Annotated in this window: 53 protein-coding genes and 1 pseudogene (1 of these 54 running past the window's edge); 31 read left to right on the forward strand and 23 right to left on the reverse strand. The window is 67.2% G+C overall.

Annotated features, from left to right (window positions below):
* Window positions 1-599: 599 nt before the first annotated feature.
* The 3 genes from rpsN to rpmB are packed head-to-tail and all read right to left on the reverse strand — an operon-like array spanning window position 600 to window position 1,313.
* A complete protein-coding gene (gene rpsN / locus LFT45_RS21245) occupies window positions 600-905 on the reverse strand; it encodes a 30S ribosomal protein S14 (RefSeq protein ID WP_003798555.1) in 306 nt (101 codons plus the stop codon).
* Window positions 906-909: 4 nt separating this feature from the next.
* Complete coding sequence (rpmG, locus tag LFT45_RS21250; protein ID WP_003798558.1) at window positions 910-1,077, reverse strand: 50S ribosomal protein L33; 168 nt, start codon at window positions 1,075-1,077, stop codon at window positions 910-912.
* The gene (gene rpmB / locus LFT45_RS21255) at window positions 1,077-1,313 is read right to left on the reverse strand and encodes a 50S ribosomal protein L28 (RefSeq protein WP_003798559.1); all 237 of its coding nucleotides are present in this window, start codon (window positions 1,311-1,313) and stop codon (window positions 1,077-1,079) included. The genes rpmG and rpmB overlap by 1 nt, the downstream gene beginning before the upstream one ends.
* Before the next feature lie 453 nt (window positions 1,314-1,766).
* On the opposite strand from rpmB, the gene LFT45_RS21260 reads away from it, so the two are divergent.
* The 3 genes from LFT45_RS21260 to LFT45_RS21270 are packed head-to-tail and all read left to right on the forward strand — an operon-like array spanning window position 1,767 to window position 4,520.
* Window positions 1,767-3,233 (forward strand): ferredoxin reductase family protein, encoded by a 1,467-nt coding sequence (locus LFT45_RS21260; RefSeq protein WP_236805676.1) that lies wholly within the window; start codon window positions 1,767-1,769, stop codon window positions 3,231-3,233.
* Window positions 3,230-3,691: an FMN-binding protein gene (locus LFT45_RS21265; protein WP_236805680.1), complete on the forward strand. Its 462-nt coding sequence runs from the start codon at window positions 3,230-3,232 to the stop codon at window positions 3,689-3,691. Before LFT45_RS21260 ends, LFT45_RS21265 begins: the two co-directional genes overlap by 4 nt.
* 37 nt (window positions 3,692-3,728) lie before the next feature.
* Complete coding sequence (locus tag LFT45_RS21270; RefSeq protein ID WP_236805681.1) at window positions 3,729-4,520, forward strand: FAD:protein FMN transferase; 792 nt, start codon at window positions 3,729-3,731, stop codon at window positions 4,518-4,520.
* 63 nt (window positions 4,521-4,583) lie between these two features.
* Here LFT45_RS21270 and LFT45_RS21275 read toward each other — a convergent pair whose 3' ends face one another.
* Both LFT45_RS21275 and LFT45_RS21280 read right to left on the reverse strand, forming a co-directional pair.
* Window positions 4,584-5,345, reverse strand: coding sequence for an SGNH/GDSL hydrolase family protein (locus tag LFT45_RS21275; RefSeq protein WP_236805682.1), 762 nt, complete (start codon window positions 5,343-5,345; stop codon window positions 4,584-4,586).
* A gap of 95 nt (window positions 5,346-5,440) precedes the next feature.
* Window positions 5,441-5,926, reverse strand: coding sequence for a MarR family winged helix-turn-helix transcriptional regulator (locus LFT45_RS21280; RefSeq protein ID WP_236805685.1), 486 nt, complete (start codon window positions 5,924-5,926; stop codon window positions 5,441-5,443).
* A 95-nt stretch (window positions 5,927-6,021) separates the two neighbouring features.
* Here LFT45_RS21280 and LFT45_RS21285 point away from each other — a divergent pair, with 95 nt between their 5' ends.
* Entirely contained in the window at window positions 6,022-6,306 is a 285-nt protein-coding gene (locus LFT45_RS21285; protein ID WP_236805687.1) for a YciI family protein, read from the forward strand.
* Here LFT45_RS21285 and LFT45_RS21290 read toward each other — a convergent pair.
* From LFT45_RS21290 to LFT45_RS21315, 6 genes are all read right to left on the reverse strand, one after another.
* Window positions 6,303-7,148 (reverse strand): SGNH/GDSL hydrolase family protein, encoded by an 846-nt coding sequence (locus tag LFT45_RS21290; protein ID WP_236805689.1) that lies wholly within the window; start codon window positions 7,146-7,148, stop codon window positions 6,303-6,305. The two genes, LFT45_RS21285 and LFT45_RS21290, sit on opposite strands and share 4 nt — an antisense overlap.
* 224 nt (window positions 7,149-7,372) lie before the next feature.
* A complete protein-coding gene (locus LFT45_RS21295; RefSeq protein ID WP_236809463.1) occupies window positions 7,373-8,377 on the reverse strand; it encodes a siderophore-interacting protein in 1,005 nt (334 codons plus the stop codon).
* An 80-nt stretch (window positions 8,378-8,457) separates the two neighbouring features.
* Window positions 8,458-9,285 carry an ABC transporter ATP-binding protein gene (locus LFT45_RS21300; RefSeq protein ID WP_236805691.1) on the reverse strand — a complete coding sequence of 276 codons (828 nt, stop codon included), beginning with the start codon at window positions 9,283-9,285 and terminating at the stop codon, window positions 8,458-8,460.
* Window positions 9,285-10,307: a FecCD family ABC transporter permease gene (locus LFT45_RS21305; protein WP_442863635.1), complete on the reverse strand. Its 1,023-nt coding sequence runs from the start codon at window positions 10,305-10,307 to the stop codon at window positions 9,285-9,287. Before LFT45_RS21305 ends, LFT45_RS21300 begins: the two co-directional genes overlap by 1 nt.
* A 95-nt stretch (window positions 10,308-10,402) precedes the next feature.
* Entirely contained in the window at window positions 10,403-11,512 is a 1,110-nt protein-coding gene (locus LFT45_RS21310; RefSeq protein WP_236805692.1) for a FecCD family ABC transporter permease, read from the reverse strand.
* Window positions 11,513-11,536: 24 nt separating this feature from the next.
* On the reverse strand, window positions 11,537-12,652 hold the full coding sequence (locus LFT45_RS21315) for an iron-siderophore ABC transporter substrate-binding protein (RefSeq protein ID WP_236805693.1): 1,116 nt from the start codon (window positions 12,650-12,652) through the stop codon (window positions 11,537-11,539).
* A gap of 208 nt (window positions 12,653-12,860) precedes the next feature.
* Here LFT45_RS21315 and LFT45_RS21320 point away from each other — a divergent pair, with 208 nt between their 5' ends.
* Complete coding sequence (locus LFT45_RS21320) at window positions 12,861-14,852, forward strand: MFS transporter (RefSeq protein ID WP_236805694.1); 1,992 nt, start codon at window positions 12,861-12,863, stop codon at window positions 14,850-14,852.
* Entirely contained in the window at window positions 14,849-15,397 is a 549-nt protein-coding gene (locus LFT45_RS21325) for a TetR/AcrR family transcriptional regulator (RefSeq protein ID WP_236805695.1), read from the forward strand. The genes LFT45_RS21320 and LFT45_RS21325 overlap by 4 nt, the downstream gene beginning before the upstream one ends.
* A gap of 81 nt (window positions 15,398-15,478) precedes the next feature.
* On the opposite strand, the gene LFT45_RS21330 is transcribed toward LFT45_RS21325, so the two are convergent.
* The 4 genes and pseudogenes from LFT45_RS21330 to LFT45_RS21345 form a co-directional block, all read right to left on the reverse strand.
* Window positions 15,479-16,225: a hypothetical protein gene (locus tag LFT45_RS21330; RefSeq protein WP_236805696.1), complete on the reverse strand. Its 747-nt coding sequence runs from the start codon at window positions 16,223-16,225 to the stop codon at window positions 15,479-15,481.
* A gap of 179 nt (window positions 16,226-16,404) precedes the next feature.
* Window positions 16,405-19,884, reverse strand: a complete 3,480-nt coding sequence (locus LFT45_RS21335; protein WP_236805697.1) for an ATP-binding protein — start codon at window positions 19,882-19,884, stop codon at window positions 16,405-16,407.
* A 227-nt stretch (window positions 19,885-20,111) separates the two neighbouring features.
* Window positions 20,112-20,942 (reverse strand): annotated as a pseudogene (locus LFT45_RS21340) (DUF4194 domain-containing protein); the annotation flags it as partial.
* 2 nt (window positions 20,943-20,944) lie between these two features.
* Complete coding sequence (locus LFT45_RS21345) at window positions 20,945-22,393, reverse strand: DUF3375 family protein (RefSeq protein WP_236805699.1); 1,449 nt, start codon at window positions 22,391-22,393, stop codon at window positions 20,945-20,947.
* Between the two features lie 321 nt (window positions 22,394-22,714).
* Here LFT45_RS21345 and LFT45_RS21350 point away from each other — a divergent pair, with 321 nt between their 5' ends.
* The 3 genes from LFT45_RS21350 (at window position 22,715) to LFT45_RS21360 (ending at window position 26,379) form a co-directional block, all read left to right on the forward strand.
* Complete coding sequence (locus LFT45_RS21350) at window positions 22,715-23,017, forward strand: hypothetical protein (RefSeq protein ID WP_236805700.1); 303 nt, start codon at window positions 22,715-22,717, stop codon at window positions 23,015-23,017.
* A 178-nt stretch (window positions 23,018-23,195) separates the two neighbouring features.
* Window positions 23,196-25,169 (forward strand): acyl-CoA dehydrogenase family protein, encoded by a 1,974-nt coding sequence (locus LFT45_RS21355; protein WP_236809465.1) that lies wholly within the window; start codon window positions 23,196-23,198, stop codon window positions 25,167-25,169.
* A 244-nt stretch (window positions 25,170-25,413) separates the two neighbouring features.
* Window positions 25,414-26,379 (forward strand): TIGR04086 family membrane protein, encoded by a 966-nt coding sequence (locus tag LFT45_RS21360; protein WP_236805702.1) that lies wholly within the window; start codon window positions 25,414-25,416, stop codon window positions 26,377-26,379.
* Window positions 26,380-26,425: 46 nt separating this feature from the next.
* Here LFT45_RS21360 and LFT45_RS21365 read toward each other — a convergent pair whose 3' ends face one another.
* Complete coding sequence (locus LFT45_RS21365) at window positions 26,426-26,830, reverse strand: YchJ family protein (RefSeq protein ID WP_236805704.1); 405 nt, start codon at window positions 26,828-26,830, stop codon at window positions 26,426-26,428.
* A gap of 218 nt (window positions 26,831-27,048) precedes the next feature.
* Here LFT45_RS21365 and LFT45_RS21370 point away from each other — a divergent pair, with 218 nt between their 5' ends.
* The 4 genes from LFT45_RS21370 to LFT45_RS21385 all read left to right on the forward strand — a co-directional run bounded on the left by LFT45_RS21370 (window position 27,049) and on the right by LFT45_RS21385 (window position 31,175).
* Window positions 27,049-27,927: a hypothetical protein gene (locus tag LFT45_RS21370; RefSeq protein ID WP_236805707.1), complete on the forward strand. Its 879-nt coding sequence runs from the start codon at window positions 27,049-27,051 to the stop codon at window positions 27,925-27,927.
* Window positions 27,928-28,059: 132 nt separating this feature from the next.
* Entirely contained in the window at window positions 28,060-29,064 is a 1,005-nt protein-coding gene (locus tag LFT45_RS21375) for an aldo/keto reductase family protein (RefSeq protein ID WP_236805709.1), read from the forward strand.
* Window positions 29,065-29,072: 8 nt separating this feature from the next.
* Window positions 29,073-29,924, forward strand: a complete 852-nt coding sequence (locus tag LFT45_RS21380; RefSeq protein ID WP_236805711.1) for an SDR family oxidoreductase — start codon at window positions 29,073-29,075, stop codon at window positions 29,922-29,924.
* Between the two features lie 126 nt (window positions 29,925-30,050).
* Window positions 30,051-31,175 carry a sulfite oxidase gene (locus tag LFT45_RS21385; RefSeq protein ID WP_236805712.1) on the forward strand — a complete coding sequence of 375 codons (1,125 nt, stop codon included), beginning with the start codon at window positions 30,051-30,053 and terminating at the stop codon, window positions 31,173-31,175.
* Window positions 31,176-31,205: 30 nt separating this feature from the next.
* On the opposite strand, the gene LFT45_RS21390 is transcribed toward LFT45_RS21385, so the two are convergent.
* Both LFT45_RS21390 and LFT45_RS21395 read right to left on the reverse strand, forming a co-directional pair.
* Window positions 31,206-31,979, reverse strand: a complete 774-nt coding sequence (locus tag LFT45_RS21390) for an SDR family NAD(P)-dependent oxidoreductase (RefSeq protein WP_236805713.1) — start codon at window positions 31,977-31,979, stop codon at window positions 31,206-31,208.
* A 31-nt stretch (window positions 31,980-32,010) separates the two neighbouring features.
* The gene (locus tag LFT45_RS21395) at window positions 32,011-32,835 is read right to left on the reverse strand and encodes a sugar phosphate isomerase/epimerase family protein (RefSeq protein ID WP_236805714.1); all 825 of its coding nucleotides are present in this window, start codon (window positions 32,833-32,835) and stop codon (window positions 32,011-32,013) included.
* A 190-nt stretch (window positions 32,836-33,025) separates the two neighbouring features.
* Here LFT45_RS21395 and LFT45_RS21400 point away from each other — a divergent pair, with 190 nt between their 5' ends.
* The 7 genes from LFT45_RS21400 to LFT45_RS21430 all read left to right on the forward strand — a co-directional run bounded on the left by LFT45_RS21400 (window position 33,026) and on the right by LFT45_RS21430 (window position 38,781).
* A complete protein-coding gene (locus LFT45_RS21400) occupies window positions 33,026-34,363 on the forward strand; it encodes an MFS transporter (protein ID WP_236805715.1) in 1,338 nt (445 codons plus the stop codon).
* 65 nt (window positions 34,364-34,428) lie between these two features.
* Window positions 34,429-35,295 carry a transketolase gene (locus LFT45_RS21405; protein WP_236809466.1) on the forward strand — a complete coding sequence of 289 codons (867 nt, stop codon included), beginning with the start codon at window positions 34,429-34,431 and terminating at the stop codon, window positions 35,293-35,295.
* Window positions 35,292-36,311 (forward strand): transketolase family protein, encoded by a 1,020-nt coding sequence (locus LFT45_RS21410; RefSeq protein WP_236805716.1) that lies wholly within the window; start codon window positions 35,292-35,294, stop codon window positions 36,309-36,311. Before LFT45_RS21405 ends, LFT45_RS21410 begins: the two co-directional genes overlap by 4 nt.
* Before the next feature lie 133 nt (window positions 36,312-36,444).
* The gene (locus LFT45_RS21415; protein WP_236805717.1) at window positions 36,445-37,101 is read left to right on the forward strand and encodes a GntR family transcriptional regulator; all 657 of its coding nucleotides are present in this window, start codon (window positions 36,445-36,447) and stop codon (window positions 37,099-37,101) included.
* Window positions 37,102-37,270: 169 nt separating this feature from the next.
* Window positions 37,271-38,167 carry a glycosyltransferase family 2 protein gene (locus LFT45_RS21420; protein WP_236805718.1) on the forward strand — a complete coding sequence of 299 codons (897 nt, stop codon included), beginning with the start codon at window positions 37,271-37,273 and terminating at the stop codon, window positions 38,165-38,167.
* 1 nt (window position 38,168) lies between these two features.
* Window positions 38,169-38,363, forward strand: a complete 195-nt coding sequence (locus LFT45_RS21425; RefSeq protein WP_236805719.1) for a DUF2795 domain-containing protein — start codon at window positions 38,169-38,171, stop codon at window positions 38,361-38,363.
* 34 nt (window positions 38,364-38,397) lie between these two features.
* Window positions 38,398-38,781, forward strand: a complete 384-nt coding sequence (locus LFT45_RS21430) for an RNA-binding S4 domain-containing protein (protein ID WP_236805721.1) — start codon at window positions 38,398-38,400, stop codon at window positions 38,779-38,781.
* A gap of 55 nt (window positions 38,782-38,836) precedes the next feature.
* On the opposite strand, the gene LFT45_RS21435 is transcribed toward LFT45_RS21430, so the two are convergent.
* From LFT45_RS21435 to LFT45_RS21445, 3 genes are read right to left on the reverse strand one after another with little or no spacing between them, the layout of a single operon-like run.
* Window positions 38,837-39,487 carry a dihydrofolate reductase family protein gene (locus LFT45_RS21435; RefSeq protein ID WP_236805724.1) on the reverse strand — a complete coding sequence of 217 codons (651 nt, stop codon included), beginning with the start codon at window positions 39,485-39,487 and terminating at the stop codon, window positions 38,837-38,839.
* Window positions 39,484-41,199, reverse strand: a complete 1,716-nt coding sequence (locus LFT45_RS21440; RefSeq protein WP_236805725.1) for a DUF4389 domain-containing protein — start codon at window positions 41,197-41,199, stop codon at window positions 39,484-39,486. The genes LFT45_RS21435 and LFT45_RS21440 overlap by 4 nt, the downstream gene beginning before the upstream one ends.
* Window positions 41,196-41,798 (reverse strand): hypothetical protein, encoded by a 603-nt coding sequence (locus LFT45_RS21445; protein WP_236805727.1) that lies wholly within the window; start codon window positions 41,796-41,798, stop codon window positions 41,196-41,198. Before LFT45_RS21445 ends, LFT45_RS21440 begins: the two co-directional genes overlap by 4 nt.
* A gap of 250 nt (window positions 41,799-42,048) precedes the next feature.
* Here LFT45_RS21445 and LFT45_RS21450 point away from each other — a divergent pair, with 250 nt between their 5' ends.
* From LFT45_RS21450 to LFT45_RS21460, 3 genes are all read left to right on the forward strand, one after another.
* A complete protein-coding gene (locus LFT45_RS21450) occupies window positions 42,049-43,596 on the forward strand; it encodes an amidohydrolase (RefSeq protein ID WP_236805729.1) in 1,548 nt (515 codons plus the stop codon).
* Between the two features lie 107 nt (window positions 43,597-43,703).
* Entirely contained in the window at window positions 43,704-44,321 is a 618-nt protein-coding gene (locus LFT45_RS21455) for a uracil-DNA glycosylase (RefSeq protein WP_236805730.1), read from the forward strand.
* Window positions 44,322-44,348: 27 nt separating this feature from the next.
* Entirely contained in the window at window positions 44,349-45,320 is a 972-nt protein-coding gene (locus LFT45_RS21460) for a hypothetical protein (protein ID WP_236805733.1), read from the forward strand.
* On the opposite strand, the gene LFT45_RS21465 is transcribed toward LFT45_RS21460, so the two are convergent.
* A complete protein-coding gene (locus LFT45_RS21465; protein ID WP_236805740.1) occupies window positions 45,289-46,584 on the reverse strand; it encodes a type II toxin-antitoxin system HipA family toxin in 1,296 nt (431 codons plus the stop codon). The genes LFT45_RS21460 and LFT45_RS21465 overlap by 32 nt on opposite strands.
* On the reverse strand, window positions 46,581-46,919 hold the full coding sequence (locus LFT45_RS21470) for a type II toxin-antitoxin system Y4mF family antitoxin (RefSeq protein WP_236805742.1): 339 nt from the start codon (window positions 46,917-46,919) through the stop codon (window positions 46,581-46,583). Before LFT45_RS21470 ends, LFT45_RS21465 begins: the two co-directional genes overlap by 4 nt.
* 206 nt (window positions 46,920-47,125) lie before the next feature.
* On the opposite strand from LFT45_RS21470, the gene LFT45_RS21475 reads away from it, so the two are divergent.
* The 8 genes from LFT45_RS21475 to LFT45_RS21510 all read left to right on the forward strand — a co-directional run.
* Window positions 47,126-47,842 carry a FadR/GntR family transcriptional regulator gene (locus tag LFT45_RS21475; RefSeq protein ID WP_236805744.1) on the forward strand — a complete coding sequence of 239 codons (717 nt, stop codon included), beginning with the start codon at window positions 47,126-47,128 and terminating at the stop codon, window positions 47,840-47,842.
* 91 nt (window positions 47,843-47,933) lie between these two features.
* Window positions 47,934-48,995 carry an asparaginase gene (locus LFT45_RS21480; protein WP_236805746.1) on the forward strand — a complete coding sequence of 354 codons (1,062 nt, stop codon included), beginning with the start codon at window positions 47,934-47,936 and terminating at the stop codon, window positions 48,993-48,995.
* A gap of 9 nt (window positions 48,996-49,004) precedes the next feature.
* Window positions 49,005-50,438 carry an aspartate ammonia-lyase gene (locus tag LFT45_RS21485; protein ID WP_236805747.1) on the forward strand — a complete coding sequence of 478 codons (1,434 nt, stop codon included), beginning with the start codon at window positions 49,005-49,007 and terminating at the stop codon, window positions 50,436-50,438.
* A gap of 40 nt (window positions 50,439-50,478) precedes the next feature.
* Window positions 50,479-51,996, forward strand: coding sequence for an amino acid permease (locus tag LFT45_RS21490; protein WP_236805748.1), 1,518 nt, complete (start codon window positions 50,479-50,481; stop codon window positions 51,994-51,996).
* Window positions 51,997-52,409: 413 nt separating this feature from the next.
* Window positions 52,410-53,786, forward strand: a complete 1,377-nt coding sequence (locus tag LFT45_RS21495; RefSeq protein ID WP_236805749.1) for an FAD-binding oxidoreductase — start codon at window positions 52,410-52,412, stop codon at window positions 53,784-53,786.
* A gap of 227 nt (window positions 53,787-54,013) precedes the next feature.
* On the forward strand, window positions 54,014-55,384 hold the full coding sequence (locus LFT45_RS21500) for an MBL fold metallo-hydrolase (protein WP_236805751.1): 1,371 nt from the start codon (window positions 54,014-54,016) through the stop codon (window positions 55,382-55,384).
* 64 nt (window positions 55,385-55,448) lie between these two features.
* Entirely contained in the window at window positions 55,449-55,985 is a 537-nt protein-coding gene (locus LFT45_RS21505; protein ID WP_236805752.1) for a universal stress protein, read from the forward strand.
* 109 nt (window positions 55,986-56,094) lie between these two features.
* Window positions 56,095-56,569, forward strand: partial view of an ATP-binding protein gene (locus tag LFT45_RS21510; RefSeq protein ID WP_236805754.1) — the beginning only. Its footprint extends 842 nt past the window's final position; only the first 475 of its 1,317 coding nucleotides appear in the window; its start codon is at window positions 56,095-56,097; the stop codon falls past the right edge of the window.

Below are 56,569 nucleotides of genomic sequence, written 5' to 3' on the forward strand. Positions count from 1 at the left end.
CACAAAATTTGAAACCAGCTAAAAACACCAGACCACACCACGGGGGTGGCACAGTCCGGCACAATCAACCAATTCATAAAAAATCGGTATCAACAAACTTGGCACACTATTGAGTTCTCAAACAACAGACACACCCGGCACCACCCAAACCAACGTTCAGGATCGCTCCGGAGCAACTTTTCAAACTTACCCGGTTCCACTCCCCGACGCAAATCCGTGTTTCAGGATCCTCATCGGCAGGAAAACCAGCCCCACCACACCCAAGCAACCTAAAAGTCACCAGATCATGGTCTTGATTTCGGGGATTTGGCCGCCCGCGGTTACCAGCTCTTCGCTGTCTCCCTCGCGGCGACTTAGAAAACAATACACCCGCTGCCGCGGCACCGCAAACCGGCCTCCCAAGAACCTGGGATCCCCGCGTTTCCGCCGCGGAACGGTGCGCGAGGGCACTCTGGTGAGCCTCCGCCGTCGTAATTCCGTTCTATGGGGTGCGTCACCCACCAACCCGACCCCGCAAACGAGTGCGGTTAACGCAAAGGAGGGCCGGCAACCATGTGGTTGCCGGCCCTCCTCAAGCAGCTGGAATCAGCAGTGCTGAATTACCAGGAAGACTTGGTGATGCCCGGGAGCTCACCGCGGTGAGCCATGTCGCGGAAGCGGACACGGGAGATACCGAACTTCTGGAAGGTTCCGCGCGGACGGCCGTCGATGATGTCGCGGTTACGCAGACGGATCGGGGAGGCGTTGCGGGGCAGCTTCTGCAGGCCGAGGCGTGCAGCTTCGCGTGCTTCGTCAGTCGCGTTCGGGTCAACCAGGGTCTTCTTCAGCTCGAGGCGCTTTGCAGCGTAACGCTCAACGATGACCTTGCGCTGCTCGTTGCGAGCAATCTTGGACTTCTTAGCCATGTGTTTAGCGCTCCTCTCGGAATTCGACGTGCTGGCGGATCTTGGGGTCGTACTTCTTCAGGACCAGACGGTCCGGATCGTTACGACGGTTCTTACGGGTTACGTAGGTGTAACCCGTGCCCGCGGTCGACTTGAGCTTGATGATCGGACGTACGTCCTTGTCCTTTGCCACTAGAGCTTCACTCCTCGCGCCAGGATGTCGGCGACGACAACGTCGATGCCGCGTACGTCGATGGTCTTGATGCCCTTTGCAGAGACCTGCAGAGTGACATTACGGCGCAGGGACGGAACCCAGTAGCGCTTCTTCTGAATGTTCGGGTCGAACCGACGCTTGTTGCGGCGGTGCGAGTGCGAAATGCTGTGTCCAAAGCCCGGCTCGGCTCCGGTCACCTGGCAGTGTGCTGCCATGACGACTCTCCTCTGAAAATGAATGAAACGGCTGGCAGAGTTCTGCTTCACCGTGCGGCAGGCGGCGTCCGCGTCCAGCCTCACGCGTCCGAACGTTTCAACACCGGAGAACCGGGCTTACTGCGGCGGAATACGATGAGCCACGAACACCTGGCAGAGGAAGCCACTGCGAAGTGCCGGGATACTGGGCGAATACAGGAATGCACGCAACTTGAGCCCCTAACTACCGGCCTCCAGGACTGTGAATACTGCCAACAGCCACCGCAAACCGGAGCAATTGCACACGCTCCGCGCCACCTAGCGCCAACCAAGTCTACGAGACACCCGAATTAAAGACCAATCCGGGGGTGAACGGGTGTATAAAGCGGCCCGTCGGCAGGACCTTCTCCAAGACATATCCGGAAAGAAGGCTCTTCACAGCAAAGCCAAAGGATCGGGGCGGAATCTTGAGCCATGAACACACAGCTCCTGCCCTCCCCCGGGACCGGCGCGCAGATGCGCCCCGCCCAGGGGCCTGCTCCGGTTCCGGAGGCTGGCCGTTTCGCCGGCCAGCACCGGCGCAGGCTCCTCCGCGCCGATGTCCTGACGGTGACGGCCTGGTCCTCGTTGGCCGCTTCGGTTGCACTCTGGCTTGCCGACGGCGGCCTGACGGCTGTTTCCTCGCCGGCGGGCATGGCCACGGCGCTGGGCATTGCTGCCGGCCTTGCCGGAATGGACCTGGTGCTGCTCATGCTGCTGCTGGCCGCAAGGATTCCCTTCATTGACGGAGCGGTGGGGCACGACCGGGCGCTGGAGTTTCACCGGAAGCTGGGCAAACCCTCGCTGTACCTGCTGCTGGCCCACGGCCTCCTCATCGCGGTGGGCTACGGCATGGCCGAAGGTCTCGACCCGGTCAGCGAAGCCGTGGCGCTCTGGGTGCTGGTGCCCGACATGTGGCTCGCCTTCATCTCCCTGGCCCTCTTCATCGCGGTTGTTGTCACGTCCCTGGTGGCGGTCCGCCGGCGGTTTCCCTACGAATTCTGGTACGTCGTGCACCTGCTCACCTATGCTGCCGTGCTCACCTCGCTGCCGCACCAGTTCAGCGTGGGCGGCCTGTTTGCCGTCGGCACCTGGCAGCGCTGGTACTGGCTGGCCATCTGCATCGCCACCGGGGCCGCCCTGCTGTACTGCCGGATCATCCAGCCTGTACGGGCAACCTTCAGGCACCAGCTCACGGTTGAGCGCGTCACCTCCGTGGCCCCCGGGGTGGTCAACATCGAAATGAGCGGCCTGCAGCTCAACTCGCTGTCCGGCAACGGCGGCCGGTTCTTCATCTGGCGCTTCCTCGCCCCGGGGCTGTGGTGGCATCCGCATCCGTTCAGCCTGTCTGCGGAGCCGGTGCGGACAGGACCTGATGGGCATGGGCGGCTGCGGATCACGGTTCGTGATCTGGGCCGGGGCTCCGCGCAACTGCTGAGGCTGCGGCGCGGAACGAAGGTCGCGGTCGAAGGGCCCTACGGACTCTTCAGCTCCGCCGCACGCAGCAAGGACCATGTGGTCATGATCGGCGCAGGCATCGGTATTACGCCGCTGCGGGCCCTCCTGGAGACCACCCCTTTCACCCCCGGCCAGGCCACGGTCCTGCTCCGCGGGCACAGCAACCAGGAGCTCTACCTGGGCGAGGAAATCCTCGAACTGTGCCGGCAGCGCGGCGCCACCCTGTTCCACCTGACCGGCGGACGGGACCCCGGCTCACCTGACAGCTGGCTTCCGGCGGCCGAACACCGGGCCGGGTATGCCATGGCGGACTATGTCCCCGATATCGCCCACGCCGACGTCTATGTATGCGGGCCCTCGCGGTGGGCAGGCAACGTCCTGGACGCCGCCCGCGCGGCCGGCGTCCATGAAGATCAGCTCCATCACGAAAGGTTCGACTGGTGAGAATCAGAGCAGCAGTTTCAGCAGCCTTGGCTTCGGCCGGCATCCTCCTGGCCGGCTGGCAGTCAGGCGTCCACGTGGCCGACACGCGCACGACGCTTGCTGCCGCAGCGACGGGAGGTCAGGCGGCGGGAACGGCGGGCGCATCCGGCGCGTCCGGCGCCGCCGGCGCGGCGGCCAAGGCCGGCGGCACGTACGACGGCGATGTGGTCCAGACCCGCTTCGGTACCGTGCAGGTGCAGGTTACCGTGAAGTCCGGGCAGATCACCGACGTCGCGGCCCTGAAACTCACCGACGCCGAGGGCCGGTCCGTGCAGATCAGCAATTATGCCGCCCCGATTCTTCGCAGCGAAGTGCTGCAGGCACAGTCCGCCGACGTGCAGACCGTGGGCGGCGCCACCGTGACCAGCGACGCTTACCTCACGTCCCTCCAGGCGGCCCTCGATGCAGCAAACCTCTGAGGCTGCGCACCGACTCCGGGCCCGAACCTTCACCTGCATGGGAACTGTCATCAGCCTGACCGTCCCCTCGTACACGCACAAAGCACCCCAGGCTGCGGCGGGTGAGCTGGAAGCGGCGACCGCCGTCGTCGAACGCCTTTTCACTGAACTGGACGGTATCTTCAGCCTCTACCGCACCGATTCGGAGGCGAGCCGGCTGGTGCGCGGCGAACTCGCTCTGCCGGAGGCGTCAGGAGACATGCGGGCGCGGTACGAGGAGGCGGCCGAGTGGAGGATCCTCACCGAGGGGGCGTTCACGCCGGAACGTCCGGACGGGGCGCTGGACCTCTCCGGCATCGTCAAGGGGCACGCCATCAGGGAAGCCGGCATGTCCCTGATGGCGCTCGGAATGGCCGACTGGTGCCTGAACGCCGGCGGGGACGTGCTGGTCAGCGGCTCTCCCAATCCTGGTACCGACGTGCCTTGGCGGGCGGGGATCGTTGACCCTGCGGACCGGAGGACCCTGCTGGCCGGTTTCCCGCTGGGCGGGGCCGCGCTGGGTTCGCTTCCGCCGGGTGAAAAGACGGCCGACGGCGGGACCTGGGCGGCGCTGGCCACCTCCGGTTCCGCTGAGCGCGGGGACCACATCTGGGGTGCCACGGCCGGGGTCGCGGAATTCCGGCAGGTTTCGGTCGCCGCAGCGGACGTGGTCACGGCCGATGTGCTGGCAACCGCGATCGTGGCGGGCGGGGTCCCCATGCTCAACCGCGCCACCGCCATGTGGGACATCGAGGCGCTGGCCGTCCGCGCAAATGGCGAGCTGCTGGCGACGGGCGGGTTCCGGCGGTAGTTTCGGCTCGAACCCGGACCGAACCGGGTGCGGGCGGCGGCAGGCCGCCGGTTCAGAACTGGCCTAGAGCCGGGTGAGCTGGGCGTACCTGGGCTGCAGGTTGTCACCAGAGGACTTACCCGTGACCCGCCGGACCACCCACGGTGCGGCGAATTCCCGGACCCAGCGGGCGTTAGCCCTCAGCGCCTCCGCCTGGCTGAGCGCCGGGACCGGAGTCATCGGCGGAATCTCAATGGAGTGCTCGTGTTCGAGGACCGTCAGGACACGCTTGGCCATGTTTGCGTGGCCGGCGGCGGACATGTGCATCCGGTCCTTGGCCCACATGCCCCAGTCGTAGTACTCGTTGAAGCGCCAGTAGTCCACCAGCAGGGCGCCGTGGTCCCCGGCGATGCCGCGCACGAGTTCGTTGTAGATGGCTGTACGCCCCCGCATGGTGCCGAAAACTTTCGAGCCCCGCGCGTCGAAGCCCGTGAACAGCACCACGGTGGCGCCGGTGGCTGCGAGCTTCCCGACGGCTTTCTCGTAGTCCACGAGCAGGTCGTCAATGTCGATCTTGGGCCGGAGAATGTCGTTGGCACCTGCGTAGAGCGTCACTAGGGTGGGATTGAGCGCGACGGCGGCGTCCACCTGCTCGGCCAGGATCTGCCGCAGCTTGCGGCCGCGGATGGCGAGGTTGGCGTAGCCGAAGCCGGGGTCGGCCGCGGCCAGTTGCTCCGCCACCCGGTCAGCCCAGCCGCGGACCCCGTTGGGCCGCGCCGGGTCGTCATCGCCGACGCCCTCCGTGAAGGAGTCTCCGAGGGCAACGTAGCGGGCCGTGAAATCCATGGGAGCAAGTCTGCCACCCGTTGCCGGGAGCAACCAAGGCGGGTCCGTGCTGTCCTGCTCGCAGGGAGCTGCCGCCGGCGACTGGCCGGGTGCTGCTACTGCTCCCGCTCGCGGAGGATCCAGTGATTGCTGTCCAGCCGGGCCACAATCTTTTCGCCGATGCGGGCGAGGTCCGCAACATCACGTTCAGTCAGGGCGTCGAGGAACAGCGAGCGCACTGATTCGACGTGGCCCGGCGCCAGTTCCACGATGGTGGACATGCCCTCGTCCGTGAGGTGTGCCGTGGTGACGCGGGCATCGCCGGGATGCGGCCGGCGTTCCACCCAGCCGCGGTTCTGGAGTTTGGTGACCACATGGGAGAGCCGGGACAGGGATGCGCTGGTCCGCGCCGCCAGCTCGCTCATCGGCAGGAAGTGCCCGTCGGCCTCGGAGAGCATCGCCAGCACGTTGTAGTCAAATAGCGACACCTTGCCTGCGGCGTGCAGCTGGGTATCGAGCGACGCGGGCAGCATGGTGTTGATGCTCAGCAGAGCTAGCCATGCCCGGCGTTCATTGGCGTTGAGCCAGCGCGGTTCGGTCATTACTCCATCCTAGGAGAACTGACGCTTGACGGTTCAAGGCCGGTTCCGGGGGCGGCTCCCCGGGCGGCCAAGGCTCTGGCGGTAGGCTGGCCGTCATGTACGTAGTTTCCCTGACCTACAAAGTTGCCCAAGAGATTGTGGACCAGCACCTGGATGCCCACGTGGACTGGCTGAAGGATGCCTTCGATGAAGGCGTCTTCATCGCCGCCGGCCGCAAGGTTCCGCGCACGGGCGGCGTGCTGCTCTCCCGGTCGGACCGGCTGACACTCGACGAGTCCCTGGCCAAGGATCCGTTCAGCGTGCACGGCGTTGCCGACTTCGACGTCATTGAGTTCGCCGCAAACCGCACTGCGCCGGGGTTCGAGAACCTGCTGGACTAGCCTGCCCGTCCGCGGCCGTCCGCCTCCATCAGCTTTTTCAGGCCGCCCTTCCGCGGAACCTTCACCGGCTGCGGCCACCGGGGGCTGAGGCTGTCGCCCAGTGTGACGCCCCGGAGCTTGCGGCCAAACAGCGGCAGCACCCAGTCATTAACCCAGCGCCGCTGCCGCCGCTCCCAATCGCGGAGGCTCATCCTGGCCGGCGGTCCCCACTCCTTGAGGCTGATCTTGTGCGGAACCCCCAGGTGGTCCAGGACCTGGGCCGCGAGGTACTTGTGCCCGGCCTTGGACATGTGCAGCCGGTCGGTGTCCCACATCCTGGGGTCGTGGAAGGCTTCGAAGCACCAGTAGTCCACGAGGACAGCCCCGTGCTTGGCGGCGATCTCCCGGACCCGCCGGTTGTACAAGGTGTTGCGCTTCTTCAGCGGTTCGAGCAACGGGGACACCTTGACGTCGAACCCCGTGAACAGGACCAGGGTGGCGCCGGTGGCCGCCAGCCGGGCCACCAGTTCCTCGTACTGCGCGAGGAGGTGGTCCATGTCGGTGCCGATGTCCATAATGTCGTTGCCGCCGGCGTAGAGAGTGATGAGCGTGGGCTCCATGGCCAGTGCCTGCTCCAGCTGCTCATCCACGATGTGGCGCAGCCGCTTGCTCCTGATGGCCAGGTTGGCGTAATGCCAGCCGGGTTCTGCCTTGGCCAGCTTCTCCGCCACACGGTCAGCCCAGCCACGCACCCCGTTCGGCAGCCTGGAACTCCGGTCGCCCACACCCTCGGTGAACGAGTCCCCCAAGGCAACGAACAACCGCGGCCTGCCCCGGTCCGGAAGCAAAGGAGAGACAGCCACCCGGACAAGGTACACACCAGGAGCAACACCCAGGGAAACCGCAGATGAACGACGACGACTCCTAACCCGGGTGCTTAACCTGAGGACGCGTCGGGGGTTAAGCGACGAAACCTGAGGAAGCGTCGAGGAGGGCGGGCGGCAGGCATCCTGCAGCGTGCGTCTAAGCGAGGAACGAGCGAGCACGCAGAGGACGGCTGACGTCCGGCCCGCCAGTTGGCAAGGGCCTAGAGTTCGGCCTTGCCCTGCCGCCAGTACCCCATGAACGCCACCTGCTTCCGGTCGATCCCGACGTCGCGGACCAGGTAGCGCCGCATGTCCTTGATGACCCCCGCCTCCCCTGCGATCCACGCGTAGAACGGCAGGGCGCCGGCGGGCTTGTCGGGGTTCTTCGTGGTGCTGACCGCGGCGGCATCCAGCCGGGCCGGGGTTTCCCACAAGATCTCCTGGTCCACGTTCACGTCGTCGGGCTCCGGGCCAGCGGCGTCCGCGGACTTGATGCCCACCCAGCCCGGCACGGGGACCGCCGCCCGCACCGCTTCCTGAAGGAGCTCGCCGTGCGGCCGGGACCTGCCGATCGCGGCGCCGCGTGCCAGCCAGGTGATTTCGACGTCGGCCGCTGTCTCCAGGTCGAGGAAGTCGCCCGCCTCCGGCACTTCCAGGAAGGCATGCCCGGTCATGTACTCGGGCAGGCTTTCGAGAATGGCGCTGATCGCGGGGACAGCCGTCTCGTCACCGGCCAGGAGCACCCGACCGGCCAGGCCGGGCCGCCATTCGATGCCCGAGTACGTTTCCGCGGTAACGCAGTGCGCCGCCCGATTGTTCGGACCGATCAGGGTGATGGCGTCGCCCGGCGCGGCCGTCAGCGCCCAGTTCGCCGCGGGACCGCCGTGCCCGTCGGCATCGAAATGCATCACGAAGTCGACGTCGATCTCCGGGTAGACGGCGTCCAGCCGGGCCTGCCGGACGGTGTAGGTACGCATGGAGCCACGGGTGGCGGGATCCATGGCCAGCCACTCCTGGTACCAGCCGCTCTCCTCCATCCGGAACTTCGGCAGCGGAAGCCGGCCGCCGGCCGGCGCCAGGGACGGGATCATAAGCTTAACGCGCAGGTCCAGGCTGTCGCCGTGGACGCCGAAGTCGCGCAGGGAATAGCCACCGAACGTCACGCGCCGGAAATTCGGGCTGAGCTCCTGCACTGCCGAGACGGTGACATCGAACGCCAGGGTCATCGGCTCGGTGGCGAAGCCGGGACGGTCCGTGATGGAGGTGCGGGCAGTGCTGTTTTGTACTGCACCGGACTGTACTGCGCTCATGAGGCCATCTCCAGGGTCGTGGTTGAAACTTTTGGGTCAGCGTGGTGCCTGCCGAGCGGGATGATCAGCGGCGTGCCGGACACCGGATCCGGCACCACCCGGGACTCCAGCCCGAAGACGCTTCGGACCAGGTCCTCGGTAATTACGGTGGACGATGCGCCCTCAGCCACGATCCGGCCGGCTTTCAGGGCGATGACATGGTCGGCGTACCGCGCGGCGAGATTGAGGTCATGCAGGACGATCGCCACCGTGGTGCCGCGCTGCCGGTTCAGGTCGGTGACCAGATCCAGCACTTCAACCTGGTGTGCCAGGTCCAGGTAGGTGGTGGGCTCGTCGAGCAGCAGCACGTCCGTTTCCTGGGCGAGCGCCATCGCGATCCACACCCGCTGGCGCTGACCGCCGGAGAGTTCGTCGACGTTCCGCCCGGCGAGCTCCAGCGTTTCGGTGGCTTCCAGCGCACGCTGCACGGCGGCGTCGTCCTTCTCCGACCAGCTGCGGAAGAAGCCCTGGTGCGGATACCGCCCGCGGCCCACCAGGTCACGGACGGTAATGCCGTCCGGCGCCGTCGGGTGCTGGGGCAGCAGGCCGAGGGTGCGGGCCAGCTCGCGCGCCGGGCGGGAGTGGATGTCCCTGCCGTCGAGGGTGACCGTGCCGCCGGCAGGCTTCAGGAGCCGGGACAGGCCGCGCAGCAGCGTGGATTTTCCGCAGGCGTTGGCGCCCACGATCATGGTCACCCTGCCCTCGGGGATCTCCGCCGTGAGGTTTTCCACGACCCGGCGCTGGTCGTACTGCAGCGTGAGGTCCCGGGCTTGCAGAACAGCCATCAGGCATCCTTTCGGTTGGATGTGACCAGGAGCCACAGCAGGAATGGGGCGCCGAGTGCGCCGGTGACGACGCCGACCGGCAGGACGGTGCCGTCCAGCAGCAGCGGCGCGACATTGGCGGCGAAGTAGTCCGCCGCGAGGACGATCAGGGCGCCCACCAGGGCCGACGCCGGGAGGCTGGAGCGGCCGGTGAAGCGGCGCGCAATGGGGCCGGCCAGAAAGGCGACGAACGCCACCGGTCCGGCTGCCGCCGTCGCCGCTGCGGCCAGCGCGACGGCGGTGAACACCAGACCCAGCCGGGTGGCGGCCACGCGCACACCGAGTCCCGCGGCGGCGTCGTCCCCCAGTTCGAGGATGCGCAGCGGTCCGGCCAGCAGTGCGGCGACGGGGACCAGGACCATCAGCGTCAGGGCCAGCACTCCCGCACGGTCCCAGCTGGCGGAGTTGAGCGAGCCGTTGATCCAGATCAGGGCCTCCGCGGCGGTGCGGATGTCGGCCCGGGTCATGAGGAAGCTGACCATTGCGTGCAGCGCGGCAGCGATGCCGACGCCGGCAAGGACGAGGCGGTTGCCGGCGGCGTTCCCGCGGGTGCCGCCGCCGAGCCCCAGGGACCCGCTGCGGGAAATGCCGTAGATCAGGGCTGCCACCGCCATGGCGCCGCCGAGGGCAGCACCGGACACGGCCGCACCGGAGGCGCCGAACACCACGATGGCCAGCACCGCTGCCGCGCTGGCACCGTAGCTGATCCCGATCACGTCGGGGCTGGCCAGCGGGTTGCGGAGCATGGTCTGGAACAGCGCGCCCGAGAGCCCGAAGGCCACCCCGATCAGCGTGCCGATGACCGCCCGCGGCAGCTTGGCCTCCATCACGATGAAGCTGGCGCCGGGGATCTTCTCGCCGCCGGTGAAGTGGGCGGCGAGGATCTTGAAGAAATCCGGGATGGTCACGGTATAGCTGCCCAGCAGGATGCTTGCGGCCAGGAGAAGCACGACGCTGGCGGCCAGTACCGCCGTTCGGTTCAGGAAGAGCGCCCTGGTCGACGCGCGAACGGGCAGATAATGCCCTGTTTCGGGGGTTTTGAGGGCGTTAGCTGCCCGTTCGCGCAGCTGGTGCGGAGTCACAGGCCTGCCCCCTTGCCGCGGCGGACCAGCCAGACGAAGACCGGCGCCCCGATCAGCGCGGTCATGATGCCGGCCGGGACCTCGCCGGGTAGCAGGACTACGCGGCCCACGATGTCTGACACCAGCAGCAGCACGGGTGCGAGCACGGCGGAGAACGGCAGGATCCAGCGGTAGTCGGGGCCGGTCAGGGAGCGGACGGCGTGCGGGACAACGAGGCCCACGAACCCGATGGGGCCGGCGAGCGCCGTGGCCGACCCGCACAGCAGGACGATGCCCAGCGCGGTGATGGCCCGGGCCAGGCCGACGTTCTGGCCCAGGCCGCGGGCGACGTCGTCGCCCAGCGCGAGACTGTTGAGGACCCGTCCTGTCAGCAGCACGATCAGTGCCCCTGCGATGAGGAACGGCAGCCCGGGCAGCACCACGGACCAGTCGCGGCCGGCAATGCCGCCCACCTGCCAGAACCGGAAGCGGTCAAGGGTGTCCTGGCTGGAGACCAGGATGACGTTCATCAGTGAGAACAACCCCGCGCTCAGGGCGGCGCCCGCCAGGGCGAGCTTGACCGGCGTCGCGCCGTCCCGGCCCATGGAGGCGATGAGGTAAACGACGACGGCGGCAGCAGCAGCGCCGATGAATGCGAACCAGATGTAGCCGGTCAGTGAGGAGATGCCGAAGACGTAGATTCCGGTGACCACGGCCAGCGCGGCGCCGGCGTTGACGCCGATGATGCCCGGGTCCGCCAGCGGGTTCCGGGCCACGCCCTGCATGGCCGCGCCCGCCAGGCCTAGCGCCGCACCGGCGAGCAGGCCCAAGACGGTCCGCGGGATCCGGGCATGCACCACGGCATGGTCGCCGTCTGCCGGGTTGAACCGGGTCAGTGCCTGCCACACGGTTTCGAGGGCCAGCCCACGGGCGCCCACGGCAAGTGAGGCGCCGCAGACAACAACGAGCACGACGACGGCGGCCAGCAGCCAGGCGGCGCGCGGCCCGGAGACCCTGCGCGCCGGCTGGGCGCGAACGTACACTTGTGGCCCCTCAGCCGCGGCCACAGGGGCCACAAGTGTACGTTCGCGCTGGGCGGCGGGGCCCGTCGTCGTGCTCGGTGTCATGGGAGTTGCCTGCTAACCCGCGGCTCAGACCGCGGCAGTAGCTTTGTCGGCGGCCTTGGCCAGCTGCGGCAGGAACTTGTCCAGCGACCACGGCAGGCTCAGCGGCGAGGAGGCCGAGATGGACAGGGTGAGCGTGTTGTCCGAGTCCGCGACCATGGCGCCGTTCTTGATGGCCGGGATCTGGCCCAGCAGCGGGTCAGCCTTGATGGACTCCGTGGTCTTGGCGTCCGGGACCCAGGTCACGAAGATGTCGGAATCGAGCTCGTTGGCCTTCTCTGCGGACCACGGGATGAAGAATTCCTTGGAGTCCTTCGAATTCTCCTCCACCACGGGGGCGAGCTTCATGCCGATCTCGCTGAGGAAGCGCGGGCGGTTGTCGTTGGCGGTGTACACGTTCACGCCGTCGCTTTTGGCCGGCTCGAGGTTTCCGTAGATGAAGCTCTTGCCAGCGAGCTGCGGGTAGGCGGAGACCTTGTCCTTGACGGTGGCCTCGGTGTCGGCGATCAGCTTCGTGGCTTCGGCCTCCTTGCCCAGCGCCTTGCCGATGATGCTCGTGGAGTCCTGCCAGGACGTGCCGTAGGCCAGCTCGGGATGCGCAACAACGGGCGCAATTTCCGTGAGCTTCTTGTAGTCCTCCTCCGTCAGGCCGGAGTAGGCACCCAAAATGACGTCAGGGTTGAGCTTGGCGATCTCAGTGAAGTTGATGCCGTCAGCCTCGGAGAACTGGACCGGCGCCTTGTCCGAACCGAAGCCCGCGCCGAGCTTCTCCAGCGCGGCGTCCTTCCACGGCGTCGAGCCCTTGTCATTGCCGCCCCATTCGTTCTTGGGCACGCCCACCGGAACCACGCCCAGCGCAATGGCAACGTCGTCGTTGACCCAGGAGACCGTGACGACCCGCTTGGGCTGCTCCTTGATGGTGGTTTGGCCGAAGACGTGCTTGATGGTCACGGGGAACTGCGCACCGGCGGATGAAGTGGCGCTGGCTTCCGAAGCGGAGGAAGAGGCGGGCCCGGTGGAACATGCGGTGAGGGAAAGTGCCGCGGCGGCGAGGACGGCGGTGGCCTTGCCGGCGGTCTTGAGCAGTGAGCGGCGCGTGGTGCCAGCGGCAGCCGAGCGGCCGCGGAAGAGGGGGGAAGTCACGGAACTCCTTAGGTGAATGAAGCGAACCTAAGTAAGGGTAGCCTATCCTTGCGAAGATTACGAAAGGTTTGCGTCACCTAATTGCCCGAGTGCCCAGAGTAACCGCAAACAGCCTTGCCAGCCAAGGGTGAACGATGGTTCACTCGAAGGAGTAAACGCCCGTTCACCCATTAGTCGGGCACCCCTCCCCCTCAAAGGCCCGCCGCACATGACAGCACCCCCTGCCACAGCACACTCTGCCCCGAAAGCAACCCGCAGCGCCTCCGCCATCACCACGGTCCTGGCGCTCAGCGGCACGCTGGTCGCACTCATGCAGACCCTCGTGGTGCCCCTGCTGCCCGACTTTCCACGGATCCTGTCCGTCACGCCCGACGACGCATCCTGGCTGGTCACGGCCACACTCCTCGCCAGCGCCGTCGCCACCCCGATCGTGTCCCGCAGCGCCGACATGTACGGCAAGCGGAAGATGATGGTCATCTGCCTGGCCATCATGGTGGCCGGTTCGGTCATGGCCGCCCTGGGCGGGACCTTCCTGTGGCTGATCATCGGCCGCGCCCTGCAAGGGTTTTCCGCGTCGCTGATCCCGGTGGGCATCAGCATCATGCGCGATGAGCTGCCGAAGGAAAAGATGGGCTCCGCGGTGGCACTCATGAGCGCCACCCTGGGCATCGGCAGCGCCATGGGCCTGCCGCTCGCCGGACTCCTCTATGAAAGCCTCGGCTGGACGTCGATCTTCTGGGTTTCCGCCGGGGCCGGCGTGCTGCTGCTGCTGGCAGTGGTCCTTGTGGTTCCGGAATCCAAGGTCCGCACTCCCGGCCGCTTCGACTACGCGGGCGCACTGGTGCTGTCCGCCGCACTCGGATCACTGCTGCTGGCCATTTCCAAGGGCGGCGCCTGGGGCTGGGGCTCGGAACCAGTGCTGCTGCTGTTCCTCGCAGCGGCACTGCTGCTGGCCGTTTGGATTCCCTACGAGCTCAGGGTGGGCCAGCCCATGGTGGATCTTCGCACCACGGCGCGGAGGCCTGTCCTGATGACAAACCTCGCGTCGCTGCTGATCGGCTTCGCGATGTTCGCCAACATGCTCCTCACCACGCAGCAGCTCCAGCTCCCCGCTGCCACCGGTTACGGCTTTGAACTGAACGTCATCACGGCCGGCCTCTGCATGGTGCCGTCCGGACTGGCCATGGTGGTGTTCGCACCGGTGTCCGGAGGGATCATCCGGCGCTTCGGCGGCAGGTCCGCCCTCTTGGCCGGCGCCGCAGTGATGATCGTGGGGTACGTGGGCCGGGTCTTCTTTTACGACTCCATCACCTGGGTGATCATTGGTTCCACCGTGGTGAGCGTCGGCACGGCCATCGCGTATGCCGCCATGCCAACACTGATCATGGGTGCCGTCCCGATCACGGAGACCGCTTCCGCCAACGGACTCAACAGCCTGGTCCGCTCCATTGGCACGTCGACCTCCAGCGCCGCCGTCGCCGCAGTTCTGACCTCGGTCACCATCCCGCTCGGCGCCGCCCGGCTGCCCTCGTTCGATGCGTTCCGGGATGTGTTCTGGATGGCCGCGCTGGCCTCCGCCGCCTCCGTCCTCGCCACCGTCTTCATCCCGTGCACCACCACCCACCGCCCCGCAGCACCGGCGGCAGCGGAACTGGTGGTGCAGGGGCGCGTCCTGGCACCCGACCACCGCCCGCTTACTCCCGCCGTCGTCACCGTCCTCCAGATGGAGGGCGAACCGGTGGACTGGAGCCGCGTGGACACCGAGGGCAATTATTCGGTGGCGCTGCCTGGCGCCGGGAAGTACCTCGTGGTGGCCAACGCCGCGGGCTGGGCGCCGATGGCGGAGGTCTTCGATTTCGACGGGCGCACGCTGAAGCAGAACTTCCTCCTGCAGGAGCGGCTGGAAATCAGGGGCCGGGCGGCCATCGGCCGCGAGCCCGTGACCGGCGCCGTGGTCACACTGCTGCACGCCACCGGGGAGCATGTGGACACCGCAAGGACGGACGACGACGGCGTGTACACACTTCCGCTTCCCGCCGCCGGACGCTACATAGTGGCTATGCTTCATCCCGTGACTCATCAAGCCGTGGCGCGGAAGCTCGCCGTCGACAACCGGTCCGAGATCGTGGACCTAGCCGCTGAACGCGCCCCTGAAGTGAACAGCGCAGAAGGGATCGGCGGGGAGCCGGTGCGCGCATGAGCAGCCCCAGCCAGGAGTCCATCCTCACCGCGGCGGACCGGCTGTTCGGCGAACGCGGCTACCGGGCCGTGACGGTCAGGGACATCGCCGCTGAGGCCGGGGTTTCCGCGGCCCTGGTGATGAAACTGTTTATCTCCAAGGCCAAGCTCTTCGCAGCGGTGCAGCCGGACGAGTCGCTGCTCACCGAGCTGTCCGTCCCGGCCTCCGAGCTCGGTGGCGCCCTGGTCTTCCGCGTGCTGATGCGGCGGGAACGCGGCATGCACGAGCCGTGGGCCATTATTCCGATCAATGTTCACGATGCCCCGGATCCCGAAGCGGCGCGGAACGAGTTGCGCGAACGCTACGTCGGCAGCATCGCACAGCTGATCGGGGATGCGACGCCGGACCGCCGCTACGCGTCGACTGTCACCGCGCTGATGACCGGCTTCGGCGAAACCGTGCGAACCCTGGGACTCTTCGACAGCTGGGACTTTGACGAGCTGGTGGCCTACTACGGAGGGATCGTGCAGGCGCCGATCGACGCCTGCACGGCCGCACATGCCTAAGGCAAAAACGCCGGTTGAACCTGGGGCCCGCCGAAACCCCGCTGGTTGAACCAGCGGATAGCTCAACCAGCGGGGCTCGGGTTACTTGTACGAGATGCTCAGCAGCAGCGCTTTTAGGGCCTGCCCTTCAGCGCCTGCCAGCCAGGACTTGGCCGCGGCGTCATTGGCGAAGGGGTTCTCGATGAACTTCACGTCAGCCAGGATGACGCCGTCCCCGGCGCGGATGATGCCGTCGAGGGCGGATCCCTGCCCCGATTTGGGCGCGCCTGCCGCCAGGTGCATCCGGTAGGTCGCGTTGCCGTCCATCCGGTCCACGTAGAACGCATAGTGGGCAGCCGGCGCGGGCTGCGCCGCGAGTCCCGGAACCGGCACGGACTCGTAGACGGTGCGGGTCACAGGGTGGGAGACGCCGTCGGCGGCCCGTCCGGAGTACACCGTTGCCTGCTCGGTGCCGCTAGCGTCGACAACTGTGGCCGTGGCCGATTCCGACGGCGACCCGCCGCCGGTGAAGAGCTCAACCTTCCAGCCGGTCGGGTACTTGAAGGACACGTGGCCGTTCGGGAACGTGTACGTCTTCAGCTCGGCGGGCGCCGGAGAGGACGACGGCGTGGTCCCCGGTGTAGCCGCACCGCCGGCGCCGGCGCCGCCAGCGGCGGAAGCTGAAGGGTTCGGTGACGCCGGTGCCGGTGCGGAAGCTGCCGCGGACGACGTCGACGGGGCCGCCGAGACCACGGCCCCGCAGCCGGCCAGGGCGAAGGCGGCGGCAGCAGCAGCAAGGACAGAGGCGAGGGGGGCGCGGAACGCAGGGCGCATGATGGTGCCTTTCATGATGACGCCGTCAAGCTCACGGGGGCTGCTCTGCCCGCCGCATGGGAGTGTCCATGACCCCGTGGAGCGTTTGGCGAAGACTGGTGGAGTCACCACAGTGGCACGCCAAAATCCCCCGCCACTAGGGCCGGCGCAATAAATCCATCGATTTGTTATAAACCGCGCGAAAGCGTTATGGACTAGCGCAGCACGATATCGACGGGATTGGCCTCGGAGCGCCATCGGCCTTCTGTGCCCGGTTTCGGGGTGATAACGGGCGCGGTGAGCACGCCGGAGCGATTGGTGCGCCTGTCCCGCAGGATCTCTGTGACTGAGCCCAGGTGACGGGACAGGTCGATGACGTTCTCCGGCGCCGCCAGGAGCAGCTGGAACCCAAACTCGTGCAGCGCCTTGATGCCTGCGCCGGCGAATTCCTCGGAGGCCAGCACGAACGCCTCGTCCATCATCACCGTGCCGTACGTGGTGAAGCCCTGCTCGGCGATGCCCAGCTGGTAACTCAGCGCCGCGGCCATGATGAACGCGGTGAACCGCTGGCGTTCACCGCCGGACATGGAGCCGGTGTCGGCGTGCATGAAGACGTCCGTCCGCTTGCCGCCCTTCTTCCCGGGGGCGTCCACCTCGCGGTGCTCCTTGCACTGGATGAACAGGTGGCCGCGCACGTCCAGCACCTCAGCCCGCCAGCGCCGGTCCTCGGGAGTCTGCGACCCCAGCCGCTTCACCAGCGTCTCCAGGGACTTGTAGCGGGCGGTCAGCTCGGCGTCGTCGTTCTGGCCCGTGTGGCCGGCGTCCGCCTTGGCTGCCTCTGCCTTGGCCGGCCGGATGTGACGGGTCTTCAGCGCGTTCTGGATGGCGTCCTTGAACTGCTTGGCCGTGGCCGGCAGGGTCTGCTTGATGTCGAGTTCCAGGTAGCTGCCCTCGTGGAAATTCACCTCGGACAGGATCCCGTTCAGCGGCAGGATCCTGCTGGTGATGGACCGGCGTTCCTCGTCAAGCAGGTGGAGCAGCGTGCTGAACGACTCGTGCGTGCGCTGGTTGAAGAACTGCCGGAACTCGGCCTCCTGTGCCGGCAATCCGTCATTGATGATCGCGTGGTAGCGGGCCTCGAACTCACCGACGGCGCCGATGGAAGTGCCATGGTCAGCCGAAATTGCGGTGCCCCAGTCGCGGACGAAGCCTTCGAAGATCCGGGTGAGCCGCTCCGACGTGGCCTGGGCCCGGGACTCTGCACCGTGCAGGTCGCCGAGCAGCTGGGCGCGCACCCGGCCGGCCAGGTTGTCCAGCTCATGCATCTCGGTGACGTCGCCGAATTCGGCGAAGTACGGCGCCAGCGCGGCGGAGGTGGAGTCCGACGGCGGCGCCTGGTTCAGGCGGAGGCGCGCGGCTTCCAGCAGCGAGTCGGAGGCGGTTAGCTGCTGGTCCAGCGCCTTGTATTCGCTCTGCAGCACCGCGGCAGCCTCGGTGCTGGACTGGTGCTTCTGGCGCGCCGCCTCGATGTTGGCGCGGAGCGGTTCAAGGTCCGCCTGGGCCGCAAGGGCGTCCTTGAGCCGCTGCTCGATCCTGGCAAGCTCGTCTGCCGCCACTGCGGCCGACACCTGCTCCCACGGGCGGTTGTCCTCGGCCACTTTGCGCAGCGCCTCGAGCTGCCGGGACAGGCCCTGGTGCGATTCCTCGCGGCTTTGCGCCAGCTGTGCCGCCTTGGCCAGTTCCTGGCGCAGGTCCTCCACCTGTCCGGCCACGAGCTCCAGCTTGGAGGCATTGTCGAACCCGAGGACGTAGTCCTGCCGGCTGGTGAACCGGTCGTCCTTCTCCACGGTGTGCCGGTTGCGTTTGACCACGCCGCCGAGGCTCAGGCCCTTGTCCAGGGCCGCCAGTTCGTCGGGGTTCTCCACGCACGGGTATGCGAAGTCGAGGGCGATCCGCTCACGGATCCACACACTAGCTTGTGCGGCGGACCCGCCCTTTGTCCCCGGGGTGAGGATATCCAGCTTAGTCAGCAGGTCGCCGTCGGCCACGTCCTCCACGGCCAGCGCCGCTCCGGCGAGCGGCTTGGACACGTCCACCGCGCGCAGGGCGCCTCGGACGGCGTGGTCGTTCAGGTAGCGGGTGACGGCGGCAAAGTGCTCGCCGGGAACAAGCAGCGTGGTGGCCAGGTTCCGCAGGGCACGTTCAGCGGCGGGGCGCCAATGATCCTGGCCCTCGGCAAGGTCTATCAGCTCGCCACCGAACGGCATCTGTTCCTCGGGAATGCCCGTGGCCGCGGCAATGGCGGCCCGGTTTTCAATGCTCGACGGCGGCAGCAGGGACTTGCGCGTTTTCAGCGACACAAGCTCCTGCTCGGCCGCGGCAAGCTCACGTTTCTTTGTCGCGTGGGCGTCGAAAGCCTCAAAGCGGAGCTCCTGCAGGGCCGCGGAGTCATCCTTCAGCTCGGCGGAGCGGGTGGCCGCCTGTGCGTGGGCCTGCTCCCAACCGTCTGCCGTCCATTCCAGATCCAGGCCGGCATCCGTCAGCGCCTGCCGGGCCGCCTCCTCCATCTGCTGGCGGAGCTTCAGCCCCACCCGGGCGTTCTCCAGGGACTGCTCGATCGAGGAGATGGCGTTGCCGCCCTGGTTGTTGTACTCCGCCTCCAGCTGCCGGAGCTCCTTGGCGAGTCCGTCCCGCACGCCGCGTTCCGCTGCGAGCTCCTTGGCCTTCGCCTGGGCGAGGGCCTTGAAGCGGGCGAGCGTTTTCTCGTGCACGGTAACAGCAAGTTGCTGACGGTAGGACTCGAACTCCTCGCCTGCGAGTTCACGCAGCCTGTTCGCGTCCAGCAGCGACTGCGCGTACTCCCTGTTCAGTCCCGGGACGGGGGCCAGCTGGTCGCGCTGCTGCCGGACGTCCTCCAGCCGCTGCCGGATGGACATGAGGTTGCTGAATTCCTCGACGACGTCGTCCGCAGCCGCCAGGGTGGCCGGCGCGTCCAGCACCTGGTCGCGGAAGAACGTGTTCACGCTGCCGCCCAGGCCCTTGCCGGCCTGGATGACCCGGAGCAGCGGAAGCGCCTGGTCCGAGTTAATGCCCAGGAGCCGGCGGAACCGCTCCGCGAAGGCCTTGTGCACGTCAAAGACCTGGGCGTCCGGGAAGATGCTTTCCAGCGCAGCCCTGGTGAAGCGCTTCTCCGCGATGTCCTCGATGGCGGCGAGGTCCAGCGGCCTGTTGTCGATCAGGTAGTACCGGCCAACGCTCGACTCTGTGCCGTTCTTGGGCAGGTCAAACAGCGCCGACACCGTCACCTTGGTGCCTGCCGCGTTGTCGAACGTCAGGGCGACGGCGGACCAGGTGGCACCGGGGCGCTGGAACGCACTGGCCGAGCCCTCGCCGACGGCCTTGTCCCCCACTTTGCCGCGCATATACGTGAACGTGGTCCGCTTGTCCTCCACGGCGCCCGACCGCTGGGCTGCTGCCTCGTTGGAGCGCGGCCGGGCGTCGAACACCCGCAGCATGGCGTCGAACAGCGTCGACTTGCCCACGCCGGAGTTGCCGGTGAGCAGGGTGCCGTTGCGGTCCACGTGCATCGTATGGGCGCCATGGAACGTACCCCAGTTGACCACCTGCACCAGGGCGAGGCGCATCTGGCCCGGGTTAACGACGTCGCCCAGCGGAAGCATGCTCGCAATACTCACTTGGCTGCCTCCTCAGCAGGTGCCGGCTTGGGGGACGTCGACGGCAATGCCGCCCCCGCCCCTTCGCCGGACGGCTCTGCTGCACGCAGCAGAGCGTCCGGCTCCGACAGCGGCCCCGGACTACCCAACACTCGCAAGCTCGCGTCGGGGCCCTCGTCCGGTTCCTTAGATGCCACTCCCTGGGCGGCATAGGCTGCTCCGTCTTTCCCTAGGTCACCTTGAGCGGCGGCATCAGAGTCGTTCGTATCGGCGTCGTCGTTATCGTCTGAGGGCTGGTCGGCGTCGAGTTCCAGCATTGCTTCGGTGCCTGTGGGGTCTGCCGTTGCGGCTATCAGGGCTTCGATCTGGGCGGGGATGTCACCTATGTTGTCGAAAGGGAGGGCCAGTGGCAGGGCGTTGGAGATGGTGTAGACGTCATCCAGGCCGGTGGCGAGCAGGAGCTGCCGGGCCAGGAGTTTGGTGATGGCCCGGTTCACTACGTCGGAGTCGCGCAGCGCGTCCTGCTGGCCTGCCGGCTGGTAGTGGGCCACGAGCTCGGCGATTTCTTCCCGCGTGATGGTGGGGTCCGTCTGCGCCGTGACGTGGCGGTCCAGCAGGAGCCGCAGGCGCAGCAGCACGATAGTCTCCACCCGGCTCAGCGCCCGCTGCTGGCGCAGGATGCTCGAGCGGGCGCTGCCGCCGATCGCTTCGGGGTCGACGGGGCGCAGCACAGCGATCTTTTTCTCGTGGTCCAGCTGCAGCGTGAGGAACAGCTCGGAGAGCCGGCTGCGCAGGACCAGTTGGTTGTCCAGCAGCGTTGTCCAGAGTTTCTCGTCCCGGCCGCCGTCAACGTACGGACCCTTGAGCAGCTTCACGAGAGCCTGGCGGACCTTCATCGGAAGCACGCCAGTATCGCCCGGAAAGAGTGCGGCGCCGTCCACAAACGTGTCGCGGGGGCTGACAGAGCCGTTGATTGAGCTTGTCGAAATCCCGGGGGTTTCGACAGGCTCAACCAGCGGGGTTTCGGTGGGCTCGGCCACCTGGGCCGCCGCGTCCGCCGTCGTAATCTCTTCAGTCATCGCTAATCCTTCTTGAGCGTTACCACCGGCAGGTACGCCTTGCGGGTGGTGCCGTCTATCTGTTCGAAGTCGAGGGCCTCCCACGCCAGCTGGTCAAAGCCGGCACCGGTGTGGAGTGCGTGCGAGAGGAGCGCCCGGATGGAGTTGATGTGCTGTTCCTCCGGCGCCAGCTGCTCCCACGCCTCGGCGAGGGTGGAGGCCCCGGCTGCCGCGGCGCGGATCGCCTCCGGCCTGGCCTTGGCGGTCCGGGGCGAGCGGACCCGGTCCGAGTCGCTGAACGCGATGGGGTCGGCGAGCCTGGGCGGGGCAGCAAACTCATCGGGGTCGAAAAGCTTGACCATGGCGAGGGATTCGAAACCTGCGTTGAACAGCACCGGACCCCGGACCAGGCCAGGCCGTTCGCGCTCGTAGGGCATGGACCGGATGGCCTGTTCGGCCTCCCGCAGCACCTTGCGGAGCCGCACCGACTGACGGAAATCGTCACTCTGGACGTAGGTGTTCAGGCTCTCGCTGAGCTTGCCGTAGATGCGCTGGATCTGGCTGTGCTGCTGCCGGAGCTCAGCCACCAAATTTTTCAGGGTCTCGCGGTCCTCCGGCGACAGGTCGTCCGCGAACTGCCGGCTGAGCACTTCGCCGATCGCGGAACGGAAGCGCAGCTGCTGCTGCGGGTCCTCGAGGAAGGCCGTGAAGGAACGGAAGGTCCTGCCTTCCGGGCTTTGGCGCAGCCGCTTGTCCGCCTCAAGTACCTGGGCCATCGTGGCGCCCTTGGTCAGGGATTCCTCGATGATCTGGTTGCGGAGCTCGCCCACGAGCTCCTCGATCCGGTCACGCATCTTCTTGTAGTCCGCGGGCAGGCTGGCCGCGAGGTCCAGGATGTTGCCGGCCGCTTCGACGGCCTGGTCGTCGTCGAGGAGGCCGTCGAAGTCACCGGAGCTGATGTCCTCGATCAGCTGCTGCCGCTCCCCGATCTCCTCCTCGAGCGCTTCGAGCCGGGCGCTCTGGTCCGGGTTGGTCTCGTTGGCGAGCTTCTCAACGTCGCCCAGCAGCGTGCCCAGGCGGGACCCGTTGAGCGTGGACCTTTCGCTGGAGAGGCTGTCCAGGAACGCCAGCACGCGGGCGGCCGGCTCGGTGACCTCGTACACGATCTGCCCCGACTGGTTCCGTCGCGTCAGGAACTGCTTGCGGGTCCACTCATCGCCGAAGGACTTCCCATTGGCATGGCCGCCCAGCCCCGGGTCATGGCGGCGCAACTGCTCAAGGAAGGAGTCGACGTCGGCATGGAATTCTTCCAGCGGAAGCTGCGGCCGGGTGCGGGTGAAGGATGCCTGCAGGACAGCGATCACCCACGGGGCGGAACGGGTGAGGGCCCATGCCGGCCCCTTGGTGAGGAGCTCAAGGTCCCTGAGCCTGGCGCTGATCGCGTCAGCGGAGGACGTAGCGGACCGGGGCACACACTCTCCTTCGGCAGCTTGGGGGATGGTCTGGGCAGCGGAAACCCGAAAACTGCCAACTACAAGGTTAACGCAGAGCCCCGGGCGGCCCGCGCCGCGGTTCCCCGACACCCCGGAGCCGGCTCCGCGTGCCCGCCACGCAACGTTACTGGTGTGACACATGAGGTTTTCGCAATCACTCCGTGACCTACGGCGCAGTATTGTCTCGATCCCGTATCAACGCGGCCACAGCATGGCCGAGGCGCTAGAGGAAGCTCCGCCCATGGCCCTAGTCTCGAGCTACTGGTCTGATCCATCCGCAGCAACGGCGCAGGGGGAAGCATGCAGTTCGACTTGAGTGCAGTGGAGACAGGCACCTTGGTGTTCATCGGAACGCTGATGGTTGCCTTGGCACTTGTCCTCTTCGTGGCGGTGGCGGCATTCGCCGCCCTCGTCCTGGTAGGCGTGGGGAGGCTGGCCTGGGCGGTCATTGCCGCGGCCCTGCTCAGGACCGTCCACGGGATCAACCACGCCTGGGACAGCCTGGTGCACCACGCCTCTGGAGTCGAGTTTCCCGCGGAATTTCAGGGGCAGCCATCCCCTAGCACCGGAACCTACCCGCGGGTAGCATTGAGGGACAGCTGAAGGGTTCTCCACCCGCGGCGGACCCAGGGCTTTGAGCCGGTCATCCGGTCAGAGGAGATGCCCCGTGAGCTCCGCCACCGACAGCCAGGCAACTGAACGCCAGGCCCCCGACAGCAGGGCTGGTCACAGCACAGCCACCGCGAGCACGGCTGCGGACGGCACTGGCGCCGTCCCGCCCGTGGACAGTCCCGCGTCCGAAACACCCGTTGCTCCGGAGAAGATCGGCGCGGGGGCGTCCGCAGAGGATGCCCGCGCCATCGCCGAGGCAGCACGCGAAACCGAGTGGGCCAGGCCCAGCTTCGCCAAGGGCCTGTACCTCGGCAGCTTCGACCTGGCCCTCATCCATCCCTGGCCCGCCGCCAAGCCCGATGACGTGGAACGCGGCGAGGCCTTCATGGCACGGCTGACGGAATTCTGCCGCACCATGTCCGGACGGATCATCGAGCGCGACGCGAAAATTCCCGACGAGTACCTCCGCGGCCTGGCAGAGCTGGGCGTGTTCGGCATGAAAATACCGCAAGAGTACGGCGGCCTTGGCCTGTCCCTGGTCTACTACGGCCGGGCGCTGGCGCTGCTGGGATCGGTGCACCCAAGCCTGGGCGCCCTGCTCTCGGCCCACCAGTCCATCGGCGTACCGGAACCGGTGAAGGTATTCGGCACCCCCGAACAGAAACGCGAGTACCTGCCACGCTGCGCGGAGGGGGCCGTCACCGCATTCCTGCTGACCGAGCCCGACGTCGGCAGCGACCCCGCGCGGATGGGCAGCACCGCTGTCCCCAGCGCGGACGGCGGGTCTTACGTTCTGGACGGTGTCAAACTCTGGACCACCAACGGGGTGATCGCCGAACTCGTGGTGGTGATGGCAGTGGTGCCGCAGCATACCGACGCGGACGGCGCGGTCCACAAGGGCGGCATTACCGCCTTTGTGGTGGACATGGACTCCCCGGGGATCACGGTGGAGAACCGGAACACCTTCATGGGCCTGCGTGGCATCGAGAACGGGGTGACCCGGTTCCACCAGGTCCGGGTGCCGGCCGCCAACAGGCTCGGCCGTGAAGGCCAGGGTCTGAAAATTGCGCTCACCACGCTGAACACCGGCAGACTCTCGCTGCCCGCGCTGTGCGTGGCGACGGGCCGCTGGAGCCTCAAGATCGCGCGGGAATGGTCCAATGCCCGCACCCAGTGGGGCCGCCCGGTGGGCAAGCATGAGGCAGTCAGCAAGAAAATCGCGTTCATCGCAGCCACGGCGTTCGCCCTTGACGCCGTATTCGAGCTGTCCGCGGAAATGGCCGACGCCGGGCAGAAGGACGTCCGCATTGAGGCGGCGCTGGCCAAGCTGTGGTCCACCGAGATCAGCTACCGGATCGCGGACGAACTCGTGCAGATCCGCGGCGGCCGCGGCTTCGAGACGGCGGAGTCACTCGAGGCCCGCGGCGAGCGGGCCGTCCCCGCCGAGCAGCAGCTGCGCGACCTGCGGATTAACCGCATCTTCGAGGGCTCGTCCGAGATCATGCGTTTGCTCATAGCCCGCGAGGCCGTGGACGCGCACCTCGCCGCGGCCGGGGACCTGGCCACCGCGGAGGCGAGCCTTTCGGACAAGGCGCGGGCCGCCGTCGGAGCCTCCGGCTTCTACGCAAAATGGCTGCCCAAACTGGTGGCCGGCGCCGGCATGGATCCGCGGTCCTACGGCGACTTCGGGCGGCTGGCCAAGCACCTCCGCTTCGTGGAGCGGTCCTCGCGGCGGCTGGCCCGGCAGACCTTCTATGGCATGGGCCGCTGGCAGGCCAGACTGGAACACAAGCAGGCCTTCCTCGGCCGGATCGTCGATATTGGAGCCGAGCTGTTCGCCATGGCGGCCTGCTGCTCGCGCGCCGAGATGCTGCTCCGGACCGCACCTGAACGAGGCGCCACCGCGTTTGAACTGGCCGACGCCTTCTGCGAGCAGGCACGCGTCCGGGTGGACGAATATTTCGACCAGCTGTGGCGCAACACCGACGACGGCGACCGCGACCTCGCGCGCAAGGTGCTCGCCGGTGACTACACGTGGCTGGAGGCCGGCGTGCTGGACCAGTCCGAAGGGACCGGCCCGTGGATCGCCGATGCCTCCGCCCGCGAGTCGGCTAAGGAGAACCTGCACCGCGCCTACCGCTGACCGCACCAACCAGCAGTCACCGGACGCCTGACGCGGGGGCCACCCGAACACCAGCTCTGACCGCCCACACCGCCCACACCGCTTCTAACAAGGGGAGACGCGCCAAAACCAAAATACTAAGCATCCTTGCTAATGCCCATTGAACGGAGTTAGCTAGAAACTGAGGCCAGTGCCTTGGCCTCAGGCATTGTGTTGCCCGGCTTAGGCCCTGAGTCCGGGTCCGTTCAATGAAAGCGAGTCGCTGATGAGCAGCCCAATCGGCTCTGAGGACAAGCGCCCCCGGCGCACTTCCCCTGAATCAGGCACGTCCGAACCCAACAGGCCAGAACGCAGCAGGCCTGAACACAGCGCGGCAGAGCCCTACCCTGCCAGCTACAGCACCCCGGAGCGCAGTTCCGCCGACGCTCCCACGGAGGCAACTCCGGTCTACGATGCCACCCAGACCCGGAGTTCCGCCGCCCGCTCCAGTGCCACAAGCACGGGCGCCACCAGCACCGGCGCCTCGACGGACACGCACACCCGGGCCCTCAACACCACGGACGCTCCGTACGCCGAGCGCGACTACACGCCCGACACTGAAGAGGACGGCCGCCCGGACACGGCACGCTCCGACGACCCGGCCTTTGCCACCCGGGAAATGGCCGCGGCCCGCCAGAAGGAGGCGTTCGGCGGCATCAAGATTGGCTCGGCGTTCTTTGGCTGGCTGGCCGCCACGGGCATGGCCGTGCTGCTGACCGCCCTGGTCGCCGCGGCAGGCACCGCCGTGGGACTTGCCACGAACACTGACGTGAACGCCGCCGTGGGCCGGGCAGCCTCAAACCAGACAGTGGGAATCGTGGGCATCATCGTCCTGCTGGTCATCCTCTTCGCCTCCTACTACAGCGGTGGCTACGTCGCCGGCAGAATGGCCCGGTTCAATGGCGCGAAGCAGGGGTTCGCCGTGTGGATCTGGGCCCTGATCGTGGCTGTGCTGGTGGCCGTGCTCGGCATGATCGCGGGCGAGCAGTTCAATATCCTGGCCCAGCTGAACAGCTTCCCGCGGATTCCAGTCAACGAAGGCCAGGTGACCACCACCGGCATCATTGCCGCCGTCGTGGTCGCCCTGGTGGCGCTGGTGGGCGCTGTCCTGGGCGGCATGGCCGGCATGCACTTCCACCGCAAGGTGGACCGCGCCGGTTTCACTCCCACGGCCGATTACGAGGAACACTGAATCAGAAGTACAAGTGACCTGCGGCCGGGCGCGGCCGCAGGTTCCGCTACCGGTAGAGCGCGACGGCGTCCACATAGAACCAGCGCCGGTCCGCCCTGAGGAAGCGGCTGGTTTCGTGGTGGACGCCCCGCTCGCCGTCCTGACGGAAGTGCGCCTTGAACTCCACGGTGCCTTCGGTGTCGAGCGGGCCGCCCCGCTCGACGGACAGGATGTCCAGCCGCCGCCATTCCAGGCCCGGATCGAAGTCCAGCTCCGCAGGCCGGGTGCTGGGGTGCCATGTTTTCAGGAGGTAATCGGCATGGTGCAGGACGAAGGCCGAGTAACGGGAACGCATCAGCTGCTCGGCGGTGGCTGCGTCTGCCGAGCCGGAGTGGAACCGGCCACAGCAGTCCGTGTACTGCTCGCCCGAAAGGCACGGGCAGTTGCCGGAGAAGGGTTCTGGTTCGGTCATGGCATCCCTGGGAACGTGGCGGTCGCTTGCTGGATCAGCCTATCGGCGCCTGCGGAAGGCCGCGTCCTATAACAGCTTTGAAACAACAGTTGCCGCTACTTGCCATGCGGGCATGTCGGCAGTAAATAGTCCGTATGGTGGTTAGGGGCTGTTTTCCGGCGTAATCGCCGGCTCGATCCTTGGGGGACGGGCCGGGCGCCGAGGGTAAGGAGGGTGAAGTGGAAGATCCGACAACGATTGCACTGAACCTGACATTTTTTGGCACCCTGGGTGTTGCCTTCCTCATGTTCATCGGACTGTGCATCAGTGTCATGCTCACGCTGGTGATTGCAGGGCTGGGACGCCTTGTCGCGCTGATCGTGATGGCGCTGTTCGGCCGCCTCCCCAAAAACGAAACCATCGAGATCGTGCGGCTCACCGCGGACGGCCGCCCGTTGCCCGCCAAGGCGGAAACGGCGCCGGCAAAAGCCAAGGCGAAAAAGGCCCCCAAGGCCCCCCGCCCGGTCCGCGAGCCCCGCGCACCGATCGACTGGAACAAGCTCCGGACCCGCGCCGGCCTCCAGGAGGCGCTCCGCAGCGCCGTCGTCCACCACCCCCTGGTGACCGCCGCCCGCCCGGTACCGCCGGTGCTCTCGAAAGGCTGGGCCGACGCCGTGGCTGCCGCCGACGCCCGTGCTGTGGCGCGCGCGCGCGCCGCCGCGCCGGATATAAAAGTCACCGTCCGGGACCTGCCGCCGCCCGACGTGGCTGCGGCCAGCGTGACGCAGGTGGCGCCGCTCGTAAAATCGGCACTGCGCCACGATGCCGTGCCGGCCGAACCGTCCGGAACGGGCGCAACCGGCACGGGCGCGACCGGCACGGGCGCGACCGGCACGGGCGCGACCGGCACGGGCGCGACCGGCACGGGCGCGACCGGCACGGGCGCGACCAGCAAGGGTGCCTCCAGCAAGGGGGCAACGGTCCGGTCCGCCTTGGCGCTGTCGGCGCAGCCGCCGCAGCCTGCGCGGAAACCGACGGTTGCCGGACATGCCGCTGTCCTGGACACCGGCTCCATGACGTCCCTCGCACAGCACCCGGACGCCCGCGCCCGCGCCTGACCGCGCTGGTTCTCCATGCCGTCAGGCTCCTGGCGCCTTCCGTTCGGCGGTGAGCGCCGGCTGTGAGAAGGCGGCGAGATAAGCCGCCGGCATCCCTTACCCTGAGCAACCATCTCCGCTAGCGTGAAACCCATGGAATTCAGATACCTCGGAAACAGCGGCTTCAAGATCTCGGAAATCACGTTCGGCAACTGGCTCACGCATGGCTCCCAGGTGGAGAACGACGTCGCCACGCAGTGCGTGCGGGCGGCGCTGGACGCCGGCATCAGCACCTTCGACACCGCGGACGTCTACGCCAACACCGCCGCGGAAACCGTTCTGGGCGAAGCGCTCAAGGGTGAACGCCGGCAGTCCATAGAGATCTTCACGAAGGTGTTCGGCCCCACCGGGCCCAAGGGAAAGAACGACGTCGGCCTGTCCCGCAAGCACATCATGGAATCCATCGACGGGTCCCTTAGCAGGCTGCAGACGGACTATGTGGACCTGTACCAGGCGCACCGCTACGACTTTGAAACGCCGCTCGAGGAGACGATGCAGGCGTTCGCGGACATCGTCCGGCAAGGAAAGGCCCTGTACATCGGAGTCAGCGAGTGGACCGCTGAGCAGCTTCGCAACGGCCACGCCCTGGCCAAGGAGCTGGGCTTCCAGCTGATTTCCAACCAGCCGCAGTACTCCATGCTGTGGCGGGTCATCGAGGAGGAAGTGGTTCCGGCGTCGGAGGAGCTGGGCGTCTCCCAGATCGTCTGGTCGCCCATGGCGCAGGGCGTGTTGAGCGGCAAGTACCTGCCAGGCCAGCCGCTGCCGGAGGGCAGCCGCGCCACCGACGACAAGGGCGGTGCCAAGATGATCGAGCGCTGGATGCGGGATGACGTCCTGGCCGCGGTGCAGGAGTTGCGGCCCATCGCCGAGGAAACCGGGCTGACCATGCCCCAGCTGGCGGTGGCCTGGGTGCTGCAGAACCCGAACGTGGCCTCGGCCATCATCGGCGCATCCCGGCCCGAACAGGTCGCCGACAGCGCCGCGGCTGCCGGAGTGCGCCTTGAACCGGACGTCCTGAAGAAGATCGACGCCGCCGTCGGCTCCCTCGCTGAGCGGGACCCGGCCAAAACAAAGTCCCCTGCAACCCGCGAGGCCTAGGAGTCCAAATGACTGACCTTCCAGACCTTGCCGTCACCGGCGCCACGGGGGTCCTGGGCGGCATGGTGGCCCGGCAGCTGTCCGACGCCGGGTTTTCCCAGCGCCTGCTGGTGCGCGACCCCCGGCGGGCGCCCGACTTGGAGGACGCCCCGGCGGTAGCGGTCAGTTACGGTGACCCAGTACTGTCGCGGCCGGCCCTGGAAGGGGTCAAGGTCCTGTTCATGGTGTCGGCGGCGGAGGCCGAGGACCGGTTGCAGCAGCATTACGCGTTCGTGGATGCCGCCGCGGAGGCCGGCGTGCAGCACATTGTGTACACGTCCTTCTTCGGGGCCGCGCCGGACTGCACCTTCACGCTGGGCCGCGACCACTACGCCACTGAGGAGCGGATCAGGACCTCAGGCATGGGGTTCACTTTCCTGCGGGACAACTTCTACCTGGATTTCCTGCCCATGCTGGCCGGGGAGGACGGCGTCATCCGGGGTCCGGCGGGCGACGGCGTGATGGCCGCCGTCGCCCGGGAGGACATTGCCCGGTCCGCGGTGGCCGTGCTCCGTGACCCGGCCGTTCACGCCGGGGCAACCTACGACCTGACCGGCCCGGAGGACATCTCGCTGGCGCGCGCCGCCGAGGTGCTTTCGCGTTCCACGGGCAGGACCGTCACGTACGACCACGAAACTGTGGAGGAGGCATTCGCCTCCCGCGCCTCCTACGGCGCCCCGGCGTGGCAGGTCGAGGCCTGGGTCAGCACGTACACGGCGATCGCCGCCGGGGAGCTGGCAGGGGCGACGACGGACGTGCACGGCCTCACCGGCCAGGACCCGATGGCACTCGAGGAACTGGTGAAGCTGCCGCAGCTCTAGGGGCGACGCGGCCGGGCTGTTGACGGTCATTTGCGCGCGGCGTAAACCTGTGAGGAGGAGTACGCCTATTCGCGGCTGCACCCCGCAGCCCCGAGGAACCGCAGCACCCAGCAGAATCGCAAGGCCATGTCCAAGCTGATCTACCGACGCCGACCGTCCGCCCGCCCCGCAGCACATTCCGGTGTAACAGCACACTCCGGTGAACCGACGCATGGCCCGCTCACCAGCGAAGAGCTGCAGCTCGCCGTGCGGAACCACTCCATGCCGCTTGAGGCCCTGCGCGAGGACGTGACTCCTCCCGGGCTGCATTACGTGCTGACCCACTTCGACATTCCGCAGGTCAGCGGCGCGTGGCACCTGCGGATCGGCGGCGCCGTGGAGCGGGCAATGGAATTGAGCCTTGCGGCGCTGAAGCGGGATCCGGCTATCAGCGTCCAGGTGACCCTGGAATGCGCCGGCAACGGGCGTTCGCTGCTGAGGCCGCGGCCGCTCAGCCAACCTTGGACGCTGGAAGGCGTGGGAACGGCCGTGTGGACCGGCGTTCCGCTCGCATACCTGCTGGCCCAGGCCGGCGTCGAGCCCGAAGCCGTCGAGGTGGTTTTCACCGGTCTGGATGCCGGAATCCAGGGCGGCGTCCGGCAGCAATACGCCCGGAGCCTGCCGATTGCGGAAGCCTCGCGGGCCGACGTCGTCCTTGCCTACAAGATGAACGGCAGCGAACTGCCGCCCCAGCACGGCTATCCGCTGCGGCTCGTCGTCCCGGGCTGGTATGGCATGGCCAGCGTCAAGTGGCTGCAGTCGATCCAGGTGGTCACGACGCCGTTTACCGGCTTCCAGCAGTCGGTCGCCTACCGTTACCAGCACAACGCGGACGACGCCGGCACACCGGTTTCGCGGATCAGGGTGCGGTCCCTGATGGTTCCGCCGGGCATTCCTGACTTCTACACCCGCCGCAGGTACCTGCCCCGCGGGCCCGTCATGCTCCACGGCCGGGCGTGGTCCGGTGAGGGCGCCATAACGAAAGTGGAGGTCGGGATCGACGGCAAGTGGGTTCCGGCGCAGCTGGACAAGCCTGCCGGTGCCTTTGCCTGGCGCGGCTGGAACCTGCCATGGGTGGCCGATCCCGGCCACCACGAACTGGCGTGCCGGGCCACCGACGCGACCGGGTCTACCCAGCCCTTGGAGCAGCACTGGAATTACCAGGGCATGGGAAACAACACGGTGCAACGGGTGCGGGTCATCGTCGAGTAGCCCGCTGAGCTTGCCTTGGCCGGCGTCCTCTTAGTGCATGTGGCTTCCGCCGTTGATGTCGATGGTGGTGCCGGTCAGGTAGGCGGAATCGTCGGAGGACAGGAAGGTGATGACGGCGGCGACTTCCTCGGTGGTGGCGTTGCGGCCCAAGGGGATGCCGGCGTTGATGGCAGCTTCCTGCTCATCGGTGCTGCCGACGCGGATGTTGGTGTCCACGGCGCCCGGGGTAATGGCGTTGACGGTCACGCCGGAGTCACCGAGCTCACGGGCGAGGGCCTTGGTGAAGCCGAGGATGGCGGCCTTGGCAGCGGAGTAGGGGACCTTGCCGAAGACGCCGCCGCCGCGCTGGGCGGAAACGGAGGACATGTTGACGATACGGCCCCAGCCGTTGTCGATCATGTCCGGCAGGAAGGCCTTCGTGACGAGGTAGGTGCCGGTGGAGTTCACGGCCATGACCTTGTTCCAGAGGTCAAGCGTGGTTTCCAGGAAGGGCACCGGTGAGGTGATGCCGGCGATGTTGGCCAGGGCGCCGACGGCCGGAAGGGCGCCGCTCTTGACCTCGGCCGAAACTGCCTTGTACGCGGCGTTGACGGAGTCCTCGTTGGCGACGTCGATTTCGTAGCCGAACGCCGGGACGTTGAATTCGTTGCCGATTTCGGTGGCGACCTTCGCGGACTTCTCGCCGTCGAGGTCCAGGATCACCACGGCCCAGCCCTGGCTGGCGTAGCGGCGGGCGGTGGTCATGCCGATGCCCCGTTCCGAGGTGGCTCCGGTGAGGACGGCGGTGCGCTGAATGGCGGTCATGATGCTCCTTGGTTTTTGTGGGGTTGGTCGATCAGATCAGGTCTGTGATGAAGCTGGCTGCCTTGGCGGCAGCCGCCGGGCGTTCGTCGTGGGTGATGTCCCGGGTTTCGAGTTCCAGGCTGAAGTGCCCGGTGTAGCCCTGCTCGGCGAGGACCCGCAGCCCGGCGGCGAAATCGGCCTGGCCGTTGCCGATGCTGAGGTTGATGTTCCCGGGCAGGGCATCGCGCAGGTGCACGTGGGCTATGCGGCCCTCGTGGCGTGCCAAGTACTCCAGCGGGTCCTCGCCAGCGGCGACGATATGGCTGAAGTCCATGACAATCCCGACGCCGGAGCCCGCCAGCCGCTGCGCCAGCAGTTCCGCGCGTTCCAGGTTCCAGCAGAACCTCAGGAAGTGCAGCGATTCGGTCCAGAGTTCGACGCCGAATCCAGCCGCACGACGCTGGGCCTTGATGAGCTGCGCTGCGACGGTGTCCAGGTCCTCTTCGAGGCTGTTCACCGGTTCGTGGCTGAGCGCACCGCAGGGCAGGACCAGCGCCTTGGCTCCGGTTTTCGCCGTGAGGGTGAGCAAGGCATCAAGGTGCCTGTCCCGCTTAGCCTGCCGGCCGGCGTCGAGCACTGCATTGAGGTCCCCGATATCCCCGTTGACGGAACGTACCCGCAGTCCCGATGCGGCCACGTCAGCGGCGACCGCTGAAACGGCGTCCGCGTCGAGCTCATAAGGAACGTGATCGCAGACGCCGGGAAGGGCGCCCAGGTCGATCTCGCCGAAACCCAGCCCGGCGATGCTTCGCAGGGCGGCCGGCAGGTCCTGGTGGCGGAAGCTGATGGATGAGCACCCGAGTCGGGAATGGAACATCGTTGTTGATCCTCTAGTCGTGCCCGGCGGGCCGTAGTGATGGGCACCACACTATCGCTGGCGACTGTTAACAGTCAACTCCTGACGGCGACTGTTGACAGTCGGCATGACGTCGGTCACACTGGGACACATCTTGTTAACAGTCGACAGCGCTGGAGCTTCTTCAGCCGCTCTTCGAAAGGGAACCACCATGAGCAACGAAGCTCTGAACATGCGGGGGCCGGTCCACGGCACCAAAGATGCCCGTCGGGTCGCCATCGGCTCGGGCGTCGGCGCCGTGATCGAGACGTACGACTTCATCGGCTTCGGTACTGCGGCCGCCCTCTACTTCGGAACTGCGTTCTTCCCCACCGGTGACCCGGTCACCGGAACGCTGGCCGCCTTCGCCACGCTCGGCGTCGGCTTCGCCGCCCGGCCGCTGGGCGGCATCATCGGTGGCCACCTGGGCGACAAGGTGGGACGCAAGCCCGTCCTGGTCACCTCCCTGATCCTGATGGGCATCGCCACCTTCTTTATCGGCCTGCTGCCCACGTACAGCCAGGTGGGCCTGCTCGCTCCGGCGCTGCTGGTCTTCGTCCGCATCGTCCAGGGCCTGGCCTTCGGTGCGGAATGGGGCGGAGCCATCCTGATGAGCTACGAGCACGCACCATGGAAGTCCAAGGGCAAGTACACCGGCATCGTCCAGGCCGGCTTCCCGGTGGGACTGTTGCTGGCCAACCTGGTGTTCCTGGTCAGCGTCAACCTCGGCGGCGAGCTCGCCTGGCGCATCCCCTTCCTCGCCAGCATTGTGCTGGTGGTGGTCGGCCTGATCATCCGTTCCAAGGTCCCCGAGTCCCCGGTCTTCGACGAGGTCAAGGACCACGGAGACATCGTCAAGTCCCCCATCGTTGAGGTCATCAAGACCGACTGGCGCAACATCGTGAAGGGCATCGGCCTCCGCATCGCCGAGACCGCCGGCTACGCCGTGTCCATCACCTACATGATTTCCTACCTGCACACCGAACAGCTGGCCGACAAGACCCAGACCCTGGTGGCCCTCTGCATCGCGTCCGCCATCGGCATCATCGCCACCATGGCCTGGGGCCGCCTGACCGACAGGATCGGCCGCCGCCCCCTCTACATCTGGTCCACCGCGTTTGCCGCACTGTTCGCCATCCCGATGTTCCTGCTGGTCAACACTGGCATGTTCGTCTTCATCATCGCCACGATCGTGATCTCCTACGCGGTCTGCCAGAACTCCCTCGCCGGAGCCCAGGGAGCCTGGTTCCCCGAGCTGTTCCAGGCCAAGACCCGCGCTTCGGGCGCCTCACTGGCCTACCAGATCTCCGCCATGGTCTCGGGCTTCACCCCGTTCATCACCACCCTGCTGTTCGTCAGTTTCGGCTGGATTGGCCCGGCCCTTCTGTTCGGCCTGTACGCCCTGATCGGCCTCTGGGCAGCCTTCGCCACCCGGGAAACCTGGGGCAAGCAGGAGCGCCAGCTCGCTGATGAAATCACCAAAAGCACCCCCCAGTCGGTGAACGCGTGATGACCGCCGTCAACGAAGCCAGCCTGCAGGAACTGCAGGCCACAACACCTCCCAAGAAGGAACGAATGACCCAGGAAACTGCCGCAGAACGACTCGAACGGGTCAGTGCCGCCGCCTACCGCATCCGGCACCACGCCCTGAACATGGGCGAGGTCCAGGGCCAGGGCTACGTGGGCCAGGCGCTCGGAGCCGCGGACATGCTCGCCGTCGTCTACGCCGACCAGCTCCGGTTCCGTGCCGATGATCCGCACTGGGAGCAGCGTGACCGCTTCCTGCTCTCCACCGGGCACTACGCCATCGGCCACTACGCAGCCCTGGCCGAAGCGGGCATCGTCCCCGTCGAGGAGCTCGAAACCTATGGCTCGGACGACTCCCGGCTCCCCATGTCCGGAATGTCCACCTACACCCCCGGCATGGAAATCTCCGGCGGTTCCCTCGGCCACGGACTGACCATCGCCGTCGGCATGGCCCTTGGCCTGCGCTACCAGGGCTCGGACGCCAGGATCTACAACTTCCTCTCCGACGGGGAACTGGACGAGGGCTCCACCTGGGAGGCTGCCATGGGCGCCCACCACCACCAGCTCGGCAACCTCACCGCCATGGTGGACATCAACGCCCTGCAGGCCGACGGCAAGACCGATACCGTGCTCCGCACCGAACCCATTACCGAAAAGTGGGAAGCCGCCGGCTGGTATGCCCAGCGGGTGGACGGCAACGACGTCGCCGCGTTGCTCGCCGCGTTCGACAACGCCGCAGAGCAGGCCGCCACCAGCGGACGTCCCTCCGTGGTCCTCTGCGACACCAAGGTGGGCCGTGGTGTGACACTGCTGGAGGAACGGGAAAAGGCGCACTTCATGCGCATCGAGGAACACGAATGGCAGCTCTGCCGCGAGCAGTTGACCGCACGATACGAAGGAAAGGCTGCCCGATGAGCACCACAGCAGTGAAGTCCACCGCCGGGGCAAGCACCGCCCCCAAGCTCAAAACCTCGGCCATGATCGCGTCCTTCGCCGATCCGGGACAGAAAACCGCTTCCGCCCCGTTCGGCCACGCACTGGTCAAGGCCGCGCAGGAAAACGACAGGATCGTTGGCCTCACTGCGGACCTGGGCAAGTACACGGACATGCACATCTTCGCCCAGGCTTTCCCGGAACGGTTCTTCCAGATGGGCATGGCCGAGCAGCTGCTCTTCGGCGCTGCAGCAGGCCTCGCCGAAACCGGACTGGTGCCGTTCGCCTCCACCTACTCCGTGTTCGCCGCCCGCCGCGCCTACGACTTCCTCTGCCTGGACGCGGCCGAGCCGAACCTGAACGTCAACATCGTGGGCGGCCTGCCCGGCCTCACCACCGGCTACGGCCCCAGCCACCAGGCCACCGAGGACATGGCGATCTTCCGCGGCATGCCCAACCTGACCATCGTGGACCCCTGTGATTCCATCGACATCGAACAGGCCGTCCCGCAGCTCGCCGCCAGCGAAGGACCCACCTACCTGCGCCTGCTCCGCGGCAACGTGCCCACCGTCCTGGACGAGTACGACTACACGTTCGAGCTCGGCAAGGCCAAGGTCCTGCGCGGGGGCAACGACGTCGTCTTCGTTTCCAGCGGCCTGATGACCATGCGTGCCCTGCAGGCAGCCAAGGCGCTGGCGGAACACAACGTGGACGTCGCCGTCGTCCATACGCCCACCATCAAACCGTTCGACGCCGCAACCGTCCTGGCCGAAATCAACACCGACCGGCTGGCCGTGACCCTGGAAAACCACTCCGTGGTGGGCGGGCTGTTCGAAACAGTCGCCTCATCCGTAGTCAGCGCAGGCCTCGGCAAGCGGGTGGTGCCGGTGGCACTGCCGGACGAATTCCTCGACGCCGGCGCCCTGCCCACGCTCCACGAACGCTACGGCTTGACCGTCCAGCGCATCGTGGCGAAGGTGCTCGCCGAGCTCGGCTAGTCCCGGCTTCGGCTCCGTCTGGAGCGCAGCCACGGCAGGAGGGCGGGACAGCACGTGGCCCCGCACTCCTGCCGTGGCATCATTGTTAACACGGCGACTGTAAACAGTCGACCTCTGACCTTGGGAGAATCCGATGGCCGCGACAGCAACCCTGCTGGGACTGGAAAAGAAAAGCCTCCGCGAGCAGGCGCTGGCCGCGCTGCGCACCGCCATCACCAGCGGAGCACTCGAGCCGGGCCGCCACCTCGTGGAAACCGAGCTGTCCGAGATGCTGCAGATCAGCCGCGGAACGCTCCGGGAGGCCCTGCGGCAGCTCCAGCAGGAAGGCCTGGTGTCCGCGGGCACCCGCGGCAGGCTCTCTGTCCGGCACCTGGATGCCAAGGAAATCCGCGACATCTACTCCGTCCGGGCGGCCCTGGAATCCCTGGCTGCCCGCACACTGTGCGAACTGCCGGACCGCCAGCACGTCATCGGGTCGCTCCGCGCAGCGATCCAGGCCATGGAAGCGTCCACCCACGGCACACTGGAGGAGCGGGTGGAATCCGATCTCGACTTCCACCGCACCATGTGCCGCCTCACCGGCAACGAGACCCTGCTCCACTCGTGGGAATCCCTGGAAGGGTCCATCCGGATGTCCATCATGTTCGCCGGGCTCGAAAAGGGCGTGCGGAACATGAGCGTGGACCGGCACAACGACATCGTCGCAGCCATCGAAACCGGCGACGCCACCTTGGCCCGCGACACCATCCGCGAGCACATGGACTCCGCTGCGGCCGTCCTGGTCGCGTAGCCTCTCTGCCCCGCCGCCCCCTGACGTGTGGTCCTGAAATCGGCTGTCGGCGAGTCCGGCCCGACACGCCCGTGCGGCGTTTAGGCGGCAAAAGCCCTGGGTACCTGAACCAGTGCACCGTACACCTCGTCGGTCCCGACCGACCACTGGTCTCTGAAAGGCGGTGATCATGGATCGCCACACATCCGCCAACTGGGCCTCCGGCCAGATTTCCGAGGACGCCGTCGTGGACGTCCTCATTCCCACCTGCAACCGGCCCGCCGAGCTGGCCGTCACCCTCGCCGGGCTTGCAGCACAGCAGGGTCCGGCCTTTCGGCTGGTGGTCAGCGACCAGTCGGACGGGCTGCCGGCCTGGGAGCATCCTCCGGCGGCCGCCCTGCTCCGCGTGCTCCGTGCGCAGGGCACCCAGGTCGATCTGCACCGCCACCTGCCGCGCCGCGGCCTCGCCGAACACCGCCAGTTCGCACTCGAGCAGGCCCGGACGGACAAAGTGCTCTTCCTCGATGACGATGTCTGGCTCGAACCGGGTGCGCTGAACAGGATGAGTGAAGCCCTCGATACCCTGGGCTGCGGCTTTGTGGGAATGGCACCGCAGGGGCTCTCCTTCCTGAACGACCGCCGCCCGGAACAGACCCGCACGTTTGAACCATGGCAGGGAAGGGTGACACCCGAGCGGATCCGCCCCGGCGACGAGGCCTTCCAGCGCTGGCCGCTGCACAATGCGGCGAACCTGAGCCATCTGAGCGCCGAACTGGGACTGGAATCCGGGCAATGGGTGCCGTACAAGGTGGCTTGGCTGGGCGGGTGCACCATGTTCCGCCGCGAGGCCCTGGAGGAGACTGGCGGGTTCCGGTTCTGGACTCAGTTGCCGCCCGAGCACTGCGGTGAGGACGTCGTGGCCCAGTGGCGGGTGATGGAAAGGTTCGGCGGCGCGGGAATCCTTCCCACGGGCGCCGTCCACCTGGAATCCCCCACCACGGTCACGGACCGCCGGGTGGAAGCCTTTGACATCGTGCTGGCGGACAGCCCGGAGGATGCAACCCACCAACTAGCCGAAAGGTACTGACATGGCCGAGACACCGAACCCCATCCAGATCCAGAAGTTCCTGAGCGGGATCGACTACCCCGCGAGCCGCCAAACCCTCATCTCCCGGGCCAAGGAGTCCGGCGCAGACAGCAACGTCCTGGACGCGCTGCAGAGTATTCCGGACAGGGAATATGGCAGCCCGACGGCGGTGAGTTCCGCCGTCTCGGACGTCTAGGTCAGTTCCGTCCCGGCTATACTCGGCTGCAATTATGAGCAGCCTTTCCTCGTCCCCCGCCACTGTCCGCGTCGACGCCTGGCTATGGGCGATCCGCGCCTACAAGACCAGGTCCGCCGCCACCGCCGCGTGCCGTGCCGGGCATGTGCGCATCAACGGCAACCCGGCCAAGGCCTCGCAGTCGCTCGTCCCCGGCGATACCGTGCGCGTCCGGCAACCCGGTTATGAGCGCATCCTCGAGGTGCGCCAGCTTATCGCCAAGCGGGTGGGTGCAGAGGCAGCGTCGCACTGTTTCACGGACCACACGCCACCCCGGCCCGTGGCGCCGGCGCTCGGGCTGCCGCAGCGGGACCGCGGGACCGGCCGGCCCACCAAGAAGGACCGCCGCGAAATGGAACGCCTGCGCGGACCGGGCTGACAGCGGCTTGGGCTGACAGCGGCTTGGGCTGCCAGCGGACTCGGCTGACAGCGCCTCAGTCCTTAACCTGCTCCCGGCCTTCCCGCACCTCGAACTCCCCTACCTCCAGGTCGGCGGCGCCAAAGGCGGCGGGCAGGAGGGTCAGGTGGACGGCACCTGACGACGTCGCTTTACTCCCGGCCAGGGTGAAGGCCGACGGCGTGACGCCGGGTTCGAAAAGCCGCTTGCCCTGGCCCAAGACCACAGGGAAGATGATCAGCCGGTACTCGTCCACCAGGCCGGCGTCGTGCAGGGCCCGGACCAGCCGGTAGCTGCCGTGAACCTGGAGCTCCCGGCCCGGGCCCGCTTTGAGGTCATCCACGGCTTCGAGGAAGTTCGCGGGAAGGATGGAGGTGTTGTTCCAGGTCGCTTCGGTCAGCGTTGAGGACACCACGTACTTGGGGAGGCTGTTGAGCGCCGTGGCTACGGCGTCGCCCGGGTCCGTGACCTGCTCCCAGTAGGGCTGGAACATCTGGTAGGTGGTGCGGCCGAGCAGAATCGCATCCGCTTCGGCGAACCACCCGTTCACGATCCTGCCCATGTCCTCGTCGAACAGCGGCACCAGCCAGCCGCCGAATTCGAAGCCGCCGCTGGTGTCCTCGTCCCGGCCGCCCGGGCCCTGCATGACGCCGTCGAGGCTCACGAAGGTGTGAACGGTGAGTTTCATGACGGCCCTCTTGGCGGAGTGGTTTGCGGACTCGCCACCGGGCGTTCCCCGGGATCGGCAGGGCCCATGTCGAGCCGGAACGGAGGATACTCGTCCCGCATCAGGGCCACGTAAGCCGCAACGCGGTAAACCCAGCGGTTGAGGCCGATCAGCAGGTCGAACAGGGTCCGGAGGTACCTGCCGGTGAACAGCAGAATGACGCCGGCGATGAAGGCCAGGAGCGTGAGCAGGGAGACCGCGCTGCCTGCCGTGTAGCGGCCGGCGCCGCCGGCAAAGTCGTCATCCGACGACGCCACCCAGGTACGCGTGGATCCCGCCAGCACACCCACAATCAGGAGGTGCGGAATGGCGAGCAGCCAGGACTTCACCAGCACCAGGCCGCGCGAGAGGTGGTCCGGATAGTCGACGTCAAAGTCGGCCGGGTAGTCGGTGCGGGCTAGGGTGAAGGGCGGGTAGCGGTCCGTTCCGATCGCCGTGAAGGCGTAGAAGGACACCCGCCAGCTCCAGCGCAGCACGCCCACGTTGAAATTGAACAGCGAATGCGGGTAGCGGGCGGTAAACAGGATCGCGAACCACGCCACGATGCTGGTGATGATCAGTGCGAACCAGAGGAAGAACAGGACGATCAGGTGCGGGATGGCCAGGAACCATTTGACCAGCCACATCCACCGGGACAGGGCCGGGTCGATGTGTCCGGTCAGGCGGGCCGGGTACCTCGGGTTCTCAAACTGGTCGACGACGGCGGGCGGCGGCGGTGCGCCCGCCCCGCCAGCTGGGGCGGGATAACCGGGTGCCGGGTAGCCGGCGGCCGGGTAAGCAGCTGCCGGGTACGGTCCCGGCTGCATGCCGGGAGGACCAGCGCTGCCACCTGCACTTCCGTCCGGCACGGCAGAACTGGCGAGCGGCCCGGTGGCACCGGCAGCGGCGGGAGGCCCCGCCGTCGGGTTTTCCACCGGTGGAGTATGCCCCGCCAGGGGATGGCCGGCGGGATACTGGCCGGGCGGATACTGGCCGGGGGGAAGATGCGGTGGCGGCCCGTGCCGTCCGAGTCCCATCGCCCCTGCAACGATCAGCGGCACTCCGATGGCCAGCAGCACGATCCCGGCAATGAGCAGCCACAGGAACAGAGGCCACAGCAGGTCGGAGCGGACGCCGGCCTGCAGATCCACGGAAACCGGGGCGGTGGCGTCGGCGTTCATGACCACCACGGTCCAGCTGCCGGGAAGGATGTTCCACTTGAGTTCCTGCGTGCCGGTGCCCTCGGCGGATGTGACCCAGAAATTTTGGGCACCGGGGCGGGCAGGGGTCCGCGTTCCCGGCACTTCGGTGTAATCGACCCTAAAGGGCCGTAGATTCAGCTCGCGGATCTCGGAACGCTTGACTCCCTCGAGATAACGCGCCGCGTCCTGCTGCGGTGCGATGCCAATGAAGATCCCCTGGCCCGGGCTGGCCGCCGATCCGCGGAGCAGGACGCTGCCGGCCGTTTGAGACGGAATGACGTCCGGGAGCCTGCCCCTGACCATGACGTCCAGCCCCGCCGTGGTGATGGCGGAGGACGCGGCGTCGAACCGGTGCGATTGAGTGGTGAAGTATCCTTCGTCGCGCTGCTGGAAGTTGAGCCAGCCCACCCCGGCTGCGCCTGCCAGCAGCCCCAGTCCGAGGAGCGCGGCGAGTGTACCGAGGACGAGCATCACCATGCGGCCAGGTTTCACGCCGGTTCCTTATCTCGCGCCCGGCGGCGAAGTGCCACCCGTGGTTGGTCAGGGCTGGGTTGGACAGTACCCGCTTCCACGGCAGTTGCTTGGACCTCGTTTGCCCGGGCGGTGCGTGATCGGGCGGTGGATGGTTCGACTTTGCGTTCCTGGGTTCTGCCCGCCTTGTCTTTGTGCTTACCGTCCGGGTGCTTGTGGTCACCGTGTTGATGGTCGGGGTGCTTGCCGTCAGGGTGCTTGCCGTCAGGGTGCTTGTGGTCGCCGCGCCCGTGAGTGAACGAAGGGTGCGCGTGGATGCCCGGCCGGGGGTCCAGAATGCTGAGCCGGCACGGTTTCTCGGAGGTGCCTTCGCCGCTGAGTTGGGTGAGATGCGCTGGATCATGAAGCGCGGTGATGGTGTCCAGGGCGGCACGTGCCATCGACAGGTCCAATACGATTTCCTTGCCCGGCATCAGGGTCCTGGCACGCCGCGCAACAACATAAAGCGCCCGTATGTTGGCTGGCGTCAGGGTTCCGCGGACCTCGATGCAGGCGCGCTCCATGTTCGCATCGATGCGGACCATGACCTTGAGGCGGTGATGACTTGCAGCGATGTCCACGCCGCTCACGTCCCTTTGGCCGGCAGTCGCTGCCCAAGTTGGCCCGGCCGGAACGCATCAAGGGACCGGATATTAAAGTTCATGTGGCCTACGCCTCCCCGACTTCGTTGTCGGAACTGTGTAACGTCCAGAATGCACCCTGTTGCCAGCACAGGGAAGAGGCGTTCACTGGAGCCCTGCCTGTGCAGGTCACCGAAACAGCGGTGCGGCGCAGATTGGTGCTGACGCGCTACCCGCCTAGCCTGTTCCTATGCCTTCCAGCCAGGACCGCCCAGCAGGATACGACCCAGCGGCCCAAGGCACCACGTCACAGGACCTGCTGCTCGCGTCCGTGAGGCTGCCCGGTGACAAGGAGTGCTCCGACCTCCATATCCGCAACGGCCGGGTGTCCGCAATCACCGCAGCGGGGGTACGCCCCGGAGGTTTCAGCGGAGCGGATGCCCAGGTGCTGGATCTCGAGGGACGCTTCGTCATCCCCGGACTGTGGGACGAGCACATCCACATGACGCAGTGGGCCCTGGCCGCCAACCGGGTCGACCTGTCCGGTGCCGCTTCGGCGAGCGCCGCCGTCGAGCTTGTCCGGAAGCAGATTACCGCGGCGGACCCCGGAGCCGAACCGGCCAGTACTCTGGTGGGCGCCGGCTTCCGCGACGCCATTTGGGATGACGCCCCGAGCGCCCAAATGCTCGACGACGCCACCCGGGGAGTGCCCACCGCCCTGGTCAGCCATGACCTGCACTGTGTCTGGCTGAATTCGGTGGCCGCGCGGCGGTTCGGAGTTCAGCTCCCGCCAGACGGCCTGCTCCGTGAGGAACCGGCGTTCGCCCTCACGCGCGAACTCGGAAGGCTGCCCGACGACGTTGTGGACGGCTGGGTCGGCACGGCAGGCCGGGAAGCCGCCGGCCGCGGTGTTGTGGGCGTGGTGGACCTGGAGATGACGTGGAACCGCGACGTCTGGCTGCGCCGGATCGGCGGCGGATTCCACTCGTTGCGCATTGACGCGGGGGTGTACCCGGAGGATCTGGAGCGGGCCGCTGCTGCCGGGATGCGGACGGGACAAATGGCCGACGGCGGTGCTGGCCTTCTGCGGGTAGGTCCGCTGAAGGTGCTCATCGACGGCTCCCTTAACACGCGTACCGCCTTTTGTGTTGCCCCGTACCCGCACGGCGGGCACGGGATCCTGACGGTGAGCGAACCCGAACTGGTTACCCTGCTCGCCAGGGCCCGGGAGACGGGCTTCGTTCCGGCAGTCCATGCCATTGGTGACGGCGCCAACAAGGTTGCGCTGGATGCTTTCGCCGAAGTTGGGATCGGCGGCCGGATCGAGCACGCCCAGTTTGTACGGCAGGAGGACTTCGCCCGGTTCGGCGAGCTTGGCTTGACGGCCAGCGTCCAGCCCGCCCACGCGCTCGATGACCGCGACGCCGCTGACACCAACTGGGCCGGCCGCACGGACCGGGCCTTCCCGCTGCGCTCGCTGCTGGACGGCGGGGCGCGGCTGGCACTCGGTTCCGATGCACCGGTGGCGGCCCTGGACCCGTGGCTGGCGATGTCCGCCGCGACCGTGCGCGCACGTGCAGACGGACGCGGCCCATGGCACCCGGAGCAGGCCCTGACCCGCGAGGAAGCGCTGCTCGCCTCAACGCGTGGGCGCGGCCGGATCCGGGCCGGGGATATGGCAGATGTTGCCGTGCTGGAGGCTGATCCCCTTGCCGTATCCGATGCCTTGTTCGCCGCAATGCCCGTCGCCGCAACGCTCGTGGCCGGCCGGTTCACGTTCCGGGGCCCAGGGGTTTAGGAGTCCTGCCGGGCCGGCGGAAACTCCCCCACCCACCCTTACCGTCAAAAGCGTAGAGTGGCCTAAGACGCCTGATTCTTGGACGCCATGCAGCTAAGGGAGAAATCGTGACGATTGACTGGGACGAAAAGAAAGCCCTGCTACAGGAACCGAACATCGCAGCAGTGACGCAACTGTGCGATGAACTTATGGAGAAGAAGCCGGGATCGACCGTTCCTTATATCGACCCCGTCCATGACGAGGACGAATGCCGGATTGTCAGCCTCCAGGTCAGCCCGGGCAAGGGAACCGAATCCGGTTTCGTGTCCCATTTCAACGACGACGAGGCCGCCCGGCGGGCCACCCAGATCTACGAGCTCGCCGAACTGGATCCGCGCTACGTCATGCCGTGGAACGCCTACCCCTGGGTGCGCGACCCGGACATGCCCTCGGCCCTCAGCATCCAGGAGAAGACCGACGGCCTGCGCCCCTTCCGGCAGTTCATGAAGATCAACAGGCGCGTCTCGGCCATCATTGCCCACGGGACCGACGCCGCCACCTTCCTGACGCTCTTCGAGAAGACCTACCATTCCTCACTTAAGAACAACGGCATCAAAATCTACAAGGCCAGCGCGCTCGGCGGGCGGGCCTTTGCTGTTTCCGAGGCCAAGCAGGAAGAACTCCTGACCAAGAGCGTGGACGTCTACAAGGACGCCATGCAGCGCGCGGGCATCCAGCACCTTTAGCTCCCGGTGTCCGGCTCGGTCAGACACGTGCTCGACTGGCTGCTCGATTCCGACCCCTCGATCCGCTGGCAGGTCCTGCGCGACCTGACGGAGGCGCCTGCCGACGAGGTCCGCGCCGAACGTGTCCGGGTGGCCGTGGAGGGCTGGGGCGCGCGCCTGCTCGCCCTGCAGGGCGACGACGGCCAGTGGGACGGCGGCACCTTTTTCCCGGTGCCGTATGACGGCTCCGAGGCTGGCCAGCCGTGGACCGCCACCACCTACAGCCTGCTGCTCCTGCGCGACCTCGGCCTCGATCCGGGCAGCGAAGAGGCCCGCGCGGCGGTGCGGAAAGTCCGGGAGAACAGCCGCTGGGAGGAAGGCGGCCAGCCGTTCTTCGACGGCGAGGTGGAGCCCTGCATCAACGGCAAGGCCGTGGCGCTCGGAGCCTACTTCGGTGAGAACGTCGACGGGATCGTCCGGCGGCTCCTCGGCGAACAGCTCGACGACGGCGGCTGGAACTGCGAGGCGGAGCGGGGGTCGGTGCGCTCGTCTTTCGCCACCACCATCAACGTGCTGGAGGGGCTGCTGGAACACGAGCGGGCCACCGGCGGAACCGCGGAATCGGTTGCTGCGCGGAAGCGGGGCGAGGAGTACCTGCTGGAACGCGCGCTGCTCCGGCGCAAGAGCACCGGGGAGCTGGTGGACCCGCACTGGCTGCAGTTTTCCTACCCGACCCGCTGGTTCTACGACGCGCTCCGCGGCCTTGACTATTTCCGGGACTCGTACTCCCGGGGCACGGGCGAAGCGCCGGACAGCCGCCTTGCCGAGGCCGCCGGCCTGCTCCGCTCAAAACGGCAGCCCGACGGGACCTGGCTGCTAGAGAACACGCACCCCGGCCGCATCCACTTCGCCATGGAGGACGGCGACGGGCGGCCCAGCCGCTGGAACACGCTTCGGGCCCTGCGCGTGCTGAGCTGGTACGACGGCTTTACCCCTCCAGCAGCCTCCGCCGGTGCTTGAGCTCCTTGACCCACGCCCTGGTGACCATGTCCGGAAAAGGCGAGACGCCGCCGTCGTCCGTTCGAGCGGCGGCCGTTGCTGCGGTGGCCGTTGCTGTGACCGCCGTTGAAGCGAAGGCCGTCCCGGCCTCCAGATCAGCCAGCAGCGGGCCGGCCGCCTTCAGCGCCAGATCCACCGCCTGCACCGCCGTGCGCTCGGGCAGGCCCAGTCCCGTGGCCCAGGCGAGGAAGTGCTTCCGCGAGATGCCGCTGCGCTTGCCGCCGAGCGTCAGGGCGAGCGTCTTGTCGCCGTAGACCACTGTGGAGGGGATGTCGTAGACGGGCGCAATGGACCATTCCCCGTGCGGCTGCTGAACCATGGACACGTTCTTCGCATGCAGGTCGCCGTTGCCGCTGAGCAGGGCGAAGGCGGCCTGGATGGCGAGGTTCCGGAGCGCCGGCAGCGGTGCCGAGCAGTAATCGGCGAGTGCATGGCACACCGTTCCGAACCCCACGTTGTACTTGTCCGCCGGGTACAGCTTCAGTACCTGCGCGCCGTCCTCGACGGCGAGTCGCTGCACCGGGTCCGGGCCGCCGGGCGCGCCCGCCGCCGTACCGGCTTCCAGGGGCACCCGGTCGAACCGCTCCACCAGCAGCCCCGGCCTGCCGGCGACGTCACGCATGAGCTGCACCCGGCTCAGCGGAATCCGCAGCTTCGCCGCGTAACGGAACATGATGAACTCGTTCTGCACCACGTGCGGGAATTCCGGGGCGTTGAGCTTGAGGATAAACCGGCGTCCCGCGCTGGCCACAGGCGTAGAGATCATTCCGGCGGAGAGCTTGTCCTGCACACCGGCGAGCGCCACGGGGTCGATCAGTCCTGAGTCGCCCAACAGTTCGTCGAAGTCTACGGGCCTGCGCGGGTCCACCTCGACGGCGTGCTCCTCCGGGTCCAGCGGCTCGCCGTGGCCCACGATCTGCACGTCACCCACCGGGTTGCCGCCGGCGGCGATGAGCAGCGAGAGGTCATCGTCCGCGCTGGTCTTGATGGATCGGCGCAGAGCGTTCAGCCGCCGGCCCTCCGGGAGCAGCCCGGTGAAGTACGGCGGCGCGGCCCCGGCTCCGGAGAGCACAGGTGCCGGTGACAGCGGAAGGGAACTGGCGACGGCGGGGCGGCCGCTTTGCAGGTATGCGGGCAGATAGCTGAACCTGGTTCCGCCGTCGTGCCGTTCCAGCCGGGCGGCCAGAACGCCCTGCTTGTAGATGTCAGCGATGCGGTGCCTCACGGCCGGTCCTCCCGTGCGCTGGGCTCGCTGCCTTCCAGCGGGGCCGCCGACGGCGGTCCGTGCGGGGGCGGTTGTGTCACCGGCAGCTCCGACGGCTGGGTCACCAGCGCGTGGGCGGCGGCGCTGGTCCGGGTGCCGAGCTCCAGCTCAAGCCCGAGCGTTTCCAGCAAGGCCAGCAGGGTGTCCAGCCGGAGGCTCGGCTTGCCCTGCTCGACGAAGCGGACGAAGCGTTCGGAGACTCCTGCCATATCGGCGAGGTCCTGCTGGCTCAGGCGGAGGTCAGCGCGCCGGGCGCGGACGGCCGCGGCGAGCTGCGTGGTAAAGCGGTGAGCCACCGCGCCTCCTTTTTGGTTAGGAACGATCGTGCCGGTTTGTAGGTTGCTCCTACGCTACGCCTGACCGCCGCGGGGGCACAACGACCGGATCGGAACGATCGTCCCGATCAGGTACCGCACCCTCTCCGGGCACCCCGACTTTCATGTCCGGCCCCCTTCAAGGACCCGGTTGACACCCGCCTGTGACCCGTGCCATATTCTTAACCGTGAACCTGTCAGACAGCCGGACAGCCGGACCACAAAGCGGAGCGCCCACCTTTCCGTTGGCGCGCCTCAGCGCAGCCGAAGCTGTCTTCAACGCCATCCGCAGCGACATCCGGAGCGGCGCGCTGGCCGTCGGCGCCAAGCTCAGTTCCGAAGCATCTTTGGCCTCGCAGTACGGCGTCAGCCGCTCGGTGATCCGCGAGGCCCTGCGTTCCTGCACTGCCCTCGGCCTGACCGTCACCAAGACCGGCCGCGGCACGTTCGTCGTCGCCGACCACGTGGCCAACGACCTCGTCCTGGGCCAGTTCTCGGCACGGGACCTCACGGAGGCCCGGCCACACATCGAAGTCCCCGCCGCCGGCCTCGCCGCCGAGCGCCGCACCACCGAGGACCTGGAAATCCTCCGCGGCATGATGGCGTCCATGGCTGCGGAGACCGATCCAGAAGCCTGGGTGGCCCTCGATTCCAGCTTCCATGCAGCCATCGCCCGCGCCAGTGGCAACAAGGTGTTCGAAAGCGTGGTGGCTGATATCCGGGACGCCCTCGCCCACCAGTCCGAAACCCTCAACATGGTGGCCGACCGCCAGCACGCCTCCGACGTCGAGCACCACGTCATCCTGGACGCCATCGAAGCCGGGTCCGCTGCAGACGCCAGCGCCGCCATGGCTGAGCACCTGCGCGCCGTCGGTGCGGCGCTCGACTCCATCCTTAATCAATAAAACCCCGGCCAGTAACGGCCCCAGCCTTCCCCGGCACCAGCCACACCCGACTCAACACATCAACACATCAACACCCACAGCAGAGGACACCATGCCTTCCCCCGCCATGCCGGCAAGCCACTCCCTTTCCGCGCCTCCCGCACCAGCAGCGATCCTGCCGCGTCATGAGCCTCTCGCCTTCCAAACCCGCGACGGGCTGGTCGAAAGCGTCCACTACGGCTCCCTGATCGCCACCGCCGCCGACGGCCGCACCCTGCTCTCCGCGGGCGAACCCGAGGCCGCCTTCTACCCCCGGTCCTCGCTCAAGCCCCTGCAGTCCGTGGCCATGGTCCGGGCGGGACTTGACCTGCCTGCCGACCTGCTGGCCCTCACTGCCGCCAGCCACTCCGGCGCAGCCCGCCACCTCGACGGCGCCAGCCGCATCCTGGAACTCCACGGGCTCACGCCCGCAGCTCTCGAAAACAGCACCGACCTTCCCTACGGCGTCCGCGAGCGCGAGCAGTGGCTGCGCGACGGCGGCCGGCCCACGCAGCTGGCCCAGAACTGCTCCGGCAAGCATGCTGCCATGGCCGCCACCTGCGTCATCAACGGCTGGCCCGTGCAGGGCTACCTCGGCCCCTCCCACCCGCTGCAGAAGCTTGTGGCCGAAACTGTCACCGACCTGACCGGTGAGGAACCCGCCGGCATCAGCACCGACGGCTGCGGCACCCCGCTGTTCGCCCTCACCCTCGCCGGCATGGTCCGCGCCTTCGGCCGCCTCGCCTCGGCCGAACTTGCCGACGGTGCGTCCGCCCCCGAAAGCCCGGAAGCCGCCGTCGCACATGCCATGCGCCGCCACCCGGACATGGTGGCGGGCGAGGGCCGCGACGTCACGGAGCTCATGCGCCTCCTGCCCGGCGCCCTGGCGAAGGACGGCTTCGAAGGCGTCCAGCTGGTGGGGCTGCCGGACGGACGCGCCATCGCCGTCAAGATTTCCGACGGCGGTGACCGGGCCCGGATGCCAGTCACCGTCCGCGCGCTGGAAGCGCTCGACGTCGACACCTCCGCTCTTGGGGGCATCGCCACCGGCGCGGTCCTCGGCGGCGGCCGCCAAGTGGGCCTGCTGCAGGCCGCAGACTTTTCCTCCCTGTCCCCGACCGACGACGTTCTTTAAGGACTGCACATGACCGAAACCCAAACCCTGCCGGACGCCCAACCCCTGTCCGATGTCCGCTCCGAGCACGACCTGCTCGGCGACCGCGACATCCCCGCGGTCGCGTACTGGGGTGTCCACACACTCCGTGCTGTGGAGAACTTCCCTATCACCGGGCAGCCGCTCTCCAGCAACATGCACCTGGTCCGCGGCCTCGCCGCCGTGAAAATGGCCGCGGCACGCACCAACCTTGAACTTGGGCTGCTGGACCCCGAACGCGCCGCGGCCATCGAACAGGCCTGTGCCGACGTAATGGACGGCGAACTCAGCGAGCAGTTCGTCGTCGATGTGATCCAGGGCGGCGCGGGAACGTCGTCGAACATGAACGCCAACGAGGTCATCGCCAACCGGGCCCTGGAAATCCTTGGCCATCCCAAGGGCGACTACGCGCGGCTGCACCCCAACGACCACGTCAACCTCAGCCAGTCCACGAACGATGTGTACCCCACCGCGGTGAAGCTCGGCACGATCTTCGCTGCCCGTGAGCTGCTCTCCGCGCTGGCGGAGCTGGAGGAATCGTTCGCGGAAAAGGCCATGGAGTTCCGCACCGTGGTGAAAATGGGCCGCACCCAGCTCCAGGACGCCGTGCCCATGACCCTGGGCCAGGAATTCGGCACCTACGCCGTGACCATCGGCGAGGACCGGCAGCGGCTGGCCGAGGCTGACCTTCTCATCCACGAGATCAACCTCGGCGCCACCGCGATCGGCACCGGGCTGAACGCCCCCGCCGGCTACGCCGAGGCCGCCTGCCGGCACCTGGCCGAGATCACCGGTCTGCCCCTGGTCACCGCCGTCGACCTCATCGAGGCCACCCAGGACGTGGGCGCGTTCGTCCACCTCTCCGGCGTGCTCAAGCGCGTGGCCGTCAAACTGTCCAAGATCTGCAACGACCTCCGCCTGCTCTCCTCCGGACCGCGCGCCGGCCTCGGCGAGATCAACCTCCCTGCCGTCCAGTCCGGATCCTCCATCATGCCCGGCAAGATCAACCCGGTGATCCCGGAAGTGGTCAGCCAGGTGGCCTACGAGGTCATCGGCAACGACGTCACCATCACCATGGCCGCCGAAGCCGGGCAGCTCCAGCTCAACGCCTTCGAACCCATCATTGTGCACAGCCTGCACAAGAGCATCTCGCACCTCGAAGCAGCCTGCCGCACGCTCACGGCCCGCTGCGTCCGCGGCATCACCGCAAACACCGAACGGCTGCGCCTCACCGTGGAACAGTCCATCGGCCTGGTCACCGCCCTCAACCCCCACCTCGGCTACGCCACCGCCACGGCCATTGCCCAGGAAGCACTGGCCACCGGCAAGGGGGTGGCCGAACTGGTCCTCGAACACGGCCTGCTCACCGAAGCCCAGCTGCAGGAGCTCCTCAGCCCCGAACGCCTGGCGAACCTCAGCAAGTAACAAGATTCCTTCCCCCAACAGGAAATCAAAGGACTCCCCAATGAGTAACCAACCCATCACAGACCACACGGTTCCGGCCCAGGCCCATGCCACCGAGAACCTTCTCCACGCGGAGGACAAGGGCTACCACAAGAGCCTCAAACCGCGGCAGATCCAGATGATCGCCATCGGCGGCGCGATCGGCACCGGCCTGTTCCTCGGCGCCGGCGGCCGGCTCAACGCTGCCGGGCCATCCCTGGTCATCGCCTACGCCGTCTGCGGCTTCTTCGCCTTCCTGATCCTGCGTGCCCTCGGTGAACTGGTGCTGCACCGGCCCTCCTCGGGCTCGTTCGTCTCCTACGCCCGTGAATTCTTCGGCGAGAAGGCAGCCTTCGTCTCGGGCTGGTTCTACTGGATCAACTGGGCCACCACCACCATTGTGGACATCACCGCAGCCGCCCTCTACATGAACTTCTTCGGCAACTACATCCCCTGGATGGCCGACGTCCCCCAGTGGGTCTGGGCACTGACCGCCCTCGTCGTCGTCCTCTGTCTGAACCTCGTTTCCGTCAAGGTGTTCGGCGAAATGGAATTCTGGTTCGCCATCATCAAGGTCGCCGCCCTCGTGGCGTTCCTCCTCATCGGCACCTACTTCGTCATCTTCGGCACCCCCGTCCCCGGCCAGGAAACCGGCTTCAGCCTCATCACCGACAACGGCGGCATCTTCCCCAACGGCCTGCTGCCCATGATCATCCTCATGCAGGGCGTCCTGTTCGCCTACGCCTCCATCGAACTCGTCGGCACCGCAGCCGGCGAAACCGAAAACCCCGAAAAGATCATGCCCAAGGCCATCAACTCCGTGGTGTTCCGCATTGCGGTGTTCTACGTCGGCTCGGTCATCCTGCTGGCCCTGCTGCTGCCCTTCACCTCCTACCAGAAGGGCGTCAGCCCCTTCGTGACGTTCTTCGGCTCGATCGGCATCCAGGGCGTGGACGTCATCATGAACCTCGTGGTCCTCACCGCAGCCCTGTCCTCCCTCAACGCCGGCCTCTACTCCACCGGCCGGATCCTGCGCTCCATGTCCGTAGCGGGCTCCGCCCCCAAGTTCGCCCAGCGCATGAACAAAGCCGGTGTCCCCTACGGCGGCATCGCCATCACCGCCGGCGTCTCCCTGCTCGGCGTCCCGCTGAACTACCTCGTCCCGTCGCAGGCCTTCGAGATCGTCCTGAACATCGCCTCCGTAGGCATCATCGTCACCTGGGCCACCATCGTCCTGTGCCAGATCCAGCTCAAGCGCTGGGCGGACAAGGGCTGGCTCAAACGCCCCTCGTTCCGGATGTTCGGCGCGCCCTACACCGGCTACCTGTCCCTGCTGTTCCTCGTCGGCGTACTGGTCATGGTCTTCATCGACTCACCCCTCACGCTCCTGGTCACCCTCATCGCCATCGCCCTCATGGTCGCCGGCTGGTACGCCTGCCGCAAACGGATCCACGAGATCGCCGAAGCCCGCGAAGGCTTCACCGGCATGTCCCCCGTCATCGCCAACCGCCCCGGCCCGGGCGGCGCGGACCGGATCTAACCCGGCAACTTCTTTCCCGGCAAGACAGCGCCACTGAGCGCGAACGGACACATGTGGCCCCACTCCAGGGGCCACATGTGTCCGTTCGCGCTTAAGCGGTTTCGGTCATTGACGGCCGTTGGGTGCCGGAGTAATTTACGACTAGCTGTGCTGAAAGCGCTGGGCCACAGGCCCTAAACCGTCGAGACGGGGACGAACCTCGTGTCTGAATCACGCCAAGGCAAACCGCGCGACGCTGCCGCCCTGCCAAGGTGCATCCGGTCTCCGCCGCTGTGGACGTCCTGCCCGGACTACTGCGCCTCCAAGAGCAAGAGGTTGGGCCCGCACCGGCTGCAAAGACAATCACCCGGCGCGGCCATGCGGCCGCCCCCAGATACCGGGGTGTGTGCCCCCGGATGAATCGGGAGTAAACCGTGGACAACAGTTCCTTCCAGGCCCTCCAGGAGAAAGTACGGGGCCAAGTCATCACGAGCGACCAGGCGGACTACGACGATGCACGGGCCGTCTTCAACGGAATGATCGACAAACGCCCCGCGGCCGTCCTGCGCGTGTCGCAGGTCGCGGACGTCATCGCCGGCGTGAATTTCGCCCGTGACACAGGCCTGGACCTGGCGCTGCGCGGCGGCGGCCACAGCGCGCCCGGGTTCGGGACCTGCGACGGCGGCCTCGTCATCGACTTCACAGGCTGCCGGGGGGTGCGCGTGGACCCTGCCAATGGCACGGCACGAGCCGAAGCCGGAACGACATGGGCGGACTTCAATCACGCCACGGGCGCATTCGGCCTCGCCACCACCGGAGGCATCATTGGATCAACGGGCGTTGCGGGACTAACGCTCGGCGGAGGCATCGGCTACCTCGCCCGGAAGTACGGACTGTCGTGCGACAACCTCAAGTCCGCTGACGTGGTGACTGCGGACGGGAAGTTTTTGGTCGCCAGCACCACTGAAAATGACGACCTCTTTTGGGCGCTTCGCGGCGGGACCGGCAACTTCGGCGTCGTGACTTCCTTTGAGTTCAACCTGCACCCCGTGGATGTTCTCTACGGGGGAGTGATCATTTACCTTCTGGAGCACGCCGACGCTGTGGCACGGCTCTACAGGGATTACATCGCCACGGCACCGGAGGAAATGGGCGTCTTCCTGGGCTTCCACCAAGGCCCGCCGGTCCCGTTCCTGCCAGAGGAGTACCACGGGAAGCCCGTGGTGGTGCTGGTGGGCGGCTGGGCGGGCCCCCACAATGAGGGCGAGCGTCAATGGCAGCCGTTCCTTGACGTTGCGCCTGTCGCCGGCTCCTTCCTTGGCCCCCTGCCCTACACAGTTCTCAACACGCTCTTCGACCCGTTCTACCCGAAAGGCCTGCAGGCATATTGGAAGTCAGAGTTCCTGCCCGTTCTGAGCGATGACGTCGTCCATGTGGCTGAGAAGTTCGGCGAAGGCATTCCCAGCGTCCAGACGGCCAACCACTTCTACCCGATTGACGGGGCCGTCCAGCGGGTCGGGCGGGACGAGACCGCATTTCCGTACCGCGACGTCAACTTCGCCGTCGACATTGCCTGCCACTGGGAGGATCCGGCCCACAACGAAGCCAACAAGAAGTGGGTGCGCGATTACTACGCAGAGCTCCACCCCCTCGGATCCGGTGCGGGCTACGTGAACTTCCTCGACGCCGACGACCAGACACACATCAAGGACACCTACGCGGGGAACTACGCCCGCCTCGCCGAGGTCAAGGCCAAGTACGATCCCGGCAACCTGTTCCACGTCAACCAAAACATCAAGCCGGCCGGCTGATACCGCCTGCATCACGAGCATTTCTGCACCTCTTCAAGGGGGCCGTCCGCATCTCCGCCGCACCAGTCGGTGGGCGTGCGTGGGGACAGCCGCAGAAAGTGGTGCAGAAATGCCCTTCGCCCTCCGCCGGGAAGGTTCCTTCTGCCGCCATTCGGCCTACCATGGAGGCATCCGGGGTGAGGCCCGCGATGAGCGGTGCCTCCACGGTGCGTCGAAGGGCCGGACGAATGGACGTCGTTGTCATCGAAACCCCGCAGCTCGGGGACCGCAGCTACCTGGTCCATGACGGCCGCGTCGCGCTGGTGGTCGATGCCCAGCGGGACACCGACCGCATCGAGGAGGCCGCGAGGAGCGCCGGGGTGCGGATCACCCACGTGGCCGAGACCCACGTCCACAACGACTACCTCACCGGCGGCCTGATCCTCGCCCGCGCCCACGGAGCCAAGTACCTGGTGAACGCCGCGGACCAGGTTGCCTATGAGCGCGAGCCGGTTGAAGACGGCCAAACCCTGCAGATTGGCGCTCTCACGCTCCGAGCCGTGGCCACGCCCGGGCACACCCACACGCACCTGTCCTACATCGTCACGGACGGTCCGGGCAGGGCCGTATTTTCCGGCGGCAGCCTGCTCTTCGGCTCCGTTGGCCGCACCGATCTTCTCGGTCCCCGAGACACCGCCGGCCTGGCACGGGACCAGCACGCGTCGGTCCACCGGCTCGCGGACGAGGCCGGACCCGATGCTGCCCTCTATCCCACCCACGGGTTTGGCTCGTTCTGCTCGGTCGGACCGGCCACCCGCGCGGAGACGTCGACCATTGCCGAGCAGTGCGAAGGGAACCATGCACTGACGGATCCGGATCCCGAGCACTTCGCGGCCGAGCTCATGGCCAATCTCTCCGCGTACCCTTCCTATTACGCCCACATGGCCCCCATCAACATGACCGGCCCCGAGCCCGCGGACCTGAGCCTGCCGGAGTCACTCGGCGCCGCTGAGCTGACGGAGCGGCTGGCGAACGGCGAATGGGTGGTCGACCTGCGCCACCGCGTGCTGTTCGCCGGCAACCACCTGCGGGGCACCGTCAGCTTCGAATACGGCTCGGGACGAAGCTTCAGTTCCTACCTCGGCTGGGTTCTCCCCTGGGGCGAAAAGCTGACGCTCGTCGGCAGCAGTGAGGATCTGCAAGATGCCATCCGCGACCTTTCCCGCATCGGCATCGAGCGCCCCGATGCCGCGGTGGGAACAGAACCCGGCGAACTGGCCCCGGGAGCTCCCGTCGCCTCTTATCCCCGCGCCGGCTGGCCCGCCGTCGTTCATGAAAAGCCCGACGGCGACCCCGTGCTGGACGTACGCCGCAGCGACGAGTTTGCCGCCTCGCACGTGGCAGGCGCCATTAACGTGCCACTGCACGAACTGCTGGCCCGTCTGGCGGAACTGCCCGCCGGGTGCCTCTGGGTGCACTGCGCCACCGGCTACCGCGCCGGCGTCGCGGCCAGCCTGCTGCAGCGGGCAGGGCGGGACGTGGTCCAGATCGATGCCCGGTTCCGGGACGCCGCGGCCGCCGGGGTCGCCCTGCAGATGAAGCCGCTGCAGCGGGGGTGACCCGTCTGTCCGTGGCCGGTGACCCGGTCGAAAATGCAAAGTCTAGGTTGAAAGGAGAACAACAATGGATGCTGAACGCAAAGTGGTTGTCGGCGTGGATGGCTCCGATTCCTCGGTGGAAGCCCTCCGTCTGGCGGCGCGGCTGGCACCGGGCCTGGGTGCGCGCGTCCATGCCGTAGCCTGCTGGCATTTCCCGGAGATGTATGCCGGATACATCCCTCCGGATTTCGAGGCGTTCGAGACCTCGGCTGCCAAGATCCTGGCCCAGGGCATCGAAAAGGCATTCGGACCGGACGTTCCGGAGACCCTGACCAGTGAGCTGGTGCGGGGTCCGGCCCCGGCCACGCTGGTGGAGGCGGCGGCCGGAGCGGCGATGCTGGTGGTGGGGCGCAGGGGCCACGGCGGGTTCATGGGCCTGCACCTCGGCTCGGTGAGCACCGCCTGCGTGGCGCACGCCGAATGCCCGGTCCTGGTGGTGCACACCAAGGATGACCACGAGCGCACTCACCATTTCCGCAGGGGCGCCGCGTCCAGGGACGCACACAGGGATACACACAAGGACCCGGGCAGGGACGCACCCGTGGACACGGCCACGCGCTAAACCCTCCGCGTAACGCAACGCACCTGCAACCCCCTCCCGGCGCGCCATCGCCTATGCTCGGCTGAGCAGCTCACATCTGGCTCAACGTCGAACCACGGGAGACAACCTCATGACCAACTGGCGGATCCGGGACTTCCACTCCGCGGACCTGGACGGCATCCTGCACCTCTGGGAGTCGCTGAAGGCCACCAACGTCGAGCCGGTCTACGCGCTCTCCGAGGTGCTGGCATCGTGCGAGAAGGACCATGCCGTAGTGGCCGTCCTCGGCGACCAGGTGGTAGGCGCCGCGGTCGGCCGTGCAGCCCACGATCAGGGCTGGGTCGTTTTCCTGGCCACTCTGCCGGAATTCCGCGGCCGGGGCATCGGCACTTCCCTGCTTGCCGCCGTCGAAAACCGGATGGCGCCGCACGGACTGAACAAGCTATCGGCCCTGATGCCCGAGTCGGAGACTCGGGTGGAGGCCTTCCTGAGCCGCGGCTTCGTGCTCAAGAAGAACCTGCGCTACTTCGAGCGCACCATCCCCGTGCAGCGGCAGGAACTCGAACCCCTGAGCCTGCTGGGCGGACGCATCCTGGCGCGGGACC

Source organism: Arthrobacter sp. FW305-BF8 (genome assembly GCF_021789315.1).
Classification (GTDB): domain Bacteria; phylum Actinomycetota; class Actinomycetes; order Actinomycetales; family Micrococcaceae; genus Arthrobacter.

Bases quoted from the DNA above. Each gene is read 5' to 3' on its own strand.
- rpsN (WP_003798555.1), bottom strand. From the start codon at position 905: ATGGCTAAGAAGTCCAAGATTGCTCGCAACGAGCAGCGCAAGGTCATC.
- rpmB (WP_003798559.1), bottom strand. From the start codon at position 1,313: ATGGCAGCACACTGCCAGGTGACCGGAGCCGAGCCGGGCTTTGGACAC.
- LFT45_RS21260 (WP_236805676.1), top strand. From the start codon at position 1,767: ATGAACACACAGCTCCTGCCCTCCCCCGGGACCGGCGCGCAGATGCGC.
- LFT45_RS21270 (WP_236805681.1), top strand. From the start codon at position 3,729: ATGGGAACTGTCATCAGCCTGACCGTCCCCTCGTACACGCACAAAGCA.
- LFT45_RS21275 (WP_236805682.1), bottom strand. From the start codon at position 5,345: ATGGATTTCACGGCCCGCTACGTTGCCCTCGGAGACTCCTTCACGGAG.
- LFT45_RS21280 (WP_236805685.1), bottom strand. From the start codon at position 5,926: ATGACCGAACCGCGCTGGCTCAACGCCAATGAACGCCGGGCATGGCTA.
- LFT45_RS21285 (WP_236805687.1), top strand. From the start codon at position 6,022: ATGTACGTAGTTTCCCTGACCTACAAAGTTGCCCAAGAGATTGTGGAC.
- LFT45_RS21295 (WP_236809463.1), bottom strand. From the start codon at position 8,377: ATGACCCTGGCGTTCGATGTCACCGTCTCGGCAGTGCAGGAGCTCAGC.
- LFT45_RS21300 (WP_236805691.1), bottom strand. From the start codon at position 9,285: ATGGCTGTTCTGCAAGCCCGGGACCTCACGCTGCAGTACGACCAGCGC.
- LFT45_RS21310 (WP_236805692.1), bottom strand. From the start codon at position 11,512: ATGACACCGAGCACGACGACGGGCCCCGCCGCCCAGCGCGAACGTACA.
- LFT45_RS21320 (WP_236805694.1), top strand. From the start codon at position 12,861: ATGACAGCACCCCCTGCCACAGCACACTCTGCCCCGAAAGCAACCCGC.
- LFT45_RS21325 (WP_236805695.1), top strand. From the start codon at position 14,849: ATGAGCAGCCCCAGCCAGGAGTCCATCCTCACCGCGGCGGACCGGCTG.
- LFT45_RS21330 (WP_236805696.1), bottom strand. From the start codon at position 16,225: ATGAAAGGCACCATCATGCGCCCTGCGTTCCGCGCCCCCCTCGCCTCT.
- LFT45_RS21350 (WP_236805700.1), top strand. From the start codon at position 22,715: ATGCAGTTCGACTTGAGTGCAGTGGAGACAGGCACCTTGGTGTTCATC.
- LFT45_RS21360 (WP_236805702.1), top strand. From the start codon at position 25,414: ATGAGCAGCCCAATCGGCTCTGAGGACAAGCGCCCCCGGCGCACTTCC.
- LFT45_RS21365 (WP_236805704.1), bottom strand. From the start codon at position 26,830: ATGACCGAACCAGAACCCTTCTCCGGCAACTGCCCGTGCCTTTCGGGC.
- LFT45_RS21375 (WP_236805709.1), top strand. From the start codon at position 28,060: ATGGAATTCAGATACCTCGGAAACAGCGGCTTCAAGATCTCGGAAATC.
- LFT45_RS21380 (WP_236805711.1), top strand. From the start codon at position 29,073: ATGACTGACCTTCCAGACCTTGCCGTCACCGGCGCCACGGGGGTCCTG.
- LFT45_RS21385 (WP_236805712.1), top strand. From the start codon at position 30,051: ATGTCCAAGCTGATCTACCGACGCCGACCGTCCGCCCGCCCCGCAGCA.
- LFT45_RS21390 (WP_236805713.1), bottom strand. From the start codon at position 31,979: ATGACCGCCATTCAGCGCACCGCCGTCCTCACCGGAGCCACCTCGGAA.
- LFT45_RS21395 (WP_236805714.1), bottom strand. From the start codon at position 32,835: ATGTTCCATTCCCGACTCGGGTGCTCATCCATCAGCTTCCGCCACCAG.
- LFT45_RS21400 (WP_236805715.1), top strand. From the start codon at position 33,026: ATGAGCAACGAAGCTCTGAACATGCGGGGGCCGGTCCACGGCACCAAA.
- LFT45_RS21405 (WP_236809466.1), top strand. From the start codon at position 34,429: ATGACCCAGGAAACTGCCGCAGAACGACTCGAACGGGTCAGTGCCGCC.
- LFT45_RS21410 (WP_236805716.1), top strand. From the start codon at position 35,292: ATGAGCACCACAGCAGTGAAGTCCACCGCCGGGGCAAGCACCGCCCCC.
- LFT45_RS21415 (WP_236805717.1), top strand. From the start codon at position 36,445: ATGGCCGCGACAGCAACCCTGCTGGGACTGGAAAAGAAAAGCCTCCGC.
- LFT45_RS21420 (WP_236805718.1), top strand. From the start codon at position 37,271: ATGGATCGCCACACATCCGCCAACTGGGCCTCCGGCCAGATTTCCGAG.
- LFT45_RS21425 (WP_236805719.1), top strand. From the start codon at position 38,169: ATGGCCGAGACACCGAACCCCATCCAGATCCAGAAGTTCCTGAGCGGG.
- LFT45_RS21430 (WP_236805721.1), top strand. From the start codon at position 38,398: ATGAGCAGCCTTTCCTCGTCCCCCGCCACTGTCCGCGTCGACGCCTGG.
- LFT45_RS21435 (WP_236805724.1), bottom strand. From the start codon at position 39,487: ATGAAACTCACCGTTCACACCTTCGTGAGCCTCGACGGCGTCATGCAG.
- LFT45_RS21450 (WP_236805729.1), top strand. From the start codon at position 42,049: ATGCCTTCCAGCCAGGACCGCCCAGCAGGATACGACCCAGCGGCCCAA.
- LFT45_RS21480 (WP_236805746.1), top strand. From the start codon at position 47,934: ATGCCTTCCCCCGCCATGCCGGCAAGCCACTCCCTTTCCGCGCCTCCC.
- LFT45_RS21485 (WP_236805747.1), top strand. From the start codon at position 49,005: ATGACCGAAACCCAAACCCTGCCGGACGCCCAACCCCTGTCCGATGTC.
- LFT45_RS21490 (WP_236805748.1), top strand. From the start codon at position 50,479: ATGAGTAACCAACCCATCACAGACCACACGGTTCCGGCCCAGGCCCAT.
- LFT45_RS21500 (WP_236805751.1), top strand. From the start codon at position 54,014: ATGGACGTCGTTGTCATCGAAACCCCGCAGCTCGGGGACCGCAGCTAC.
- LFT45_RS21505 (WP_236805752.1), top strand. From the start codon at position 55,449: ATGGATGCTGAACGCAAAGTGGTTGTCGGCGTGGATGGCTCCGATTCC.